Source organism: Micromonospora ferruginea (assembly GCF_013694245.2).
Classification (GTDB): Bacteria; Actinomycetota; Actinomycetes; order Mycobacteriales; family Micromonosporaceae; genus Micromonospora; species Micromonospora robiginosa.
This window is the reverse complement of record NZ_CP059322.2, coordinates 1,779,547-1,835,693: the sequence shown is the minus strand read 5'-3', so window position 1 is coordinate 1,835,693 and position 56,147 is coordinate 1,779,547. Positions and strand designations below refer to the sequence as shown.

General features: G+C 75.1%; 50 protein-coding genes and 2 pseudogenes (2 of these 52 only partly in view). 16 read left to right on the top strand and 36 right to left on the bottom strand.

Annotated elements, in window-relative coordinates; translation table 11 throughout:
* Positions 1–1,180, top strand: the 3' portion of a protein-coding gene (locus H1D33_RS08005; RefSeq protein ID WP_181568677.1) for a glycine hydroxymethyltransferase. Its footprint begins 257 nt before the window's first position; only the last 1,180 of its 1,437 coding nucleotides appear in the window; its start codon lies off the left edge, out of view; the stop codon is at positions 1,178–1,180.
* A gap of 49 nt (positions 1,181–1,229) precedes the next feature.
* On the opposite strand, the gene H1D33_RS08000 is transcribed toward H1D33_RS08005, so the two are convergent.
* From H1D33_RS08000 to H1D33_RS07975, 6 genes and pseudogenes are all read right to left on the bottom strand, one after another.
* A complete protein-coding gene (locus H1D33_RS08000; protein WP_107160278.1) occupies positions 1,230–1,481 on the bottom strand; it encodes a hypothetical protein in 252 nt (83 codons plus the stop codon).
* 69 nt (positions 1,482–1,550) lie between these two features.
* On the bottom strand, positions 1,551–2,864 hold the full coding sequence (locus H1D33_RS07995; RefSeq protein ID WP_181568678.1) for an aminotransferase-like domain-containing protein: 1,314 nt from the start codon (positions 2,862–2,864) through the stop codon (positions 1,551–1,553).
* Between the two features lies 1 nt (position 2,865).
* Positions 2,866–3,987, bottom strand: coding sequence for an alpha-hydroxy acid oxidase (locus H1D33_RS07990; protein WP_181568679.1), 1,122 nt, complete (start codon positions 3,985–3,987; stop codon positions 2,866–2,868).
* A gap of 148 nt (positions 3,988–4,135) precedes the next feature.
* A pseudogene (locus H1D33_RS07985) lies at positions 4,136–5,059 on the bottom strand (alpha/beta hydrolase); the annotation flags it as partial.
* On the bottom strand, positions 5,056–6,279 hold the full coding sequence (locus tag H1D33_RS07980; RefSeq protein WP_181568680.1) for a cytochrome P450: 1,224 nt from the start codon (positions 6,277–6,279) through the stop codon (positions 5,056–5,058). The gene H1D33_RS07980 and the pseudogene H1D33_RS07985, both read right to left, overlap by 4 nt.
* A 68-nt stretch (positions 6,280–6,347) precedes the next feature.
* The gene (locus H1D33_RS07975; protein ID WP_181572834.1) at positions 6,348–7,631 is read right to left on the bottom strand and encodes an SGNH/GDSL hydrolase family protein; all 1,284 of its coding nucleotides are present in this window, start codon (positions 7,629–7,631) and stop codon (positions 6,348–6,350) included.
* 312 nt (positions 7,632–7,943) lie between these two features.
* Here H1D33_RS07975 and H1D33_RS07970 point away from each other — a divergent pair, with 312 nt between their 5' ends.
* From H1D33_RS07970 to H1D33_RS07955, 4 genes are read left to right on the top strand one after another with little or no spacing between them, the layout of a single operon-like run.
* Positions 7,944–9,488 carry a class I adenylate-forming enzyme family protein gene (locus H1D33_RS07970; protein WP_181568681.1) on the top strand — a complete coding sequence of 515 codons (1,545 nt, stop codon included), beginning with the start codon at positions 7,944–7,946 and terminating at the stop codon, positions 9,486–9,488.
* Entirely contained in the window at positions 9,485–10,708 is a 1,224-nt protein-coding gene (locus H1D33_RS07965; protein ID WP_181568682.1) for an MFS transporter, read from the top strand. The genes H1D33_RS07970 and H1D33_RS07965 overlap by 4 nt, the downstream gene beginning before the upstream one ends.
* Before the next feature lie 36 nt (positions 10,709–10,744).
* Complete coding sequence (locus tag H1D33_RS07960) at positions 10,745–11,134, top strand: MmcQ/YjbR family DNA-binding protein (RefSeq protein WP_181568683.1); 390 nt, start codon at positions 10,745–10,747, stop codon at positions 11,132–11,134.
* A 40-nt stretch (positions 11,135–11,174) separates the two neighbouring features.
* A complete protein-coding gene (locus H1D33_RS07955; protein WP_181568684.1) occupies positions 11,175–11,900 on the top strand; it encodes an SGNH/GDSL hydrolase family protein in 726 nt (241 codons plus the stop codon).
* A 476-nt stretch (positions 11,901–12,376) separates the two neighbouring features.
* On the opposite strand, the gene H1D33_RS07950 is transcribed toward H1D33_RS07955, so the two are convergent.
* A complete protein-coding gene (locus H1D33_RS07950) occupies positions 12,377–13,057 on the bottom strand; it encodes a TetR/AcrR family transcriptional regulator (RefSeq protein WP_246411546.1) in 681 nt (226 codons plus the stop codon).
* Between the two features lie 60 nt (positions 13,058–13,117).
* Between H1D33_RS07950 and H1D33_RS07945 the strand changes: the two genes are divergently transcribed.
* On the top strand, positions 13,118–13,975 hold the full coding sequence (locus H1D33_RS07945; RefSeq protein WP_181568686.1) for an alpha/beta fold hydrolase: 858 nt from the start codon (positions 13,118–13,120) through the stop codon (positions 13,973–13,975).
* 8 nt (positions 13,976–13,983) lie between these two features.
* Here H1D33_RS07945 and H1D33_RS07940 read toward each other — a convergent pair whose 3' ends face one another.
* The 21 genes and pseudogenes from H1D33_RS07940 to H1D33_RS07840 all read right to left on the bottom strand — a co-directional run bounded on the left by H1D33_RS07940 (position 13,984) and on the right by H1D33_RS07840 (position 34,779).
* Positions 13,984–15,354, bottom strand: a complete 1,371-nt coding sequence (locus H1D33_RS07940; protein ID WP_181568687.1) for a hypothetical protein — start codon at positions 15,352–15,354, stop codon at positions 13,984–13,986.
* A 3-nt stretch (positions 15,355–15,357) separates the two neighbouring features.
* Entirely contained in the window at positions 15,358–16,323 is a 966-nt protein-coding gene (locus H1D33_RS07935) for an alpha-ketoacid dehydrogenase subunit beta (RefSeq protein WP_181568688.1), read from the bottom strand.
* Complete coding sequence (locus H1D33_RS07930; protein WP_181568689.1) at positions 16,323–17,294, bottom strand: thiamine pyrophosphate-dependent dehydrogenase E1 component subunit alpha; 972 nt, start codon at positions 17,292–17,294, stop codon at positions 16,323–16,325. Before H1D33_RS07930 ends, H1D33_RS07935 begins: the two co-directional genes overlap by 1 nt.
* Complete coding sequence (locus H1D33_RS07925; RefSeq protein WP_181568690.1) at positions 17,291–18,088, bottom strand: DUF3050 domain-containing protein; 798 nt, start codon at positions 18,086–18,088, stop codon at positions 17,291–17,293. The genes H1D33_RS07930 and H1D33_RS07925 overlap by 4 nt, the downstream gene beginning before the upstream one ends.
* Positions 18,089–18,090: 2 nt before the next feature.
* A complete protein-coding gene (locus H1D33_RS07920) occupies positions 18,091–19,014 on the bottom strand; it encodes a phytanoyl-CoA dioxygenase family protein (RefSeq protein WP_181568691.1) in 924 nt (307 codons plus the stop codon).
* Positions 19,011–20,114 (bottom strand): 4-hydroxyphenylpyruvate dioxygenase, encoded by a 1,104-nt coding sequence (gene hppD, locus H1D33_RS07915; protein ID WP_181568692.1) that lies wholly within the window; start codon positions 20,112–20,114, stop codon positions 19,011–19,013. The genes H1D33_RS07920 and hppD overlap by 4 nt, the downstream gene beginning before the upstream one ends.
* Positions 20,115–20,175: 61 nt before the next feature.
* Entirely contained in the window at positions 20,176–21,417 is a 1,242-nt protein-coding gene (locus H1D33_RS07910; protein WP_181568693.1) for a beta-ketoacyl-[acyl-carrier-protein] synthase family protein, read from the bottom strand.
* Complete coding sequence (locus tag H1D33_RS07905; RefSeq protein WP_181568694.1) at positions 21,414–23,033, bottom strand: class I adenylate-forming enzyme family protein; 1,620 nt, start codon at positions 23,031–23,033, stop codon at positions 21,414–21,416. Before H1D33_RS07905 ends, H1D33_RS07910 begins: the two co-directional genes overlap by 4 nt.
* The gene (locus H1D33_RS07900; protein ID WP_181568695.1) at positions 23,030–23,524 is read right to left on the bottom strand and encodes a beta-ketoacyl synthase chain length factor; all 495 of its coding nucleotides are present in this window, start codon (positions 23,522–23,524) and stop codon (positions 23,030–23,032) included. Before H1D33_RS07900 ends, H1D33_RS07905 begins: the two co-directional genes overlap by 4 nt.
* 113 nt (positions 23,525–23,637) lie before the next feature.
* Positions 23,638–24,768, bottom strand: coding sequence for a beta-ketoacyl-[acyl-carrier-protein] synthase family protein (locus H1D33_RS07895; protein WP_181568696.1), 1,131 nt, complete (start codon positions 24,766–24,768; stop codon positions 23,638–23,640).
* The gene (locus H1D33_RS07890) at positions 24,761–25,006 is read right to left on the bottom strand and encodes an acyl carrier protein (protein ID WP_181568697.1); all 246 of its coding nucleotides are present in this window, start codon (positions 25,004–25,006) and stop codon (positions 24,761–24,763) included. The genes H1D33_RS07895 and H1D33_RS07890 overlap by 8 nt, the downstream gene beginning before the upstream one ends.
* Positions 25,006–25,269 carry an acyl carrier protein gene (locus H1D33_RS07885; RefSeq protein ID WP_181568698.1) on the bottom strand — a complete coding sequence of 88 codons (264 nt, stop codon included), beginning with the start codon at positions 25,267–25,269 and terminating at the stop codon, positions 25,006–25,008. The genes H1D33_RS07890 and H1D33_RS07885 overlap by 1 nt, the downstream gene beginning before the upstream one ends.
* Positions 25,270–25,485: 216 nt before the next feature.
* Positions 25,486–26,832: a class I adenylate-forming enzyme family protein gene (locus H1D33_RS07880; protein WP_246411548.1), complete on the bottom strand. Its 1,347-nt coding sequence runs from the start codon at positions 26,830–26,832 to the stop codon at positions 25,486–25,488.
* Between the two features lie 269 nt (positions 26,833–27,101).
* Positions 27,102–28,349, bottom strand: a complete 1,248-nt coding sequence (locus H1D33_RS07875; RefSeq protein WP_181568700.1) for a beta-ketoacyl synthase N-terminal-like domain-containing protein — start codon at positions 28,347–28,349, stop codon at positions 27,102–27,104.
* Complete coding sequence (locus H1D33_RS07870) at positions 28,346–29,614, bottom strand: beta-ketoacyl-[acyl-carrier-protein] synthase family protein (RefSeq protein WP_181568701.1); 1,269 nt, start codon at positions 29,612–29,614, stop codon at positions 28,346–28,348. Before H1D33_RS07870 ends, H1D33_RS07875 begins: the two co-directional genes overlap by 4 nt.
* Positions 29,611–30,021, bottom strand: coding sequence for a cupin domain-containing protein (locus tag H1D33_RS07865; protein ID WP_181572835.1), 411 nt, complete (start codon positions 30,019–30,021; stop codon positions 29,611–29,613). Before H1D33_RS07865 ends, H1D33_RS07870 begins: the two co-directional genes overlap by 4 nt.
* Positions 30,018–30,728 carry an SRPBCC family protein gene (locus H1D33_RS07860; protein ID WP_181568702.1) on the bottom strand — a complete coding sequence of 237 codons (711 nt, stop codon included), beginning with the start codon at positions 30,726–30,728 and terminating at the stop codon, positions 30,018–30,020. The genes H1D33_RS07865 and H1D33_RS07860 overlap by 4 nt, the downstream gene beginning before the upstream one ends.
* Positions 30,725–32,214 (bottom strand): annotated as a pseudogene (locus tag H1D33_RS07855) (acetyl-CoA carboxylase biotin carboxylase subunit). The gene H1D33_RS07860 and the pseudogene H1D33_RS07855 overlap by 4 nt, the downstream one beginning before the upstream one ends.
* Entirely contained in the window at positions 32,214–32,690 is a 477-nt protein-coding gene (gene accB / locus H1D33_RS07850) for an acetyl-CoA carboxylase biotin carboxyl carrier protein (RefSeq protein ID WP_181568703.1), read from the bottom strand. Before accB ends, H1D33_RS07855 begins: the two are co-directional and overlap by 1 nt.
* Positions 32,690–34,420 (bottom strand): acetyl-CoA carboxylase carboxyltransferase subunit alpha, encoded by a 1,731-nt coding sequence (locus H1D33_RS07845; RefSeq protein WP_181568704.1) that lies wholly within the window; start codon positions 34,418–34,420, stop codon positions 32,690–32,692. The genes accB and H1D33_RS07845 overlap by 1 nt, the downstream gene beginning before the upstream one ends.
* Complete coding sequence (locus H1D33_RS07840; protein ID WP_181568705.1) at positions 34,417–34,779, bottom strand: TcmI family type II polyketide cyclase; 363 nt, start codon at positions 34,777–34,779, stop codon at positions 34,417–34,419. Before H1D33_RS07840 ends, H1D33_RS07845 begins: the two co-directional genes overlap by 4 nt.
* Positions 34,780–35,196: 417 nt before the next feature.
* On the opposite strand from H1D33_RS07840, the gene H1D33_RS07835 reads away from it, so the two are divergent.
* From H1D33_RS07835 to H1D33_RS07815, 5 genes are all read left to right on the top strand, one after another.
* Positions 35,197–36,054 carry an AfsR/SARP family transcriptional regulator gene (locus H1D33_RS07835; RefSeq protein ID WP_181568706.1) on the top strand — a complete coding sequence of 286 codons (858 nt, stop codon included), beginning with the start codon at positions 35,197–35,199 and terminating at the stop codon, positions 36,052–36,054.
* A gap of 97 nt (positions 36,055–36,151) precedes the next feature.
* Positions 36,152–36,499 (top strand): TcmI family type II polyketide cyclase, encoded by a 348-nt coding sequence (locus tag H1D33_RS07830; protein WP_181568707.1) that lies wholly within the window; start codon positions 36,152–36,154, stop codon positions 36,497–36,499.
* A gap of 217 nt (positions 36,500–36,716) precedes the next feature.
* Positions 36,717–37,853, top strand: coding sequence for a helix-hairpin-helix domain-containing protein (locus H1D33_RS30275; protein ID WP_181568708.1), 1,137 nt, complete (start codon positions 36,717–36,719; stop codon positions 37,851–37,853).
* A 209-nt stretch (positions 37,854–38,062) separates the two neighbouring features.
* Positions 38,063–39,265, top strand: a complete 1,203-nt coding sequence (locus tag H1D33_RS07820; RefSeq protein ID WP_181568709.1) for a low temperature requirement protein A — start codon at positions 38,063–38,065, stop codon at positions 39,263–39,265.
* A 114-nt stretch (positions 39,266–39,379) separates the two neighbouring features.
* Entirely contained in the window at positions 39,380–39,586 is a 207-nt protein-coding gene (locus tag H1D33_RS07815) for a hypothetical protein (RefSeq protein WP_181568710.1), read from the top strand.
* Between the two features lie 190 nt (positions 39,587–39,776).
* Here H1D33_RS07815 and H1D33_RS07810 read toward each other — a convergent pair whose 3' ends face one another.
* The 3 genes from H1D33_RS07810 to H1D33_RS07800 all read right to left on the bottom strand — a co-directional run bounded on the left by H1D33_RS07810 (position 39,777) and on the right by H1D33_RS07800 (position 45,819).
* Positions 39,777–41,873, bottom strand: a complete 2,097-nt coding sequence (locus H1D33_RS07810; RefSeq protein ID WP_181568711.1) for an APC family permease — start codon at positions 41,871–41,873, stop codon at positions 39,777–39,779.
* 123 nt (positions 41,874–41,996) lie between these two features.
* Positions 41,997–42,767 (bottom strand): DUF5995 family protein, encoded by a 771-nt coding sequence (locus tag H1D33_RS07805; RefSeq protein WP_181568712.1) that lies wholly within the window; start codon positions 42,765–42,767, stop codon positions 41,997–41,999.
* A gap of 112 nt (positions 42,768–42,879) precedes the next feature.
* Positions 42,880–45,819, bottom strand: coding sequence for a helix-turn-helix transcriptional regulator (locus tag H1D33_RS07800; RefSeq protein WP_181568713.1), 2,940 nt, complete (start codon positions 45,817–45,819; stop codon positions 42,880–42,882).
* A 189-nt stretch (positions 45,820–46,008) separates the two neighbouring features.
* Here H1D33_RS07800 and H1D33_RS07795 point away from each other — a divergent pair, with 189 nt between their 5' ends.
* The gene (locus tag H1D33_RS07795; protein WP_307755371.1) at positions 46,009–48,489 is read left to right on the top strand and encodes an AAA family ATPase; all 2,481 of its coding nucleotides are present in this window, start codon (positions 46,009–46,011) and stop codon (positions 48,487–48,489) included.
* A 565-nt stretch (positions 48,490–49,054) separates the two neighbouring features.
* On the opposite strand, the gene paaI is transcribed toward H1D33_RS07795, so the two are convergent.
* From paaI to H1D33_RS07780, 3 genes are all read right to left on the bottom strand, one after another.
* A complete protein-coding gene (paaI, locus tag H1D33_RS07790) occupies positions 49,055–49,471 on the bottom strand; it encodes a hydroxyphenylacetyl-CoA thioesterase PaaI (RefSeq protein ID WP_181568714.1) in 417 nt (138 codons plus the stop codon).
* 1 nt (position 49,472) lies between these two features.
* A complete protein-coding gene (gene paaK / locus H1D33_RS07785) occupies positions 49,473–50,780 on the bottom strand; it encodes a phenylacetate--CoA ligase PaaK (protein ID WP_181568715.1) in 1,308 nt (435 codons plus the stop codon).
* A 113-nt stretch (positions 50,781–50,893) separates the two neighbouring features.
* Positions 50,894–51,343: a MarR family winged helix-turn-helix transcriptional regulator gene (locus H1D33_RS07780; RefSeq protein WP_181568716.1), complete on the bottom strand. Its 450-nt coding sequence runs from the start codon at positions 51,341–51,343 to the stop codon at positions 50,894–50,896.
* A gap of 136 nt (positions 51,344–51,479) precedes the next feature.
* Here H1D33_RS07780 and H1D33_RS07775 point away from each other — a divergent pair, with 136 nt between their 5' ends.
* From H1D33_RS07775 to H1D33_RS07760, 4 genes are all read left to right on the top strand, one after another.
* Positions 51,480–52,706, top strand: coding sequence for an MFS transporter (locus H1D33_RS07775; RefSeq protein WP_307755370.1), 1,227 nt, complete (start codon positions 51,480–51,482; stop codon positions 52,704–52,706).
* Positions 52,707–53,074: 368 nt separating this feature from the next.
* Positions 53,075–53,578, top strand: coding sequence for a FluC/FEX family fluoride channel (locus H1D33_RS07770; RefSeq protein ID WP_414685491.1), 504 nt, complete (start codon positions 53,075–53,077; stop codon positions 53,576–53,578).
* On the top strand, positions 53,575–53,937 hold the full coding sequence (locus H1D33_RS07765) for a fluoride efflux transporter FluC (protein WP_181572837.1): 363 nt from the start codon (positions 53,575–53,577) through the stop codon (positions 53,935–53,937). Before H1D33_RS07770 ends, H1D33_RS07765 begins: the two co-directional genes overlap by 4 nt.
* A 62-nt stretch (positions 53,938–53,999) precedes the next feature.
* Positions 54,000–54,704 carry an MBL fold metallo-hydrolase gene (locus H1D33_RS07760; RefSeq protein WP_181568717.1) on the top strand — a complete coding sequence of 235 codons (705 nt, stop codon included), beginning with the start codon at positions 54,000–54,002 and terminating at the stop codon, positions 54,702–54,704.
* 9 nt (positions 54,705–54,713) lie between these two features.
* On the opposite strand, the gene H1D33_RS07755 is transcribed toward H1D33_RS07760, so the two are convergent.
* Both H1D33_RS07755 and H1D33_RS07750 read right to left on the bottom strand, forming a co-directional pair.
* Complete coding sequence (locus H1D33_RS07755; protein ID WP_181568718.1) at positions 54,714–55,046, bottom strand: hypothetical protein; 333 nt, start codon at positions 55,044–55,046, stop codon at positions 54,714–54,716.
* A 92-nt stretch (positions 55,047–55,138) separates the two neighbouring features.
* Positions 55,139–56,147: the 3' portion of an MFS transporter gene (locus H1D33_RS07750; RefSeq protein WP_181568719.1), read on the bottom strand. 227 nt of this gene lie beyond the right edge of the window; the window shows 1,009 of its 1,236 coding nt (coding positions 228–1,236); its start codon lies beyond the right edge, outside the window; the stop codon is at positions 55,139–55,141.

The following is a 56,147-nucleotide window of genomic DNA, read 5'->3' as shown; positions in this document are numbered from 1 at the left end:
CGCCGCCGAGCACGCCAAGGAGCTGTTCGGGGCGTCCCACGCCTACGTGCAGCCGCACTCCGGCATCGACGCCAACCTGGTCGCGTTCTGGGCGATCCTGGCCGACCGGGTCGAGTCGCCCGCACTGAGGAAGGCCCAGGTCCGCCAGGTCAACGAGCTCACCGAGGCGGACTGGTTCGCGCTGCGCCGGGAGCTGGGCAACCAGCGGATGCTCGGCATGTCGCTGGACGCCGGCGGCCACCTCACCCACGGCTTCCGGCCGAACATCTCCGGCAAGATGTTCGACCAGCGCAGCTACGGCACCGACCCGGCCACCGGCCTGATCGACTACGACCGGGTGGCCGAGGCGGCCCGGGAGTTCAAGCCGCTGATCCTGGTCGCCGGCTACTCGGCGTATCCGCGGAAGGTCAACTTCCGGATCATGCGGGAGATCGCCGACTCGGTCGGGGCCGCCTTCATGGTCGACATGGCGCACTTCGCCGGCCTGGTCGCCGGCAAGGTCTTCACCGGCGACTTCGACCCGGTGCCGCACGCGCACATCGTCACCACCACCACGCACAAGTCGCTGCGCGGCCCGCGCGGCGGCATGGTGCTCTGCGGCCCGGAGCTGGCCGACCAGGTCGACCGGGGCTGCCCGATGGTGCTCGGCGGCCCGCTGCCGCACGTGATGGCCGCCAAGGCGGTCGCGCTGGCCGAGGCCCGGCGCCCCGACTTCGCCGACTACGCCCAGCGGATCGTCGACAACGCGCAGGCGCTCGCCGACGGGCTGCTGCGCCGGGGCGCGACGCTGGTCACTGGCGGCACCGAGAACCACCTGGTGCTCATCGACGTGTCCGGGTACGGCCTGACCGGCCGGCAGGCCGAGCAGGCGCTGCTCGACTCCGGGATCGTGACGAACCGCAACGCGGTGCCGCAGGACCCGAACGGCGCGTGGTACACCTCCGGTATCCGGATCGGCACGCCGGCGCTCACCACCCGGGGGCTGGGCGCCGCCGAGATGGACGCCACCGCCGAGCTGATCCACACGGTGCTGGACCGGACCACCGCCGGCACCGGCCCGGACGGCGCGCCGTCGAAGGCGAAGTACGTGCTGGACCCGGCGGTGGCCGAGTCGGTCGGCAAGCAGGCCGCCGACCTGCTCGTCCCGTTCCCGCTCTACCCCGAGGTCTCGCTGGGCTGAGCCCGGCCGCGCCCCCCGCCGACCGGTGGCCGGCGGGGGGCGCGGAACCTCAGCGCAGCGGGCGCTTGAGGTGGTAGCGGTGCACCTCGGTGCTGCCCTGCACGTTGTTCACGTCCTCGGCGGCGGTGACCAGTTCCCAGCCCTCCCGGCCGACCCGGTTGAGGTGCGCGACCGCGGTGTCGCCGTACGCGGTGACGTCGGTGCGGGACCCGTCCGGGCCGTACCAGACGAACGAGACGTGGAAATTCCGGCCCTGCCCCTGATAGCGGCGGACCAGCAACGCGTACTCCCAGGCAACCATCCGTCCATTATCAACGGAGGACCGGCGGTCGGGGAACACGGGTGGTGCTCCGGCCGCCACGCTGCGGCGTCACGCCGGCGCCCCGACCGCCGCCGTGGTGTCGGTGACCAGTGCGGCGAGCCGGTCCAGCCCCAGGTCGATCTGCGCCGGGGTGACCGCGCTCAGCGACAGGCGCAACGCGTGCACCGGCGTGCCGGCGTCGTAGAAGTGCGCCATCGGGGTCCAGAGCACGCCGTACTCCCGCGCCGAGCGGTGCAGCAACGCGTCGTCGACCGGGAACGGCACGGTCACCACGACGAAGAAGCCGCCGGCCGGCACCGTCCAGCGCACCGGCCCGCCGGCCGGGAAGCGCCGGGCCAGGCCGTCGACCAGATGGGCGAGGTTGCGGGCGTACGCGGCCCGCTCCCGGACGTTCGCGGCCACCAGCGAGCAGTCGTGCGCCAGCAGCACCCCGCCGATCACCGCCTGGCTGATCGGCGACGTGTTCACCGTGACCATGCTCTTGATCTTGGCGAGCTGGTCGGCGAGCGGGCCGACCGTGCCGTCGGCGCCGGCCACCCGCTGGTCGGCGACCACGTAGCCGACCCGGGCGCCGGGCAGCACGGTCTTGGCGAACGACCCGAGGTAGACCACCCGGCGGGCGGTGTCCAGCGCCTTGAGCGTGGGCCGGCGGTCCGTGCCGTCGGCCGGGAAGAGGCCGTACGGGTTGTCCTCGATCAGCAGCAGGTCCTCCTCGGCGGCCAGGTCGAGCAGCCGCCGCCGGTGGGCGGTGTCCATGCTGACCCCGGACGGGTTGGCGAAGTCCGGCATCACGTAGCAGGCCCGCGGGCGCAGTCCCTCGGCACGGGCCCGGCGCACCCCGGCGCGCAGGTCGGCCAGGTCGACGCCGTCCGGGCCGCCGGCCACCGGCCGCACCGGCAGGTCGACCAGGCGGGCCGCGCCGGTCAGCCCGACGTACGTCGGCGCGACCGCGAACAGCACGTCGGCCGGGTCGGCGCGCAACGCGCGCAGCACCAGGAACATCGCCTCCTGGCAGCCGACGGTCACCACGAGGGCCTCCGGGTCGACCGTGATCCGCTCGTCGACGGCGAGGTTGCGGGCGATCAGGTGGTGCACGATGCCCTTGGTCCGCCCGTACTGCAGCAGCGTCCGGTCCACCTGGGCCGGGCCGAGCCCCAGGTCGTCGGCGAGGTGCCGGCGGAAGCGGTCCAGGTGCGTGGCCAGCGTCGACGAGTCGAAGAACTCCTCGTACGGCCGGCCGGCGGCCAGCGACACCGCCTCCGGATAGTGCTGCGCCACCTCGTTGAGGAAGTTCATCGAGTTCAACGCCGGGTCGCCGACGCTGCCGTGCAGCGCCGTGACGGCCAGGTCCACCGGTTCCACGTCAGCCTCCGATCCGGGTCCGCAGCCCCCGCGCCGCCGCCGGGTCGGGGCAGCCGCTGAGGATGAGCGCGTCGCGCAGCTCGGCCGCGAGCAGCGCCAGGGCGGCCTGGGCGCCGGCCCGCCCACCGGCGGCGAGCGCCCAGAGCAGCGGACGCCCGAGCAGCACGCCGGACGCGCCGAGGGCGAGCGCGCGCAGCACGTCCACGCCGCCGCGCACGCCGCTGTCCAGCAGCACCGCGCACCGCTCCCCGACCGCGTCGACCACCTCCGGCAGCACGCTCACGCTGGCCGGGGCGGCGTCGAGCTGCCGGCCGCCGTGGTTGGAGACCACCACCGCGTCGACGCCGGCGTCCGCCGCGCGGACCGCGTCGCGCGCGTCCAGGATGCCCTTGACCAGCAGGGGCACCGGGGTACGCTCGCGCAGCCAGGCCAGGTCCGCCCAGCTCACCGCCGGGGCGAAGACCGCGCCGGTGTGCACCGCCACCGCCGAGACGCCGGGCGTGCCCCGGTGGGCCAGGTCGTCCCGGCCGCCGGGCAGGTTCGCGGCGGTGACGTGCGGCGGCAGCGCGAAGCCGTTGCGCGCGTCGCGCAGCCGCCGGCCCAGCACCGGCACGTCCACGGTGACCACCACCGCCGCGCAGCCGGCACCCAGCGCCCGGTCCAGCAGGTCGGCCACCAGCGCCCGGTCGCGCAGCCAGTAGAGCTGGAACCAGACCGTCCCGCCGGCCGCCGCGACCTCCTCGACCGGCGTGCTGGACAGCGTGCTGACCGCGTAGGGGACGCCGGCCGCGGCGGCCGCCGCCGCGAGCGCCAGCTCCCCGTCGGGATGCAGCAACCGCTGGTACGCCATCGGCGCGACCGCCACCGGCAGCGCGGCCCGGCCGCCCGGCAGCACCGCCTCGGTGGACGCCTCCTCCACCCCGGCCAGCATCCGGGGCAGCACCGCCACCCGGTCCAGCGCGGCCCGGTTGGCGGCCAGCGCGGTCTCGGCCCCGCTGCCGCCGTCGACGTAGTCCCACACGTCGGCCGGCAGCACCGCCCGGGCCAGCGCCGCGAAGTCGTCCAGGCACGCCGGCGCCGCGCCGGCCGTCGGGGTCGGCGTCCCGCCGGTCCGCTCAGCCATGCGCCCGGGCACCCGTCGCGTTCGCGCCCGGCGCCCCGCCGGCCGACGCCGGACCGACCGACCCGGAGTCCGCCGGCTGCCCGCCCGCCGAGTTCGGACCGCCCGACGCCGCGTCCGCCGGCTCCTCACCCGGCACCGGGTCGAGGCCGAAGTGCCGGCGCAGGAACGCGGCGGCCCGTTGCTGGGCGTCCCGGCCGGCGTCGAACACGCCGGGCATGGCGAAGAAGCCGTGCACCATGCCCGGGTAGTCGGCCGTCTCGGTGGGCACGCCGGCCTCGCGCAGCCGCTCGGCGTACCGGCGGCCCTCGTCGCGCAGCGGGTCGTGACCGGCGGTGACCACCAGCGCCGGCGGCAGGCCGGACAGGTCCTCGGCGAGCAGCGGCGACGCGAGCGGGTGGGCCGCGTCGCCCGGGTCGGCCAGGTAGTGACCGCGGTACCAGCCGACCGAGTGCCGGTTGAACAGCAGCGGGTCCTCGTCGTCGGCCGGGCGCTGCCCGGGACGCTGGTCGGTGTTCGGGTAGACCAGCACCTGGGCGGCGAGCCGGGGACCGCCGTCGGCGCGGGCCAGCAGCGTCACCGCGGCGGCCAGGTTGCCGCCGGCGCTGTCCCCGCCCACCGCCAGCCGGCCCGGGTCGACCCGGAACTCGTCGGCGCGGGCGGCCAGGTGGCGCAGCGCGGCGTGGCAGTCCTCCACCGCCGCCGGGAACGGGTGCTCCGGGGCGAGCCGGTAGCCGACCGTCACGGTCTGACAGCCGGCCAGGTTGACCAGCCGGCGGCAGATCCCGTCGGCGGTGTCCACGCTGCCGAGCGTCCAGCCACCGCCGAAGAAGTAGAGCAGGGTGGGCAGCGGGCCGTCGCCGGGCGGCCGGTGGATCCGCACCGGCAGCGGCCCGCCCGGGCCGGGCACCGTCGTGTCGCGTACCTCGGCCACCGGCTCGACCGCGCCGCCGCCGGCGCGGATCGCGGCCAGGTCGGCGGCGCGGGCCTCGGCGAGGGTCTGGGTGTAGAGCGGCGCGGCGCCGGCGGTCGCGCGCGCGGCCCGCCACGCGACCACCTGCGGATCGAGCGTCATCCGGCCTCCCCGGTGGTGACGAAGAGCTTGTCGATGCCGCGCAGGAAGAGGCTGCCGCTGTAGGTGTACGGCTGGGTGACGGCGAGCCGGGGGAAGCGGGCGAAGAGGCGGGGCAGCGCCAGCCGACCCTCCAGTTTCGACACCGCCGAGCCGAGGCAGAAGTGCAGCCCCACCCCGAAGGCCAGCGACGGCGGGCCGTCCCGGTGCGGGTCGAAGCGGTCCGGGTCGGGGAACCGCGACGGGTCCCGGTTGGCGGCGGCAATCAGCAGCAGCACGTTGTCGTCCCGGGCCACCGGCACGCCGTCGAGGTCGGCGTCGGCGGGCGCGGACCGGGCCAGGAAGTGCACCGGGCTCTCCATCCGCAGCACCTCGTCCACGCAGCCGCGGGCGAGCGCGTCGTCGCCGGGCAGCGCGGCGGTCACCTCCGGGTGGGCGAGCAGCAGCGGCAGTCCGTTGCTGAACATGTAGACGGTGGTGACGAAGCTGGCGTTGAACAGCACGATCAGGTTGCTGATCAGCTCGTCCTCGGTCAACTCCACGTCGCCGGCGTCCAGCACCTCGACCAGGCCGCTGATCAGGTCGGCGCTCGGCGAGCGGCGGCGGTGGGCGATCAGGTCGCGGTAGTAGGCCCGCAGCTCCTCGGCGGCCTGGTTGGCCCGGACCAGCCGCTCCGGCGTCTTGCCGGCGACGTCCATGTACTCGTCGATCCAGTCCACCCGCTGCCGGTACCAGGCCAGGTCCGCCGCCGGCAGGCCGATGAACTCGGCCATCACCAGCGCCGGCACCGGGTACGCGAAGTCGGCGACGAAGTCCACCTCGGCGCCGTCCGCGCCGGCCTCGGCCATCGCCGCCAACCGCTCCTCGACGATCCGCACCACCACCGGCTCCAACGCGCCCAGCCGGCGCGGGGTGAACGTGCTGGCGAACACCGCGCGCATCCGGGTGTGGTCCGGCGGGTTGATGAACATCATCGAGGTCAGGAAGGTCCGCAGGATCTCCTGCTCCTCCCAGCCGGGCGGGAAGCCCTTGTACCACCCGGGATCGCGCAGGATCCGGTCCACCACGTCGTACCCGCCGGCCACGGCGGTGACGGTGCTGTGCTCGGCGCGGGTGGGAATCGCGTTGATCGGCCCGTGCGCGTGCAGGGCCGCGTAGAAGGGATAGGGGTTCTGCCGGCCCTGCTCGCTGTACAGGCCGGTCAGGATCTCACTGACGTCCACGGCGGTTCTTCCTCCCCAGGAAAAGGCGGCGGGGGCGGCCGCCGTGTCGACGCCGCCCCCGCCCGGTGTCACAGCCCGAGCAGTCGCAGTGGGACGGCGTTCGCCATCGCCTGCGCGCCCGCGTCGTTCGGGTGGATGTGGTCCCCGGCGTCGTACGCCGGCAGCAACCGGCTCGGCCGCGCCGGGTCCCGCAGCACGGCGTCGAAGTCGAGCACGCCGTCGAACTCGGCCCGCCCGGCGCCGCGCAGCCAGGCGTTGACCGCGTTGCGGGTGGCGTCCTTCTCCTCGGTCCACACCCCCGGCCCGCCGTTGCCCTCGTACGGCGTGATGGTGCCGACCAGGCTGGTCAGCCCGCGCGCCTTCACCTGCTGGTTGAGCTGCCGCAGCGAGGCGATGATCGCCTCGCTGCTGTCGTCGCTCATCCAGATGTCGTTGATGCCCAGGTGGGTGATGACGGTGCGGGCGCCGGTCTGCGGGAAGACGTCCTCGTTGAGCCGGGCCAGCGCGTTCGGGCCCAGCTCGTAGTAGCCGGGGAACCCGCCCGCGCCGGGCTCCGTGCCCTCGTGGTTGAGCCGGTTGCCGGCCAGGCTGAGGTTGAGCACGCCCGGCGTACGCACCTCCGGGCGGGCCTCGACCAGGCGCTGGGCGAGCAGATCCGGCCAGCGCTTGTCGGCGTTGACGGTGCTGCCGTTGCCGTCGCCGATGGAGTCACCGAGGACCACCACCGAGCCGGGCGTGGCCCTGCGCTCCACGTCGATGCCGGAGAGGAACATCCAGCAGCAGTTCGGCTTGATGGTGAAACCGGCGCCGCCGGCCGCGGTGGTCAGGTCGGTCGCGCCGATGAAGTTGGTGACCCGGGACTGGCCGTGGAACGTGACCGGCCCGGTGAGCACCGGGAAGTACAGGGTGACCACCAGGTCCTCCTGCTCGGCCACCGGATAGGCCAGCGGGTCGCTGAGCAGCTCGGCGCCCTTGTTGATGGTCGCCGACGTGCCACCGGAGAACGTCAGCTCCCGGACGCTGGCCGGGTCGACGTCGGACAGGTCGTCGGCGGTGGCGGTGTTCGGCCGGGCGACGGTGGCGTGACCGACCTTGACGGCCTGCTCGCCGTAGAGGTTGGTGAGCCGGACCCGCAGGCGCGGGCCGCCCACCGTGGTCTGCACCGTCATCCGGATGCTCTGGTCGTTGAGGCCGGTGTTCGTCAGTCCCACGGTGTTCCCGCGGGTCACCGCCGCGGCCCAGCTCCCGGCCCACTCGGCGCGCCCGTGCCCGGCGCGGTCGGTGTCGGCGGGGCCGGCGCTCGCGGTGACCGCCGGGGTGCCGGCGAGCAGCAGCGTAGCGGCGGAAGCTATGACGTGCCATCTCTTCGGGGTCGGCATCGATCCTCCATGTTCGGCAGCCCCGGGCGTGGCGCGGTCGCGCCATCGGCCCGGGCGATGGACCGGAAACTAGCCGCCTGCGGTGACGAGCGTCAATCAACCTGATCGACATGATCAAATGCCCGGGGGATGCCGGGCACCGACGATCGGCTCTGTCCCCGGTGGACCGCCGCTGCCTAGGCTCGGAAGCGGCGGCGGTGCGGTCGCCGACCTGGGCACCCGCCGCCCGCGTACCGGCCCCGACCTGGCCGGGCACCGCTCGCGGACCACGATGGGGGCTGCCCGATGACCGACCGCCCGAACTACGTGCACGAGGCGCTGGAGCTGTTCGCCGGGTTCGGCGACCGGGAGGCCCTGGTCGGCGGCGGACGCCGGCTGAGCTACCCGCAGGTCGCCGCCGAGGTGCGCGGCCTGGCCGCCGCGCTGCGCCACCACGGCGTACGCCCCGGCGCGGCGGTGCTGGTGATGCTCGGCAACACGGTCGAGGGCCCGCTGCTGCAACTCGCGCTGCACCTGCTCGGCTGCCGCAGCATGTGGATCGCCCCGGTCACCTCGCGGCGGGAGATCGACGAGTTCGTCGCGCTGGCCGCGCCGGAGGTCTTCGTGCACGACCCTCGCGACCCGATGGGCGGGCAGCTCGCGGCCGGGCTGGCCGGCGTACCGGTGCTCTGCCTCGGGCCCGGCGGCGCCGGCCCGGACCTCACCGCGGACCTCGACCCCGACGCCGACCTGCCGGCCGACGTGCCGGCGCCGGAGTCGTTCCTGCAGACCAGCGGCACCACCGGCACCCCGAAGCTGGTGCACCACCGGGAGAGTTTCTACCGGCAGGTGCTCGCGCTCGCGGCCGACTTCCGGGGCGCCGGGTTCCCGCTGCTGCGCCACCTGTCGCACTCGCCGATGTGGCTGGCCAGCGGCCAGGTCACCACGCTGTTCAACCTGTTCACCGGCGGGGTCCTGTTCCTGCGCGAGCAGTGGGACCCGGCGGCGTTCGTCGCCACCGTCGACGCCGAGCGGCTCACCTCCACGTTCGTCACCCCGCCGATGCTCTACGAGGTGCTCGACCATCCCGACCTGCCGGGCGCCGACTTCTCCGCGATGTTCATGTTCAACGTCGGCGCCGGGCCCGCCGCCCCGGCCCGGCTGCGCCAGGCGATCGCGCGGTTCGGCCCGTGCCTGCGCATCGTCTACGGGCTCAGCGAGGCCGTCGTCATCTGCGCGCAGCCCGGCCTCACCGAGGACCCGGAGCACCCGGAGCGGCTGCGGTCCTGCGGTCGCCCGTACGGCGACGTCACGGTGGAGATCCGCGACGCCGACGGGCGGGTGCTGCCGGCCGGCGTCGACGGCGAGGTGTGGGCCCGCACGAAGCTGAGCTTCGTCGGCTACCACGGCCAGCCGGAGCTGACCGCCGAGACGCTCGTCGACGGGTGGGTGCGCACCCGCGACATCGGCCACCTCGACGACGACGGCTACCTCTACCTGGTCGACCGGATGCAGGACCGGATCCTCACCCGGCAGCGGAGCTGGCCGATCTACTCCCGGCCGATCGAGGACGTGCTCGCCGGGCATCCCGAGGTCCGCGCCGCCGCGGTGATCGGGGTGCCGGACCCGGTGGCCGGGGAACTGCCACACGCGTACGTGGTGACGACGCCGGGCGCGTCGGTCACCGGCGACGAGCTGATCGCGCTGGTGACCCGGGACCTGAGCGAGACCTGGGCGCCGGGCGCGGTGGAGTTCGTCGACGCGCTGCCGCTGAACCGGTCCGCCAAGGTCGACAAACGGGCGCTGCGGGCCCGCTACGCCGCCAACCACCCGATCGGCAGCCCGGCGTGAACCCGCGCCGGGAGTTGTACACCCTGGTCGGCGCCGACCTGCTGTCCAACCTCGGCACCCGGATCTCGGTGGTCGCCATCCCCTGGCTGGTGCTGGAGACCACCGGCAGCCCGACCCGGATGGGCCTGGTCGCGGCCGCGGAGACGCTGCCGTACATGCTCTCCAGCGCGCTGGCCACGCCGTGGGCGGACCGTTTCGGGGTACGCCGCACCTCGGTCTTCGTGGACGCGGCGAGCGCGGCGGCGATGGCGGTGGTGGCGCTCGCGCCGTGGCTCGGGTTCGGCACGCTGCTGGTGCTGGTGGCGGTCGCCGGCGGGCTGCGCGGCATCGGCGACCGGGTCAAGCACGTGTTGTTCAAGCCGGCCGCCGAGCGGGCCGGGGTGCCGCTGATCCGGCTCACCTCCGCCTACGACGGGCTGGCCCGGGGCATGACGTTGTTCGGCGCGGTGCTGGGCGGGCTGCTGATCGACTGGGTCGGGTTGACCCGCGCGATCTGGATCGACGCGGCCACGTTCGCGGTCTGCGCCCTGCTGATCGGGGTGCTGGTGCGGCCCCCCGCGCTCGCGCAGCCCCCACCCCGGGAGCGCTACCTGCGGGCGCTGCGGGGCGGCTTCGCCTATCTGCGCACCGATCGGACGCTGCTGGTCATGCTGCTGGTGGTGTCCGTGTCCAACATGTTCGCCAACGCCAGCGTCGCGGTCTGGATCCCGCTCTGGGTGAACGACGTCCTCGGCGACCCGGCCGGGTTCGGGCTGCTGCTGGGCGTGTTCTCGGCCGGCGCGCTGCTGGGCAACCTGCTGTTCACGCTGGCCGGCACGCGGCTGCCGGCCCGCGCGACGTTCGCCCTCGGGCTGGCGCTCAGCGGCGCGCCCCGGCTGCTGGCGCTGGCGCTCAGCGACAACCTGGTGGTGGTGCTGGTGGTGACGTTCCTGTCCGGCATCGGGATCGCGGCGGTGAACCCGCTGCTCGGCGCCGCGCTCTACCAGCGGGTGCCGGAGTCGTTGCAGACCCGGGTGCTCGGCATCTCCGGCTCGGTGGCGTTCCTCGGCCTGCCGGTGGGCGCTCTGCTCGGCGGCTGGTCGGTGGCGCTGCTCGACCTGACCCCGGCGCTGCTGGTGATGTCGGTGGCCTGCCTGGTGCTCACCGTGGCGCCGCTGCTGTTCTTCCGCACCCCGGCCGACCGGCCGGCGCCGGAGCCGGTCGCCCCCACCCCGGCCTGACCGGGAGTTGTCGGTGGGTGGGCGTACCGTCGCGGCATGGCCACCTGGGACGACGTCCGGCGCATCGCGCTCGCCCTGCCGGAGACGACCGAGCGCGGGTCCTACGACGACCTGCCGGCCTGGCGGGTGCGCGACAAGATGTTCGTCTGGGAACGGCCGCTGCGCCGCGCCGACCTCGACGCGCTCGGCGACGCCGCGCCCGACGGCCCGGTCCTCGGCGTCCGGATGCCCGACCTGGGCGCCAAGGAGGCGGTGCTGGCCGACGACCCGGCGGTCCACTTCACCGTGCCACACCTGGACGGCTCGTCGGTGGTGCTGGTCCGGCTCGACCGGATCGAGGTGGCCGAGCTGACCGAGCTGATCACCGAGGCGTGGTTCGCGCGTGCCCCGAAGCGACTCGCCGCCGCGCACCGGGCCGACGTCTGACGCCTTCCTCCACGGCGGCGCGTCGGCTAGCGTGCCGGGCATGCCATCGACGTTGACCGAGGCCACGGATCCGTGGTGCCTGCGGCCCGGTGAGGCCGCCGACCTGCTGGGCGGGCATCCGTGGCACCGGTTCGTGGTGCTGGGCGACAGCGTCGCCGAGGGGCTGTGCGAGCCGACGCCCGGCTATCCCGACGTCCAGTGGGCCGATCGGATCGCGGCCGAGCTGCGGGTGGTGCGACCCGAGCTGGCCTACCTGAACCTGGGCCGGCGCGGGCTGCGCGCGCACGAGGTCCGGGCCACCCAACTGGACGACGCGCTGGCCTTCGCGCCGGACCTGGCCCTGGTGGTATGCGGCGGCAACGACGCATTCCGCACCGGCTTCGACCCGGACGCGGTCGACGCCGAGCTGACCGCGATGGTCACCGCGCTACGCGACGCCGGCGCGGACGTGATCACGGTGGGCATGTTCGACGTGTCGTACAGCCCGGCGGTGCCGGACACGTTGCGAGCCGGCCTCGGCGAGCGGATGCGCCGCCTCTCCCGGCACACCCGCGCGGTGGCCGAGCACCTCGGCACGCTGCACGTGCACCTGACCGAGCACCCGCTGGTCGCCGACCCGTCCCTCTACAGCGGCGACGGCCGGCACGGCAGCGCCCGCAGCGACGCGGTAGCCACCGCCGAGACGCTGCGCGTCCTGGCCGCCCGCGCCATGCCCGACCCGCCCCTTGAGCGGCCCCGCCGTCCGGATCTACCCGTGCCGCCCTGATCGGTCCCGCCATCAGACCGGCCCCGCCATCAGACCGGCCCCGCACGCCAGACCGGTCCCTCCGTCCGGACCGGTCTCGTTGGCCGGGCGGGACGTGAGCGGCCAGTGTCACCAGGCACCGGCTCCGCGAGTGCCTTTGGAGCTGATATCAGAAACGACTCACCGCCGGTGGCTGCGGCAGGTCGACGGCGAACACCGCGCGGACCAGCACGGATCACGCCGGAGCGTGCGGTCCGCCGCCCGCGTCGGACCGCACGGGAACACGATGAGTCGTTTCTGATGTCAGCTCCAAAGGCGACCGAAACCACTGTTCCGGAACGAGGCATGACGACTATCGGTGTTGTCGGGTGCCACCGGTGCGGCCGGTGGTCCGGGACGCTCGGGCGCCACCGGTCGTTCAGGGCCACGGCTGGTTCAGTCCAGCGCCGTCCAAGTCCACCGCCGTCCAAGTCCACCGCCGCTCGGCCGGCAGGCGGTCAGGGCTGTCTCTGGTGGGGACCGTCCGAGGTCAACAGGCCGGTAAGCAGGGCGCGCAGGGTGCGGGCGAACAGGTCGTCCCCGGGCGGCGGGGCGGGCGCGGGGGCGGTGAACGACGCGGCCAGGTGCGGGTAGGCGGTCAGGTCGACGTGGTCGAACGTCACCGTGCCGGTGGCCGTGGCGGCGCGGGCGAAGAGCGTGACCACGCCGGTGACCATGGCGATCGCCTCGAACTTCGCGGCGGTCCCGGCCGGAACCGGGCCCAGGATGCGCAGGCAGGCGTCGAAGTGGGCGAGCGTGTTCGGGCCGGGGACGCTGCGCCGGGCGAGCGCGTCGGCCAGCCACGGGTGCCGTTCGTGCAACGCGAGCTGGCGGCGGGCGAGCAGGAGGAACTGCTCCAGCCAGCTCCCCTCGTCGGCCGGGTGAGGGCGCAGTTCGCCCACACACCTGTCGACCATCAGGTCCAGCAGGTCGTCGCGGGACGACAGGTGCCGGTAGAGCGAGCCGGCGGCCGTGCCGAGCGCGCCGGCGACCGCCCGCATGGATACGGCGTCCAGCCCGCCGGCGTCGGCCAGCGCGACGCCGGCCGCGGCGATCTCGTCCCGGCCGTGCGTCGGGGTCGGGCCGCGGGTGCCGCGTACCGGCCGGCTCCAGATCGAATTCGAGGGTGCGCCGCTCACCCCTCCCACTGTAAACTGCAAACGGCGTTCGCAGTTTCGAGGGGGTCGGAGGGAACGGTCATGCAACGGATCACGGCGCCGGACGGCGCGGGCATCGTCCTGCACACCACGGGCACCGGGCCCGGGCTGGTGGTGGTGCACGGCGGCGGGGTGACCATCCGGGAATACCGCCGGCTGGTCGCCCGGCTCGCCGACCGGTTCACGGTGCACCTCTACAACCGGCGGGGCCGGGCGGACGCGGCGGCCCGGCGCGATCCGTACACGGTGGAGCAGGAGATCGACGACCTCGGCGCGGTGCTCACGCACACCGGCGCCCGCTCGGCGGTCGGGCACAGCTACGGCGCGTTCGTGGTGCTGCGCGCCGCGCTGCGGTTGCCGCTGGAGCGGATCGCGGTCTACGACACCCCGCTGCGGCTCGCCGGGCGCGGCATGCCCACCGCGTTCCTCGACCCGGCCGAGGCGGCGGTGCGGGCCGGCGACCCGGCGCGGGCCCTGGCGATCGTGGCCGCCGCCGTCGACCCGCAGAACCCCGCGTCGCGGCTGCCGCTGGCGGTGCGCACGGCGATCACGCGGCTCTTCCTGCGCACCGAGGTCGGGCGGACGATGGGCGAACTGGTGGGCATGACGCTCGCCGAGTCGCGGCAGATCGAGGCGTACGAGGGGCCGGCCGAGCAGTACGCCGGCATCACCGCCCGGACGCTGCTGATCAGCGGCGCCAAGGCCGCCCCGTTCTTCACCGAGACCAACGACATGCTGGCCGCCGTGCTCCCCCACGCCCACACCCTGCGCGTTCCCGGCAGCCCGCACAACGGCATCGCCGTCGCACCCCCCACACTGACCACGCCCCTCGCCGCCTTCTTCACCACCCCCGGCGATCATGAAGTTGGCGGCGACAAATCAGACGCCGAGCACCGCTAACTTCATGATCACCGAGCCGAGGCGGCCGGCGCGTCGGTGAGCAGCACGCCGGTCATGAGGACGCCCCGGGCCAGGTTGAGCACCCCCTCGCAGCCGGGATAGCCGACACGCGCCAGCGCGCCGGAGCCGGTACGACCGAACAGGTACGGGGCGAGGCTGTACGGGACGTCGGCGGTCACCGTCTCACCGGTCTCGATCTGCACGAAGTCCATCGCCACCCGATCCGCCTCGTGATAGCGCTGCAGGATGTGACCGCCCTCGTCGATCGCGGCGCGGACCCCGTCCTCCCAGGCCACCGCGCTGCACTCCGGCCCGATCAGCACCCCGTGCCCGGCCGAGCCGCCGGCCGGCTTCGCCACCAGGTCGGCCTGCTCGGCCAGCGCCCGGTCGAGCTGGTCGGCGGTGAGCGCGACGGTGTGCGGCACGTACCGGCGGATCAGCGCCCGGTCGGGCTGCGGCAGCAGGTCCAGGTCCGCCCAGAGCCAGGCGTAGTTCAGCTTGTTGCTGAGCAGCCAGGCCGCGCTGCTGACGAACATCGGCAGGGTGCCGGCCGCCAGCGCGCCGGCCACCGCGTCCAGGCCGGCGCTGGGCGTGACCCGGTTCGGCACGAAGAGCCGGAACAGCGCGTCCACCGGGGCGCCGCCGACGACCAGCCGGCTCTCGTCGTCGAGCGTGGCGGTGGCGACCGGGGCGATGACCAGGTCGATGCCGAACGGCCGGGCCTGGTCGGCGAGCGGGGAGAGGATCCGGATGAACGTCTCCGGGTCGTCCAGCCCCGGATATTCCGCCTCGAAGTCCATCAGCAGCGCCACCCGCGCGCCGTCGGGCAGGCCGAGGCTGTCCCGGATGGCGACGAACCGCTGGTCCAGCAGGGACGGCGCGGGCCGGACGCCGTCGAGCAGGCCGTGCGCGCGGTACAGGTCGGCGTACCGCTGGATCACCGTGTCCGCGTCGAAGCCGCCGCCGAGGCTGCTGTCGATGTTGTACTCCACGATGCACGGCACGCCGCCGGAGAACAGCACGTCCGGCCGGTACGCGGCCAGCAGCCCCTCGTGCAGCTCCTCGTCCGGGTCCAGCAGCCGGGTCTCCCCCTCCGGCACGTCGAGCAGCCGGCGCAGCTCACCCGCGGTGCGGGCACGTCGCCGGCAGGCCTCCAGGATGAGCTGGACGATGCGGTCAGAGACCTCGTTCAGCTCGCGGAAGGCGTCCGCGGTGAGCACCGGCGGGCGGGCCAGCCGCCACTGCTTGTTGTAGGTGGCCCGGCCGTGGAAGATCTCCTTCCAGGCGCCGGCGCCGGCCGTCACCATCGCCGCGCGGGTCGGCTCGGGCAGGTCGGTCCACGCCTGGCCCAGCGGCGGCCACGGGTAGTTCGGGTCCATCGTTCATCCGTCCTTGAGGGTCAGTTGGATGGCGGCGGTGAGCTGGTCCCGGCCGGGTTGCACGGCCCGGTCCAGGGCCGGCGCGAAGGGCAGCACGGCGCCGTCGGGCCGGGTGACCCGCCGGGGCGGGGCGACCAGCCGGACCCGCTCCACGACGGTCGCGATGATCTCGCCGGCGATGCCGCAGGAACGGTTGCCGTCGTCGACCACCACGAGGCGCCCGGTGCGGCTCACCGAGTCGACCAGCCCGTCGAAGTCGAACGGGTAGAGCGTGCGGGGGTCGAACACCTCGACCGACGCCTGGCCGGACAGCTCCTCGGCGACCGCGAGCGCGTCGTGCACCAGGTGCCCGACCGCGACCACGGTGACGTCGTCGCCCGACCGGCGGACCACGCCCCGGCCCAGCGGCACCGGCGCCGGGTCGGTCACGTCCTCGCGCAGGTCCAGCGCTCCGGCCGGGGCGAAGACCACCACCGGGTCGTCGCAGCGGATCGCGGAGACCAGCAGCCCGTACGCGTCGGCCGGGGTGGCCGGCACCACGGTGGTCACCCCGACGTGGGCGAAGAGCGCGTACGGGTGGTCGGAGTGCTGCCCGGCCCAGCCGGTGCGGGAGCCGGAGCCGGGCACCACATAGGTGACCGGCACCGCGCACTGACCGCCGGTCATCAGCGGGAACTTGTGCGCGTGGTTGACGATCTGCTCGAAGACCAGGAACAGCAGCGACGGGATCTGGAACTCCACCACCGGGCGGGCCCCGGCCAGCGCCGCCCCGGTGGCGAAGCTGGTGAACGCCTGCTCGGACAGCGGGGTGTCGCGGACCCGCTCCGGGCCGAACTTCTTCAGCAGGCCGGTGGTGACGTTCGCGGCGGCCACCCGGATGTCCTCACCGAGCACCACCACCGACTCGTCGCGGGTCATCTCGTCGGCGAGCGCCCGGGTGAGCGCCCTGCGGTAGGAGAGCCGGGGCATCAGCCACCTCCGTTCCGGGCGGTCAGCCCGCTGGCGTACAGGTGGTCCAGGGCGGTCGCCGGGTCGGGGTGCGGGCCGGCCAGCGCGAAGTCGACGGCGGCGTCGAGGACCGCCTCCACGGCCGCGTCGACCTCGGCCCGCACCGCCGGGGCCAGCCGGGCGCCCTGGATGACGACCGGGTCGCGGGAGCGGCCCTCGGCCACCTCCTCCGGCGGCCGGTAGTCGAGGCGTACCCGGTGTTCGAAGGTGTGGTGGGCGTCGAAGCGGTAGGTGTGCGCCTCGATCAGCTCGGGGCCGCCGCCGGCGCGCATCCGCGCGACGGCGGCGGCGGTCGCCGCGCGTACCGACTCCGGGTCCTGGCCGTCGACGGCGGTCGCCGGCATGCCGAACGCCTCGGCCCGCCCGGCGATCGTGCCGGCGACCGCGCCGGCGACCGGCATGGTGGTGGCGTAGCCGTTGTTCTCGCAGACGAACAGCACCGGCACCCGCCAGAGCGCGGCCAGGTTGAACGCCTCCAGCAGCATCCCCTCGTTGACCGCGCCGTCGCCGAAGAACGTCGCGCCGACCACGTCGGCGCCGCGCCGCCGGCGCTCCCACACCGCTCCGGTGAGGATCGCGCCGGCGGCCCCGACGATGGCGTTGGCGCCGAGTACGCCGACGCCGAAGTCGGCGGCGTGCATCGACCCGCCCCGGCCCTGGTTGAGCCCGGTGACCCGGCCGCACAGCTCGGCCAGCATCCGGGCCGGGTCGGCGCCCTTGGCGAGCACGTGCCCGTGCCCGCGGTGGGTGCCGGTCACCAGGTCGTCGGCGGCCAGCGCCGCGCACACCCCGGCGGCGATCCCCTCCTGGCCCAGGTAGGGGTGGATGCCACCGACGATCTCCCCGGCGTCGACCAGCTCGATCGCGCGCTCCTCGAAGCGGCGGATCAGGCGGACCGTCCGGTAGAGCCGGACCGGGTCGGATCCGGTCACGCCGGACGGCCCTCCTTGATCGCGGCGAGGATGTCGTCCCAGAGCCGGGCCCGGGCGGCCAGCGCGTCGTTCACCGTGTCCGCGCACTCCTGCCACTTGGTGTCGTCGTCGCCGCACAGATCGGCGAGCATCTGCATGGCCATCGGGGTGTGCTGCTCGCCGTCGACCTCGATGTGCCGCTCCAGGTAGTCGACGAACGTGTTGAGCCGGTTGCTGCGCTCGTTGACCGCGACGACCTGGGTGAACATCTCCGGGATGAGGTCCTCCCGGCCGAACGCGAACGCCGCCGCCTGGCAGTGCACCGGCGTGCTCTCGATGATCCGCCAGGTGGTGCCGGCGAACGCGGCCGAGGCCGCCGGCACGCCGGCCGCGCCGAGCGCCTCGGTGACCGGCCGGCCGGCGCGCAGCAGGTCGACCAGCTTCGCCACGGCGGTGGTGTCGGCGCCGGCCTCGGTCATGCCGTTGACGTACAGCTCGAAGTGGCTGATGTAGCCCTCGCCCAGCTCGTCACTCTCCTCCACCATCACGATGTCGTTGATCAGCCGCCGGCTGCCGGTCGGCCCGGTCGGGATCCACGGCACCGTGACGCAGGTGAGCTGACGCTGCAGCGACTTCAACAGGGACATGAAGTCCCAGACCGCGAAGACGTGGTGCTCCATGAAGGTGACCAGCGCCTCGTGGGTGTCCAGGTTGGCGTAGAGCGGGTGCTTGACCACCACGTCGCGCCGCTCGGTCACGGCCCGTTCCAACCGCTCGATGCCCGGGTGCGTCTTCCCCCAGTCGTACCGTGACATTGTCAGCCTCCCTGCTGGGCGCGGTCGCGCCAGATGACCGGGCAGTAATCGGGGTCCGCGTAGTCCGGCCGACCGTCGTGGGTGCGGCGGACCAGCACGTCGTGGTTGTACGCGGCGAGCGAGCCGTCGGAGAGCGGATACTCCCGCCAGGCGTTGTCGCCGTCCTGCAGGTGCAGCGAGATCGCCCGCCGGGGGCGGCCGCTGACGTTGGCGCCGCTGCCGTGGTAGGTGCGGCAGTGGTGGAAGCTCATGTGCCCCTTCGGGATCACCATGGGCACCTTGCGGATCTCGGCGTGGTTGTACGCCGCGTTCTCGGCCAGCATCACCTCGAGCTGGCCGCGGTCGCGGTCGGCGAAGTGCCGCACCACGGTGTCGTCGGCGCCGATCTCCCGCCACCGGTGCGAGCCGTCGACCATGGTGATGGTGCCCATCTCCTCGCCGCAGTCGTGGAACGGGACGAACGCGGTGAGCATGTTCTCCGACGACGACGACGCCCAGTAGTGCTTGTCGAAGTGCCAGGGCACGATGTTCGACGGCTCACCGGCGACCGGCGGCTTCCAGATCAGCGTGGACTGGAAGATCCGGATCTCGACGGCCCGGGCCAGCCGGGCGGCGACCGCCCCGATCAGCGGCTTGCGCAGGATCCGGGCGATGCCGTCGTGCTCGTGGTGGACGTAGTCGTTGTGCCGCTGCACGTCGCCGCGCGACGGCTCCCAGTAGGCCAGCTTCGGCGGGCGTACCGGCAGCAGCCGGTCGCGCTCCCCGGCGTAGTAGCGGTCGGTGGCCGCGACCAGCTCGTCCACCTCGTCGTCGGTGAGCAGCTTCTTCGACAGGTACCAGCCGTGTTCGGCGTAGTGCCGGACGTCGTCGTCGGAGGGCAGCAGCGCCTCCTCCTCGACGGTCAGTCCGGGATCGATGGTCGTCATACCCCTGCTCCTGCCCCTCCGGCCGCGACGGTGGGGGTCGCCCCCGCCGCGGCCAGCTCACGTTCCTTCGCCTCGTAGAGCGCCTTGATGTTGCCGCTGCCGAAGGTGCGCGCCCCACGCCGCTCGATCACCTCGAGGAAGAGCGTGCGGCGCACGTGCATCGACTCGGTGAAGATCTGCAGGAGCTGCCCGTCGTGGTCGGAGTCGACCAGGATGCTCAGCTCGCGCAGCCGGTCCACCGGCGCGTCGAGCCGCCCGACCCGCTGTTCCAGGTCGTCGTAGTACGCGCCGGGCGTGCGGGCGAACCGCACGCCCCGGCCGGCGAGCGCGCCGACGGTGGCGACGATGTCGTCGGTGCGCAGCCCGAGGTGCTGCACCCCGGCGCCGGCGTGCCAGCGCAGGAAGTCCTCGATCTGCCCGGGCCGGGCGCCGGTGTCCGGCTCCAGCAGCACCAGGGTCACCTGCCCGGACGGGCTCTGCACCACCTTGGAGTTCATCGCCTGGCCGGCGACCTCGATGTGCTCGTCGAAGATCTCGGCGAAGCCGAACACCTTCTCGTAGTGCGCGACCGTCTCGTCGAGCTGCCCGGGCGGCACGCACACCGCCAGGTGGTCCACCTCGGCGAGCAGCGCGTCGCCGTCGGCGGCCGGCACCGGCTCGATCGCGCCGGGCAGGAACACGCTCCGGTCGCCGCGCCGCTCGACGAGCCGGTGCAGCACGTCGCCGAAGCCGCCGACCTCGGCGATCACCACCTCGGCGTCCGCGCCGGTGTAGGTCCGCGGTGGCGTCACCCCGGTCGCGCCGCGGGCCACCAGCTCCGCGTAGGCCCCGGCGGCGTCGTCGACCGCGAGTGCCACCACCGCGATGCCGTCGCCGTGCCGGTGCACGTAGGTGGCGGCCGGGTGCTCGGCGGACAGGCCGGTGGTGAGCAGCAGCCGGATGCCGGCCTGGGCCAGCAGCAGCGACCGCTGCCCGCCCAGCCCGGTCTCCGGGCCGCCCTGGCCGTGCAGCCGGAACCCGACCGCGGTGTCGAAGTAGAAGGCCGCCTGCCGGGCGTCCCCCACATACAGCTCCAGATGGTCTATGCCGTTGACGTGCATGGGCTTCCCCCTTTTCCCCCGTGGTCGAGACCCGGGCACCTCGCCCGGGGTTGGAGTCCGGTCAGTCCCTGGCCGGGGTGGCGACCCGGCGCAGCAGCAGGCTGACGTTCTGGCCGCCGAACCCGAACGAGTTCGTCAGCGCGTGGTCGGTGCGGGTGGGCCGGGGCACGGCGCGGACGTGGTCCGCCTCGCACTCCGGGTCCGGGTCGTCCAGGTGGTAGGTGGGTGGCAGCAGGCCACGCCCGAGCGCCAGCGCGGTGGCCGCCGTCTCCAGGACCCCGGAGGCGCCGAGCAGGTGCCCGGTGAGCGCCTTGGTGGAGCTGACCGGCACGCCGCCGACGCCGAACACCTCGGCCAGCGCGGTGGTCTCGGCGACGTCGCCCAGCTTCGTGCCGGTGCCGTGCGCGTTGACGTAGCCGACGTCGGCCGGTGAGATCCGGCCGGCGGCCAGGGCCTTGCGCATGCACGCGGCCGCGCCGGCGCCGTCGGGGCGCGGCGCGGTCGGGTGGTACGCGTCGGTGTTCGTCCCGTAGCCGGCGACCTCGGCGTACCCGGTCACGCCCCGCGCGGCGGCGTGCCCGGCCCGCTCCAGCACCAGCAGCGCCGCGCCCTCGGCGAGCACGAAGCCGTTGCGCCGCTTGTCGAACGGCCGGCTGGCCTCGGTGGGCTCGTCCCAGCCCCGGGCCAGCGCGCGGGCGTTGCCGAAGGTGTCGGCGAACGTGCCGAACAGCGGCGCCTCGCTGGCCCCGCAGACCACCACGTCGGCCTCGTCGGCGCGGATGAGGCGTACCCCGTCGGCGACGGCCTGGGCGCCGGACGCGCAGGCCGTGCCGACCGCCGAGCTGTAGCCGCGGATGCCGTGCGCGATGGCGATACGCGCCGAGGGCATGTTCGGCAGGATGCCGGTGAGCAGGTACGGACTGACCGCGGCGCGGCCCCGGTCGGCGCGGGCGAGGACCTGGCTCTCCAGCGTGGACATGCCGCCGACCCCGCCGACGATCACCGCGATCCGCTCCGGGTCGACGTCGCGCCCGACCTCGATGCCGGCGTCGGCGAGCGCCTCGGCGGCGGTGATCAGGGCGAGCAGCACCACCCGGTCGAGGATCTTGGTCTCCGGCCCGGAGGCGACGGTGCGCGGGTCGATCGGTGGCAGCACCCCGGCCACCTCCAGGCTGTCACGCGCCGGGTGTCCCTCCGGCGGCCGGCGCAGCCCGGAGCGGCCGGTGAGCAGCGCGTCGAACGTCTCGGCCACGCCCCGCCCGACGGGGGTGAACAGGCCCATGCCGGTGATCAGGGCGGTCATGACGGCGCCTCGGTCAGGTAGCGCTCGCGCAGCGCCACCTTGCGCACCTTGCCGGTGACGGTGACCGGGATGTCGTCGGCGCGTACCGGCACCACCCGGCGCAGCGTGGCCGCCACGTCCGCACCGAGCGCGGCCCGGATGCGGTCGGTGCGGTCCGCCGCCGGGTCGGCGCCGGCGGCCAGTTCCAGCAGCACGTCCGTGGTGACCGTGCCGTCCGCCGCCTTGACGATGACGACGGTGCAGTCGGTGACGTCGGCGCAGGCGGCGAGGATCCGCTCCTCGGACAGCGCGGTGAAGAAGCGCCTGCCGTCGCCGACCTCGATCGAGTCGACCGCCCGGTCCAGGTGGTAGTAGCGGCCGTCGGCGTCGGCGTACACCAGGTCGCCGGTGAGGTACCAGCCGCGCAGCCGGTAGCGGTAGGTGGTGACCGAGTCGTTCCAGTAGCCGCGGAACAGCGACGGCGAGTCGATGCCCAGCCAGCCGACCTCGCCGGCGGGCAGCTCGTCGCCGTCGGCGTCGAGCACGGCCACGGTGGCGAACCGGTAGGGACGCCCGACGCAGCGGCCGTAGTGGTTGGTGTCGACGGTGTGCGTGACGTGGAACATCGAGTGGCCCATCTCGCTGGAGCCGAGCCCGTCGATGAAGACCGAGCCGGGCACCCGGGTCACCCCGTCGCGGGTCACCACGTCCCGGGAGCCGACCGCGACCAGCCGGCGCACGTGCGGCTCGTGCGAGCAGTCGCCGGTGTTGAACCACAGCCGCACCGAGTCGAGGTCGTAGCCGGACAGGTCGAAGCGGGCCAGTTCGGCCCAGGTCACCGAGAAGCCGAAGACGCCGTCCGGGCGCCACCGCTGGATCGCGTCGAGCACCCGCTCGCCGCCCTGCTCGGAGAGGAGGAACATCTCGGCCCGGTTGCCCAGCGCCTGGTTGACCATGAGCACGGTGGCGGTGTGCGGGGCGGGCAGCGCGTTGAGGATCCGGCGGGTGCCCTGGGCCTGCGGCATGGACAGCAGGTGCCGGGTGGCGGCGAAGAGGCTGGCGTGCGAGTGCAGCACCGCCTTCGGCACCCCGGTGGTGCCGGAGGTGTGGGTGATGACGATCGGGTCGTCCTGGTGGTGCCGGTAGGGCGCGGGCGCGGCGTCCGGGTCCCCGCCGCCGGCCGTCGCCGGTTCGCCGAGCAGCGGTGCGCCCAGGTCGTGCCCGGCCAGCGCGGCGGCGTGCTCCGCGTCGGCGAGCACCCCGGCGGCGCGCAGCCGGCGGATGTACTCGGCGGCGATCTCCGGGCGCAGCTTGCCGTTCATCAGCGCCGGGATGGCGCCGAGACGGGTCAGCGCCAGGAACGACAGCACCATGTCGGCGGCGGCGCCGGCCCAGACCGCGACCGGGTCGCGCCGGCGCACCCCGCGTTCGTGCAGCCAGGCCGCCCGGGCGGCGACCATCCGGTCCAGCTCGCCGAGCGTCAGCGGGGTCTCGGCCGGGCGGCCGTCGACCTCGGTGTCGAACGTGAGCCCCGGACCGTCCGGGTCGGCGCCGTGGGCCAGCACCCGGGCGAGCACGTTGCCCGCGCCCAGTTCGGTGTCGGCGGCCAGCGCGCCGCGCAGTCCCTTCGTCCTCATTGACGTGTCCCCTCCCCCAGCAGCACCGCGGTCGCCTCGCCCGGCGTACCGTCCGGTGCCAGTTCGATCAGGATCAGCAACGCCTGTGCGGCGTCGCCGTCGTCGCGTAACAGCTCGGCCTCGGCCTCGCCCTCGGCCCTCGGGTCGCCGGTGGGGCTCAGGCACACCACCGGCCCGTCCAGTCCCCAGCGCGCCGCGACGTGCCCGGCCACGCTGTTCGGCACCGACTGGAAGAAGAACAGCGGCCCGACCCGCCCACCGGCGGCCACCGTCTGCCGGACGTGTGCCGCGCCGGCGGTGTCCCCGCTCGCGCTGGCCAGCAGCACCGCAGTCCGGTTCCCGGCCGGCAGCGGCCCGTCCCCGTACCGCCGCGAGAGGCACCGCTCGGCGACCGCCACCACCAGCGGGGCGAACCCCGAGTGCACGAACCCCGGCACCCCCGGCGCTGCTCCCTCGTCCCCGTCCTCGGGCCAGCGCGCCTCGGCCAGCACCCCCCAGCCCGTCGATCTTGCAGTTGGTGCCCCCGTGTCGGGGCTTTCGCCCGGATTGTCGGGGCTGAAACTGCAAGATCGCGGGGGTGGGGTGGGATGGTGCGGTGGGGCGGTCACGGGGTGCTCACCAGGAGCGCGGTGTTGGCGCCGCCGAAGGCGGCGTTCAGGGTCAGGGCGTACGCGGTGGCGGCCGGGCGGGGGGCGTCGCGGACGACGTCCAGCGGGCAGTCCGGGTCGGGGGCCAGCCAGCCGGCGGTGGGCGGCAACGTGCCGTCCCGGAGCGCCAGCACGGTGACCACCAGTTCGAGCAGCCCGGACGCCTCCAACGCGTGCCCGTGCACCGACTTGGTGGAGCTGACCGGCAACCGCCCGGCCCGCTCGCCGAAGACCCGCCGCAGCGCCGCCGCCTCGGAGGCGTCGCTGAACGGGGTGCCGGTGGCGTTCGCGTTGACGTAGCCGACCGCCTCCGGGGGCAACCCGGCGCGGCGCAGTGCCGCGTCGACCGCACGTGCCAGCCCGTCTCCGCCCGGATGCGGCTGGCACGGGTGGTAGGCGTCCCCGGCCCGACCCCACCCGGCCACCGTGGCGACCGTCTCCGCGCCCCGTCGGGCGGCGGCGGCGGCCGACTCCAGCACCACCGCCGCCACCCCGTCGCCGAGCAGCAGCCCGGTGCGCCCGGCGCTGAACGGGCGTACCGCCCCGTCGGCGGCGAGCGCCCGGCCGGCGTCGAAGAGCGCGTACTGGTCGGGTTCGACCAGGTAGCCGGCGGCGACCACGACCCGCTCCAGGTCGCCGCGGCGGATCAGCGCCGCCGCGTCGGCGACCGCGGTGCTCGCCGACACGCAGGCGGTGGTGTAGACCCGGGTCCGCCCGCCCAGGCCGCACCGGGCCGCCAGGTGACCGGCGAGCGCCGGCACCGTCGGCTCCGGCACCCCCTGCGGTACGGGCAGCGAGGGCGGCCCGCCGTGGGTCGCCAGGAACAGCGCGGTGTCCTCCCGGTCGGCCGGGCCCAGCCCGGCGGCCCGCCCGACGCGGTCGATCGCGTCGGCGAGTTCGTCGGCGAGCGTGCCGGTCTCCGGCAGGGTGGCCGCCACGGTGACCCGGCGGCCGGTGGTGTCGAAACGGCGCACCGGGGTGAACGCCGGGGCGCCGGTGAGCACCCCGGCCAGCAACGCGTCCGCGCCCCTGCCGAGGGCGCTGACCGCGTGCGTGCCGGTGATCCGTACGGTGTCCCGCTCAGCCATCTGCGGGAGCGGTCAGCGAGGTGTGGAACACCGCCAGCGCGTCGTCGACGGTGCGGATGCCGGCGAGCTGGTCGTCGGTGAGGTCGAGCCGGCGGTCGTAGCGCTGCTCGACGAGGTGCACCAGCCAGGCCAGCTCCATCGAGCCGACCCGGTCCGGGACCTGGTCGGCGGGCTTCGCGGTCAGTTCGGCGAGCATGCTCACCAGGTCAGCTCGCCCCAGGTCGGGCTGACCGGACATCAGGACTGGTCGCTGTTCGCGGCGGCCCGGTCGGCGATCATGGTGGTGAACTCGCCGACCGTCATCAGCGCCAGCTTCTCCGACTCGTCGTCGGCGAACTTCAACCCGTAGCGGTCCTCGACGCGGACGGCGAGGTCGGCCAGCGCCAGTGATTCCAGGTCGACGCCGGAGGGGCCGAGGGTGGTGTCGTCGTCGATCTCCTCGACGTCGTAGTTCATGTCGGTGAGCTGCTCGATGACGAAGGTGCGGACCTCGTCGCGCATGGGTGTGACCTCATTTCCGGGTAACCACTTACCGGTGCCCGATCGGGACACCGTGTTCGGATGGACCGGTCGGGCCGCCGGCGTCGCGTGGGAGCTGACGCGGCGGCGGATCCGGCGCGCGGGTGGCGCGCCGCCCGGCCGGCCCGGGGTGGGGATCGGGGTACGCCGGGTGCCCGGTGGGCGCCCGGTGGCTGTCGGGTGCGCGCAGCGGGCCGGTCACGAGACCGCCTCCCGCAGCGCCGGGACGGAACGGACCAGCTTGCCGGTGGTGGTGCGGGGCAACTGGTCGAGCAGGTGCAGGGCGCGGGGCCGTTTGAAGCCGGCCAGCCGCTCGGCGAGCAGGCGGTCCAGGGTGTCCTCGGTCAGCGCGCCGTCGTGCTGCACGTACGCGCTGATCCCGTCGTCCCAGACCACCACCGCGGCGGTGACGCCGGGCAGGCCGGCGACGGTGGCCTCCACCTCGGTCAGGTCGACCTTCAGGCCACCGACCGACACCTGCGAGTCCAGCCGGCCCCGGATGGTCACCAGACCGGTGTCCGGGTCGACCACGCCGGCGTCGCGGGTGTGCAGCCAGCCGTCGGCCCAGCGGGTCGGGTCGGCGAGCCCGACGTACGGGTTGGCCGGGCAGCTCACCCACAGCTCGCCGTCGCGCTCCCGCACCCGGATGCCGGGGGCGGGGGCGATGGCGGGGCGGTGGCGCCCGTACAGGTCGGTGCCGATGACGCCGACCTCGGTCATCCCGTACATGTTGCCCAGCGGGACGCCGTAGCGGTCGGTGAAGGCCCGGGCGACCGCGGTGGGCACCAGCTCGCCGCCGGTGGTCATCCGCGCGAGCTGGGGCAGCGGCCCGCTCGGCACGGTGGAGGCGAGCAGGCCGATGTGGAACGGCACGCCGAGCACGGTGGCCGGGGTGTCCTGGGCGGCGACCGCGGCGAGCACCGCGTCGCCGCTGAGCCGCTCCGGCGGGCACAGCTCGACGCCGGCGTGCAGCCCGTAGAGCAGGCCGCCGACCAGGCCGAGCACGTGCACCATGCTGGGCAGCAGGATGATCCGCTCCCCGGGCCGCGCCACCCCGTCGATCTGGGTGTAACGGCGCACCTCGGCGACCAGGTCCTCGGCGGTGCGGCCGATCACCTTGGACGGCCCGGTGGAGCCGGAGCTGAGCTGGATCACCGCGTGTGGGCTGCCGGCCGGCCGGTCCGACCAGGGCCGCACGCCGGCGGTGACGTCGACGAAGACGCGTAGCGCGCCGCCGCCGGTGCGCACCGGCGCGACCACCACCTGCGGGTGCAGCCGGTGCAGCGCCCGGTCGACCTCGTGGTCGGTGAGCCGGTGGTCGAGCAGCACCGCCTGGGCGCCGGCCCGCCAGGTGGCGAGCAGGTGCGCCACGTACGCCAGTGACGGGGGCAGGCGCAGCGCGACGGCCCCACCGGGACGCAGCCCGGCGGCGGTCAGTCGCTCCTGCGCCTCGCCGACCAGCCGGCGCAGCGTGCCCCGGTCGACCGGTTCGGGCAGCCGGAGGCAGACGTCGCTCGCGGCCCCGGCGAGCAGGATGTCGTCCACCCAACCCGCCGTCGACTGTGGATTTTCCGCCCCGGTCACGACCCGCCACCGCCCAGCCTAGATGTGCGTGAGACCCGCCCTCGGGATGCGCTCTCCGATGGGCTCACGGAACCCTACGACGGGCCTATCAGCATCGCCAGATGCAAATGGCTAGATCCAAAACAGCGGCTGGGTGGATTGCTCAGGCTCGATCGGACAGGCAGGATCGGGCGCACGCCGGCTTGGTGGCCCGCCGGCCGCGTCTCCGTGCGCCGGGCGCGGCCGGCCGCTCAGCCCTCCCCGGTCGGTGGGGGCGCGGCGCCGCGCAGCACCAGCGCGCTGTTGAAGCCGTCGAACCCGCGCGCGCCGACCAGCGCGATCCGGCTGCGCGGGGCGCGGGGCTCGCGCAGGAACGGCAGCTCGCAGCCGGGCGCCGGCTCGTCCGGGCCGGCGGAGACCGGCAGCACGCCACGGGAGAACGCGAGCAGCGCGGTGGCCGCGTCCAACGCCGACGAGCCCTGGTGCGCGCGGCCGGTCAGCGGCTTCTGGGTGGTCACCGGCGGGGTCCGGTCGCCGAACACGGCGCGCAGCGCGCTCGCCTCGGCCCGGTCGTACGCCGGCACGCCGAGCGCGTCCGGCCAGATCACGTCCACGTCGTGCGGACGGACCGCGGCCCGGTCCAGGGCCAGCTTCAACGCGCGGGCGTAGTGCGTCGGGTCCGGCCCGTGCTCTCCGTCGGTGGGCGCGGCGTCGTGAGTGGCCGCCCAGCCGGTGATCTCCCCGTAGATCCGGGCGCCCCGGCCCAGCGCGTGCCCCAGCTCCTCCACCACGAACACCGCGCCACCCTCGGCCGGCACGTAGCCGCTTGCCGAGACGTCGAACGGTCGGTACGCGCGCTGCGGGTCGGCGACGTCGCTGAGCAGCCCGGAGCGGAGCTGGCAGGCCAGCGCGTACGGGCTCAGCGGGCACTCGGTGGCCCCGGCGATCACCACCGGGGTGCCCCGCCGGACCGTGCGCACCGCGTGCGCCAGGCTGTCCAGCCCGCCGGCCGCCTCGGACACGGTCACCCCGGACGGGCCCTTGAACTGGTGCCGGATCGACAGTTGGCCGACGCTCGCCGCGTAGAACCAGGCGATCGACTGGTACGCCCCGACGGTGCGGGTCGGCCCGCCCCAGAGCCGTTGCAGCTCCCGCTGCCCGAACAGGTTCCCGCCGGATGAGCTGGCCAGCGTCACCGCCCACCGGTACGGGTCGGGCGAGACGTCCGCCAGCCCGGCGTCGGTCAGCGCCAGCCGGGTGGCGGCGAAGCCGAGGTGGCTCCACCTGTCGGTCTGCACCCGCTGCCGGGCGTCGACGAACCCGGCCGGGTCGAAGTCGGCCACCTCGCCGGCCACCCGGGTCGGGTAGGACGCCGGGTCGAACAACGTGATCGGCCCGGTGCGCCGGGTCCCGGCCGCCACCGTGGCCCAGTGCGCGTCGGAGCCGACGCCGCTGGGCGCGACCACGCCGATGCCGGTCACCACCGCCCGCGCCGTCATGATGCCGTCGCGAGCCGGCGGAACACCATCGCGGACTGGAAGCCGCCGAACCCGCTGCCCACCGAGAGCGCCACGTCCACCGGCACCTCCCGGGCCTCGTTCGGCACGTAGTCCAGGTCGCACTCCGGGTCCCGGGTGGTCCAGTTGGCGGTCGGCGGAACCACGCCGTACTCGATGGCCAGCGCGCAGGCGGCCATCTCGATCGAGCCGATCGCGCCCAGCGAGTGTCCGACCATCGACTTGATCGAGCTGATCGGCACCCGGTACGCGGTCGGGCCGAGCGCGCGCTTGAACGCCGCGGTCTCGTGCCTGTCGTTCTGCCGGGTGCCGGAGCCGTGCGCGCTGACGTACGACACGGCGGACGGGGCGAGCCGGGCCTGGCGCAGCGCGTCGGAGATGGCCACCGCCATCTCCGCGCCGTCGGGCCGCAGGCCGGTCATGTGGAAGCCGTTGCTGCGGCTGGCGTAGCCGGCGACCTCGCAGTAGACGTGCGCGCCCCGGCGGCGGGCGTGCTCGGCCTCCTCCAGCACCAGCACCGCCGCGCCCTCGGCGAGCACGAAGCCGTGCCGGTCGGCGTCGAACGGCCGGGAGGCGTGCTCCGGGTCGTCGTTGTCCGGGCTGGTGGCCCCGATCGCGTCGAACGAGGCGACGGTGACCGGGGAGATCGGCGAGTCGGCGGCCCCGGCCAGCACCACGTCGGCCTCGCCGTCGGCGACGAGCTGGTGGGCGTACCCGATGGCGTCGATGCCGGAGGTGCAGCCGGTGGAGACGACCTGCGCGGGGCCGTGCAGGCCGTGCCGGCAGGCCACGTCCGCGGCCAGGCTGCTCGGGACCAGCGCCTGGTAGAGGTACGGGCCGCCGAGGGCGTGGTCGACCAGCCAGTGCCGGCCGGAGTCGCTGACCCGGACGTACTCCTGCTCCAGCGCCATGGTGCCGCCGACGGCGGTGCCGAGCACCACGCCGGCCCGCTCCCGCTCGGCGTCGGTGAGCGCCAGCCCGCTGTCGGCGAGCGCCTCGGCGGAGCAGGCGAGCGCGAACTGCACGTACCGGTCGGCGCGCTGCCGTTCGGCCAGGGTGATCCCGGCGGCGTCCGGGTCGAAGTCGCACTCGGCGGCGATCTGCGAGCGGAACGGCGACGGGTCGAAGAAGCTGATCCGCCGGGTGGCGGTCCGCCCCTCGGTGATCGTCTTCCAGAACCGGTCCCGGGTGGCGCCGCCGGGCGCCACCACCCCGACGCCGGTGACCACGGTGCGCCGGCCGGTCACGACGGCTCCCGTGGCGGTGGGGCGGCGCTCTCGGTGTCGACGTGCCCGAGTTCCGGGCGGGGCGCGAGCGGGCCCAGGTGGAAGACCACCTCGGCCGGCTCGTCGCCGGTGTTGCGCAGCCGGTGCCGGACGTCCTTCGGCACGTACAGCGCCTCGCCGGCGGCCACCGGCACCGGCTCGTCGTCCAGGTCGACGGTGAGGGCGCCGCGCGCGACGTAGAGGAACTCCTCGCTGTACGGGTGGTAGTGCTCGGCGATCCGCTCCCCCGGCGCGAGCGTGGCGACGCCCATGAACCCGGAGGTGCTGCCGACGGTTTTCGGGCCGAGCAGCACCCGCAGCTCCCCGCCGCGCCGCCGGTCGGCGGGCACGTCGTGGACGGAGACCCGGGCCGTGGTGGTGTCCGTCATCGGGTGCCTCCCGCCGCGTACGCCCGCTCGATCTTGTCCTTGATCACGGCGAGCTGGACCGCGCTGTTGGTGTTGATCCGGTCGGTCATGCCGGCGTTGTCCAGCGGCGCGCCGGGTTTCATGGCGAAGTCCTGGGTCCAGATCATCCGGGTGCCGCCGGGGATCTCCTCGTAGCGCCAGTGGATGCGCATGTACTCGAACGGTCCGGTCTCCACCCGCCGGGCGTGCACCTGCCGGGTGGCCGGGTCGGCGGTGCGCTCGCTGACCCAGCTCCACGCCACGCCGTTGTCGTCCGGGTGCATGGTCAGCCGGAAGCGGACCGTGTCGCCGTCGCGGTGCAGGATCTCGGCCACCGCGTACTCGGTGAACAGCTCGGTCCACCGGGCCACGTCGTTGGTGACGTCCCAGACCAGCGGCAGCGGGGCGGCGATGTCCACGCCGTTCTCGGTGTGCCCGGGCGGGTCCGCGCGGCGGGCGACCAGGTCCGCGACGCCGGCGATGCTCAGCGCGCCGGCCTGCTCGGGGATCTTCACCCGGTACCGGTCGGCCACCACCGCGGCGAGTTCGAGCAGCGCCAGCGAGTCCATGCCCAGTTCCTCCAGGCTGGCCGCCGGCGCGGCGGCGGCCGTGTCCGGGTCCAGGCCGCAGTGCGTCACCAGGATCTCGGTGATATCGCTGGTCAGCGGGCGGTCGGGGGCGAGGGTCATGGGTTCCTCCAGGTGGTCGGGCCGGCGGCGGGCACGGCGGGAGCGGGGGTACGGCCGGCCGGGTCGGCCGCGCCGCGCGGGTCGGGTACGTGGTGCGGGGCGCCGTCGGGGCGGGGGCGGGGTCCCCGGCTTCGGGATGCGGGGCGAGCAGGCGTTCGACGAGCGCGGTGGTGTGCCGGGCGGCCCGGAACGCCGGGTCGCGCAGCACCCGCCGGGCGAACGGGATGGTGGTGCGGACCCCGGGGCCGGCCACGTCGAACTCGGCCAGCGCCCGGTCGAGCCGGTCCAGCGCGGCGTCGCGGTCCGGCGCCCAGACCGCCACCTTGGCCAGCAGCGAGTCGTAGTGCGGGCTGACCAGGTAGCCGACGTGGCCGTGCGTGTCGACCCGGGTGAACGGGCCGCCGGGCGGCCGGAACCGCTCCAGCCGCCCGGGTGCGGGCGCGAAGTCGCGGTCCGGGTCCTCCACGTTGACCCGGCACTCGATCGCCACCCCGTGCAGCCGCACGTCGGACTGGCGCAGCCGCAGCGGGGCGCCGGCGGCCACGTGGAGCTGCTCGTGCACCAGGTCGATGCCGGTGACCATCTCGGTGACCGGGTGCTCCACCTGGATCCGGCAGTTGATCTCCAGGAAGTGGGCCCGTTCCGCGTCGTCCACCAGGAACTCGACGGTGCCGACGCCGGTGAAGCCGACCGACAGCGCGCCGCGCAGCGCGACCTCGGCGAGCGTGTCCAGGGTGGCCGGTCGCAGCGCCGGCGCCGGGGCCTCCTCGACCAGCTTCTGGTGGCGGCGCTGCACCGAGCAGTCCCGGGTGCCCAGGTGCACGCCGTTGCCCTGGCCGTCGCAGAGCACCTGCACCTCCACGTGGCGGGCGTCGGCGAGGTAGCGCTCGACGTACACCCGGTCGTCGCCGAAGGCGACCTGCGCGGCGGCGCGGGTGCGGGCGTACGCGCGGGGCAGCTCGGCGGCGGAGCGCACCACGGTCATCCCGCGCCCGCCCCCGCCGGCCGCGGCCTTGACGATCACCGGGTAGCCGACCTCGGCGGCCACCTCCTGCGCCTCGGCCACCGTCGGCGACGTCCGCACGCTGCCCGGCGGCAGCGGCAGGCCGGCCCGGCTCATCAGCGCGCGGGCGCTGGACTTGTCCGCCAGCGCGGCCATCACCTGCGGCGGCGGGCCGACGAACACCAGCCCGTTCTCCGCGCAGATCTCGGCGAAGTCGGCGTCCTCGGAGAGGAAGCCGTATCCGGGGTGGACCGCCTGCGCACCGGTCTGCCGGGCCGCCTCGACGATCGCCGCGGCGTTGAGGTAGCTGCGCCGGCTGGCCGCCGGGCCGATCCGGACCGCCTCGTCGGCCAGCCGCACCGGCAGCGAGTCGGCGTCGGCGCTGGAGTGCACCACCACCGTCCGCACGCCGAGTTCCCGGCAGGCGCGCAGCACCCGCAGCGCGATCTCGCCCCGGTTGGCGATCAGCACCTTGTCGAACATCAGGCGTCCCGTCCGGTGACCGGGTCCAGGGCGATCAGCGGCTGGTCGTACTCGACCGGCTTGCCGTCGTCGACCAGCACCTCGACCACCCGGCCGGCCTGGCCGGCGGTCACCTCGTTCATCAGCTTCATCGCCTCCACGATGCCGATCACCTGGCCCGGCCGGACCAGGTCGCCGACCGCGACGAACGGCGCGGCGCCGGGCTCCGGGGACCGGTAGAACGTGCCCACCACCGGCGAGCGCACGGCCGGCCGGTCGGACGCGGCGGCCGTCTCCGGGCCGGCCGGCGCGGCCGGCGCACCGGCCGACGGGGTCGCGTCGCGCGGCGCCGGCACCGGGTCGTGCCACTCCACCTCCAGCGCGGCGTCGCCGCTGCGCAGCCGCACCCGGCGGACCGGGCCGGCGAGGTCGTCGACCAGCCGGCGGGCCTGCCGGCGCAGCCCGTCCAACACCTGTTCGGACCCGTCGTCGGCCATCACGCCACCTCCGTCCGGCCGCCGGCCGACGCGGTCCCGCCCGGCAGGGTCGCCGACGGGCCGGCGGAGCGGGCCGCGCCGAAGCGGCGGAAGCGCTGGCGGCGGCGGCGCACCAGGGTGGCCGGGGGCACCGTGAGCAGCGGGGCGAGGTTCGCCGCGACCGCCCGGCCCAACAGTTCCGCGGCGCCCGCCGGGTCGCCGTGCGCGGCCGGGCCCGGCTCCGGCACCAGCTCGTCGACCACACCGAGGCGGCACAGGTCGGCGCCGGTCAGCCGCAGCGCCCGGGCGGCCTGCGGCGCGGCCGAGCTGTCCGGCCACAGGATCGCCGCGCAGCCCTCCGGGCTGATCACCGAGTAGACGGCGTGCTCCAGCATCAGCACCCGGTCGGCGACCGCCAGGGCCAGCGCGCCGCCGCTGCCGCCCTCGCCGGTGACCACCGCGACCACCGGCGTGGGCAGCACGCTCAGCGCGAGGATGTTCTCCGCGATCGCCGCCGCCTGGCCCTGCTGCTCGGCGGCCACCCCGGGGTCGGCCCCCGGTGTGTCCACGAGCGTCACCACCGGCAGCCGGAGCCGGGCCGCGAGCCGCATCAGCCGCAGCGCCTTGCGGTGCCCGGCCGGGGAGGCCATGCCGAAGTTGCGGGCCACCAGTTCGGCGGTGGTGTGCCCCTTCTGGTGGCCGATCACCATCACCGGGCGCCCGTCGAGGCGGGCCACGCCGCCGACGATCGCCGGGCAGTCCGCGCCGAGGCGGTCGCCGTGCAGCTCGACGAAGCCGTCGAACGCGGTCTCCAGATAGTCCAGGGTGGTGGGTCGGCCGGGGTGCCGCGCGGTGCGTACCGTCTCCCAGGGGTCGCGGGCCGGACCCGCGGCGACGAGCGGCGCGGCGGACGGGCGCGGCGCCGGACGGGCCGCCGGCGGACGGCGGCCGGCCTCGGCGGCGGCGAGCAGCGCGGCCAGCCGGCCCCGCAGCGCGTGCCGGGGCACCACCAGGTCGACCTGCCCGTGCCGGAGCAGGTACTCCGCGGTCTGGAAGCCGTCCGGCAGCGCCGCGCCGGTGACCTGGCGGATCACCCGGGGGCCGGCGAAGCCCAGCCGGGCGCCGCTCTCGGCGAGCACCACGTCGGTGTTGGTGGCGAACGACGCGGCCACCCCGCCGTACGTGGGGTCGGTGACCACGCTGACCGTGAGCAGGCCCGCCTCGCGCAGCCCGGCGAGGGCCTGGCTGACGGTGGCCATCTGCATCAGCGACAGCGCGCCCTCCTGCATCCGCGCCCCGCCCGACGCGGTGACCAGCACCAGCGGGGTGCCGTCGGCCAACGCCCGTTCGGCGGTCCGGGTGATCAGTTCGCCGACCGCGCAGCCGAGGCTGCCGCCGAGGAAGCGGAAGTCCATCACCGCCAGCGCGACCGGGTGTCCGCCCAGCCGGGCGGTGCCGCAGAGGACCGCCTCGTCCAGGCCGGTGCCGGCGCGGGCCGCGCCGAGCCGGTGCGGGTACGGCACCGCGTCGACGAAGTCGATCGGGTCGACCCGGACCGCCCGGTCCGGCAGCGGGGTGAACGAGTCCGGGTCGACCAGTTGCGCCACCCGCTCCGGCGCGTCCAGCCGCGCGTGCGAGCCGCACTCCGGGCAGACGTCCAGGTTGCGGCGCAGCCGCTTGCGGTAGAGCAGCGAGGCGCAGCCGTCGCACCGTGACCAGAGCTGCTCGTCACGGGGCGCGGTGGTGGTCACGGCCGCCGCCCGGCGGCGTCGTACGGGTGGGCCGGGTGACCCGGGGCGTCGTACCGGTAGAAGCAGTGCGCCATGGCGTCGCGGGGCGAGCGCCAGGTGGACAGGTACGGCGACACGTACGGCCGCAGCCGCTCGCTGATCCGCACGAACTCGGGATGCCCCCGGGCGTCCTCGACCGCGCCCTCGGTCGGCGCTTCGGTCTCCAGCAGGTGCACGTAGAGGTCGTGCAGCCGGTAGAGGGCGCGGTGTCGCACGCCGACCAGGCCGGGCAGCTCGGTCGCGTCGGACTCGGCGAAGATCTCGGCGATCCGGTCCTCGGCGGTGGGCACCACCTTGGCGACGATGAGCGAACGGTCCATCCGCGGCCTCCCCTGAGTACGTCCCGGTGCGCGGCGGAGCGGTCACGCCGCGCGGATGGCTCACCGTGCCGCCGGTGCCGTCAACCGGGCGTCAACCGGCCACCATCGGGCCACGAGGATGGTGACGCTGCGTTGACGCAAACTGTGCGTGGGCTATGCGAAGATCCACTTCCGGTTATCGGTTGGCGACACTTTTTCGCAGATCACAGCCAACTTACGAGTCCGTTACGGACAGTCAACGACATCTCCGGACGTTGACTGAGAGTAACAGACGTTGATATTCTCCGTACCGATCGCCCGGCCACGGCACACCTCCGGCGAGGAGTCGCGGAGGCGTTCCGACACCGAGGTCGCGGGCGAGCCGATCCGGGCAGACAGGACAGTCGGGACCCCGTGCCCGACGGTGGGGGGTGCGCCGTGTCCGGTGGATCGACGATGCCGACGGCAGGAGACCACACCCCCCGGGTGGCGCTGCACCTGCTCGGCGGCTTCCAACTGCTGCACGACGGCGTCCCGGTGGTGGTGCCCCGCGGCCTGCAACGCGTCATCGCGCTCATCGGGCTGCGCCCGGGCGCCACCCGCAGTCACCTCGCCGGGCTGCTCTGGCCCGAGAACCCCGAGGAACGGGCGCTCTCCTCACTGCGCACCGCGCTGTGGCGGCTGCGCCAGGACCCGTGCTGCCCGCTGCGCACCGACGGCGACACCGTCCGCCTCGACCCCACCGTCCACCTCGACACCGACGAACTGGTCGAGGCCGCCGCCCGGGTCCGCGACGGCGTCATCCCCCGCGGCGTCACCGGCGCCGGCCGGCACGACCTGCTCCCCGGCTGGTACGACGACTGGGTGCTGCTGGAACGGGAACGGCTGCGCCAGCTCCGCCTGCACATGTTGGAGGAACTGGCCGGCAACCACCTCGTCGCCGGCCGCCACGGCGAGGCGTTGGAGGCGGCGCTGGAGGCGATGGCCGCCGAACCGCTGCGCGAGACCCCGCACCGGCTGGTCGTCCGCATCCACCTGGCCGAGGGCAACGCGTTCGAGGCGGTGCACTCCTTCTACGTCTACCGGGACATGCTCCTGCGCGAACTCCGCCTGGAACCGTCCCCGGCCATGACCGCGCTGCTCGACGACACCCTCGCCCCGATCCGCCGGGCCAGCCGCGCGGAACCGCCGCCGCGCCGCCCCGCCCGGACCCCCGCCGCCGCGCCGCGCGGCCCCGCGCCGCACCCGCGCGGCGCGACCTCACCACCGCCATCAATGCCCAGGGGTACGCCGTGACGGCGAGGTGACACCCGCACCGACACCGTGGACGTACGACGACCGCCGCCGGCCGGCCGGGTTCGGCGCGGCGGCGGCGCGGCGAGAGGGGTCTGCGATGAGTCGACTGTTGGTGGTCAGCCGGATCGTGCCCGGATCGCAGGGCCGGGTGGCGCAGATCTTCGCCGAGTCCGACGCGACCGACCTGCCCCGGCTCACCGGCGTCCGGCACCGGTCGCTGTACTACCTGCACGACCTGTGCGTCCATCTGATGGAGACCGTCGACGTCGCCCCCGACCTGGCCGCCGAGCTGCGCGACAACCCGCTCTACGAACGCGTCAACGAGCGGCTGTCCGCGCACACCTCGCCGTACCTGCCGACCTGGCACTCCCCCCGCGACGCCGTGGCCGGCTGCTTCTACAGCTGGAACTCCGCCGACACCACCGCGCCCGACCGGATCCACTGACCGGCACGGGCCACCGACGGGGCACCCCGGGACCGCGCACGGCACCAGGTCCCGGGGTGCCCTCCGCACCCACGGTCATCCCCCGGCCACCGCCCGGTGCGACCGGTCCCACCGCCGGACCCCGGCGCGGACCTGCCTGTCGCCCCGCGCGCACGTGTGCGAAGCTGCCCCGAGCTTTCTCGTGACAGTCGTGCACGTACATAGAAGGAGGTTGGCCATGCCGTCGAGCTTCGGGCAGTGGCTGCTCGTGATCCTGGCCCTGCTCATCGGAGTGGGCGTCGGCTGGGCGGTGTTCGGCCGCCGGTCCGGCGCCGACGCCTCGACGCCCACCGTGGAGGGTGCCGCCGCCCCGGCCACCGAGGTGACCGCCACCGTCGACGAACCGCGACCCGCCGCGGTGGTCGACGAGACGCCGGCGGCCGCCGCCGTGACCGACCATCCGGGTCCGGTCGAGGAGGACAGCACCTCGCGCCTCGACGCCGACACCATCGACCGCGAGCCGGTCGTCGTCACCGCCGAACCCGAGCACACCACCACGCCGGCCGACTCGAAGCCGATCACCGGCGCGGAGCCGGCCACCGCCCCGGAGCCGATCGCCGCGGAGCCGATCCCGGCCTCGGAGCCGGCCACCACCTCGGAGCCGGCCACCGCGCCGGAGCCGATCGCCGCCTCGGATCCGGTCGCCGCGGGTGCGGCGCAGACGGACGCCGCGGCCGAGCCCGAGCGGGTCGCGACCGTGGCGTCGCCGGCCGGTAGCTCCGTGGAGCCGGTCGACGCCACCGCGCCGTCCGCCGGCCCGGCGGAGCCGGTGACCGTCGCCGCCTCGGATCCGGCGGAGCCGGCCGATGCCGTGGAGCCGGTCCGGACCGGTGTCGCCCCGGAGCCCGCCGTCGGCGGTCTCGCCGAGCCGGAGCCCGCCACGGCGGCGACCGGGACGGAGCCCGTACCCGCCACGACCGCCGCCGTCGACGCGACGCCGTCGGTGGACGCGGAACCGGCTGTCGACGCGACGCCGGCGCCGGTCGGCGTGGTGGCGGAGCCGGCCACCACGACCGACACCGAGCCGGCGGTCACGCCGGTCGTCCCGGCGCCCCGGGCCTCGGCGGAGAACGACGCGCCGGACGACTTCCGGCGCATCCAGGGCATCGGGCCGAAGCTGGCCGCCGCGCTGCAGGAGGCCGGCATCCGCACCTACCGCCAGCTCGCCGACCTGGACGAGGCCGCGCTGCGGGAGACCGTGAAGGCCGCCGGCCTGCGCGCCGCGCCGGGCCTGGCCACCTGGCCGCAGCAGGCCAAGGTGCTGGCCGGTGCGCGCGCCGACGCCGAGCGGGTGCTCCCGGCCGGCGCCGAGTAGCCCGTACCGGAATCTCGGGCCGGTGGCGACGACGGTTGCCACCGGCCCGCGGCGTCTCACCGCCACCTCACCCGGCCGGGGCCCCCGGACCCGCGGGTCCGGCACGGTCGGAATGCCGGGAAAGCCGACGGGCGCGCACGGGCGTCGCTACCGTCGGTGAAGGGGCGGGACCGCCCCGCCGCGCGATCCGCCACCGCAGGGAGCAGCTCGTGCCCACCGCGACACCGGAGCCCGCCGGCCCGCGGCCACCGGTCCGCGATCCCGAGGCGCCGCGCCGGGTGACGCTGCTGGAGCTGTTCTTCGACCTGGTCTACGTGGTGGCGCTGGCCCTGACCTCGCGCTACCTGGTCGGCGAGGTCCGCTGGGAGCGCGCCGCCGAGTCGCTGATCATCCTGATGGCCATCTGGTGGACGTGGGCGATCACCACCCTGGTCACCGACCTCTACGATCCGCAGCGCCCCGAGATCAAACTGCTGGTGGTGACGGTGATGTTCGGCGCGCTGCTGATGACCACCGCCATCCCGGAGGCGTTCGGCGCGCGCGGGCTGGTGTTCGCCGGCACGTACGTGGCGATCCATCTCGGACGCGGGCTGTTCCTGATGCCGGCGGTCCGGCGCCATCCGCAGACCCGCCGCCGGGCCATCCGGATCTTCGTCTGGTTCGCGGTGTCGGCGGTGCCCTGGCTGGTCGGCGCGGTCGCCGCGCACGGCGCCGCCCGCCTGTGGTTCTGGGCCGGCGCGCTGGCCATCGACTATCTGGGGTTCCGGCTCGCGTACCCGGTGCCCGGCCTGGGCTCGGTGCCGGACGCGCAGCGCAAGGTGACCGCCGAGCACCTATCCGAGCGCTACCAGCAGTTCTTCATCATCGCGCTGGGCGACGCCGTGCTGGTCTCCGGCACCGTGTTCAGCCTGCACCACTCCGAGGTGGAGAACATCGCGGCGTTCACCACCGCGTTCGGCACCACGCTGCTGCTCTGGCGCATCTACGTGCACAAGTCCGGTGAGCTGCTGCCGGACGCCATCGCGCGGTCGACACAGCCGAGCAAGTTCCTGAACACCGCGCCGTACACCCACCTGCTGATGGTGGCCGGGGTGGTCACCACCGCCGCCGGCTTCGACCTGGTGCTGCTGGAGCCGACCGGACACACCCCACCGGCCTGGCTGGCGGTCATCCTCGGCGGTCCCGCGCTGTTCCTGGCCGGTCGGGCCGCCTTCGAGTACGAGGTGTTCAGCCGGGTGTCGCTGTCGCGCCCCGGTGGCGTGCTGGCGCTGCTCAGCATCGCACCGGCACTGCTGTTCCTCGCCCCGGTGTACGCCTCCCTCGGCGCCATGCTGGTGCTGGCCGGCGTGGCCGGCGCCGACCACCGGCGCAGCCGGGGCCGCCCGCCCGAGGAACCGGCTCCCCCGCACTGAGCGGCCGGTAATCGGAATCGGCCGCGCCCGTTCCGGCGCGCCGTTTGGCGGATCACCCGCGCGGGGTACATGCCCTCCACCTCGAACTCACCACAACCCCAGTGGAGGCAACTGATGCGCGGCACCTCGATACTCGGCGTCCTGGTCGTCATCTGGCTCATCATCGGCGCCATCGCGGCCGGCCAGCGCGGCTACTACAGCAACGACGACACGAACTGCGCGGAGGCGGGCACGATCCTGGTCACCATCGTGGCCGGCCCGTTGAACTACATCGGCGCCAACCCGAAGGTCGACTGCAAGCTGCCGCAGCCGTCCAAGTAGGCCCTGCCCGCGTACCCCTCGCACGTCCCCGGCCCGCGCCCGCCCGGCGAGCGCGGGCCGTTCCGTGCCCGCCGGCTGCTCCATCACTCCTCCTAGGCCATCCTAGGAGGCTGGGTTATCGGCTGGACGGCGCGTTAAACGGGGCCCCTTCCTCTACCGAATGCGTTAACAAGGGGCCCCTCCTTACACCTCAGCCACCGACGTGGATGCCCGGCCGCCGGGTGGGGTCGGGCTCCGACTTGCGGATGATCTCGCGGACCACCGGCGGGGTGTCGCCGCGCCCCAGGATCAGGTAGCGCAGCAGGTGAGCGATCGGATTGCCCTCCGACCACTCGAAGTGGCAGTGCGGCCGAACCCCGGTCGCGTCCCGCAACGCGAGCAGGATCGCGGCGATCGCGTTCGGCGCGGCCGGGCTGCGCGCCCGCAGGATCCGGTAGTCGCCCACCTCCACCCCGTGCACCCGCAACACGTCGCTGAACTGCGACGGGTCACTGATGTCGATCTCCAGGAAGATCACGTCGGCGGCGCCGGGCACCGGGTTCATCGACCGCTGGGCCCGCTCCTTGACCTTGTACTCCTTCACCGAGCCGCTCTGCCGCTTGTTGGCGATCAGGTGCAGCCGCCCGTCCCGGGCCACCGACTCGTCGACGAACCGGCGGGCCGGCCCGTCGAACTCGATCCGCTCGGCGCGCAGCTCGGTGGTCCGGGTGACCCGGGAGATCAGCGAGACCGCGACGATCCCGGCGATGAAGAACCCGGAGATGGTGATGCCGTCCGGCTTCTCCACCACGTTCTCCGCCAGCGCGTACAGCAGCACGGCGGTGAGCACCGCGAACCCGGCGGCGGCCGCGCGGTGGCGGGCGCGCAGCGCCGAGATGGTCACCGCGATCGCGCCGGAGACCATCATCGCCAGGATCCCGGTGGCGTACGCGCCGGCCTGGGCGTTGACGTCGGCGCGGAACGCGACCGTGATGGCGATGCTGATCGCCGTGTAGACCAGCACCACCGGCCGCACCGCCCGGCCCCACTCCGGCGCCATCCCGTACGACGGCAGGTAACGCGGCACGATGTTGATCAACCCGGCCATCGCGGAGGCGCCGGCGAACCAGAGGATGAGCACGCTGCTGATGTCGTACACGGTGCCGAAGGCCTCGCCGAGGCGTTCGTGCGCGAGGTACGCCAGCGCCCGGCCGTTGGCCGCCCCGCCGGGCGCGAACGCGGCGGGCGGGATCAGCACGGTGGTCACGAACGTGGTGGCGACCAGGTAGACCGACATGATCAGGGCGGCGGTGGTGAGCAGCCGCCGGGTGCTGCGGATCCGGGCGGCCAACCGCTGCTCCCGGTCCACGCCGTCGCCGCGGACCAGCGGCATCATGCTCACCCCGGTCTCGAAGCCGGACAGCCCCAGCACCAGCAGCGGGAAGGCGAGCACGCTGGTGGCCAGCACGTCGCCGGCGCCGCCGACCCGGGTGAGCCGGTCGGTCCAGTCGCCGAGCACGCCCGGGTCGGCGACGACGTCGGTCAGGCCGGCGACCACCACCACCGCGTTCAACGCCAGGAAGACCGCCACCAGCGGGATGGCGACCTGCACGGCCTCGCTGAAGCCGAGCAGGAACACGCCGCCGAGCACCAGCAGCAGCACCACGGTGACCGCCACCGCCGCGGTGGCGTCGTGCGGGAACGACGGGGGCAGGATCGGGTTCTCTAACAGGTGCACGCTGGCGTCGGCGGCGGAGAGCGTGATCGTGATGATCCACGAGGTGGCCACGAAGCCGAGCAGCACCAGCACGAACACCTTGCCCCGCCAGAACGGCAGCAGCCGTTCCAGCATCGCCACCGAGCCCTGCCCGTGCGGGCTCTCCCGGGCCACCCGCCGGTACATCGGCAGCATCCCGAGCAGGGTCAGCGCCACGATGAGCAGGGTGGCCAGCGGGCTGAGCGCGCCGGCCGCGACCGCGGCGATGCCCGGCAGGTAGGACAGCGTGGAGAAGTAGTCGACCCCAGTCAGGCACATCACCTGCCACCACGGGTGGGCCCGGGTCTGGTGCTCCCGGACCTCCGGGCCGACCGGCTCGACCCGGTGCTGGAACAGCCAGCGGTGCAGCCGGTCGGCGGGCGCGGGCGGGCGGGCCGGCGTCTCCACCCGCTCCGGCAGCGCGCCCGGGGCGCGCCCGGCCCGGTCGCCGGGCTCGGCGTGGCGACCGGCCCGGGCCGCGGCGGCGGCGTGCGCCTCGCGGCGCCGGTCCCGCGTACGCCGGGGCTGCTCCCCGTCCCGTGCCTGCGCCATGCCCCGACGGTAGGCGGTACCCGGGGCGTGACCCGGCGGAATGCCGATCGAACCAGCGACGCGGGGGACGGCGTCCCCGTGTCCCGCGCCCGGACGGCGGGACACGGGGACCCCCCGTCCCGGCTACTGCAGGAACGCCCCCAGGGGCGACAGCAGCAGCCGGCCGAGCAGCGCGGCGTTGTCGTCCAGCCGCGTCCGCTCACACTCGCGGGCGTGCGGGTCGTGGCGGCAGCGCCAGATCTTCTGCGCGTTGCGCCAGGCCACGTTGCGGGTGTATTCCACCAGCTCGCCCTGGTACCAGTCGTCGATGTCGCCGTTGACCATGTCGATCATGAGTTGCCAGTGGTCCAGGTAGCCGCGGCGCAGCTCCGGGATCCGCTCCGCGAAGATCTTGTTGATCTCCAGGTAGTCGCGGTGCTGGTCGCTGCCGTCGACCGGCTCGGACTCCAGGCTCTCCAGCGTGGTCACCAGCGCGAACGGCAGGTCGTAGTTGATGTGCGCGTTGACCCCGGCGGCGGCCGACGGCAGCGGCCGGGCGTCCGGGCCGCGCATCCGCTTGAACAGGCACGACCAGGCGCGCGGCGTGCTCGGGCTGGAGTCGGTCCAGTATCGCAGCGCCTCGAAGTAGCGGGCGGCGAAGTCCACGTCGAGCCGGGCCAGGAACGCCGGGTCGACGAACCGGTCCTCGTAGAGCCCGTCGAGCACGGTGCTGGTGATGACCAGGTAGAGCTTGTTGAAGTCGGCCAGCGGGCAGCTCGCCTCCAGCGGCGGGAGCCGCACCAGCAGGTCCTGCAGCTTCGTGAGATGGTCGACGACCGCCGGCACGTCGGCCGGGTGGTCGGCGAGCAACCCGACGATGTCCTGGTGCACGGGACCCCAGACCGGTTCGGTCATCTCTCCTCCACGATGGTCGGCGTCCCCCACGACGCCACCCGATTCCGCGGCACAGCCTGCCAGCCGCCGTGGGCGCGTCGGATCAGTAGAACGACGTATTACCGACGTACGTCTATTCCGGGCGGTTGCGCAGGAAGATCGCGCTGGCCTGCACCCGCGTGCGGACCTGGAGCTTGTCGAAGATGTGCGACACGTGCACGCCGATGGTCCGCTCGCTGATGAACAGCCGCTGGCCGATCTCCCTGTTCGTCAGCCCCTCGGCGACCGCGGCGAGCACCTCGCGCTCCCGGGCGGTCAGCACCGCCAGCTCGTCCACCGCCGGCGCCGCGGTCGCCGCCGCCCGCGGCCGGGGCACCGGCGCCGCCGACGGCGGGTCGTCCAGGGTGACCCGGGCCCGACCCGCGAGGGTGCGGATCTCCGCGCTGAGCGGCACCGCGCCGAGCGACTGCGCCATCGCGTGGGCCTGGCGCAGCAGCTTGCCGGCGGTCGCCACCCGACTGCGCCGGGCCAGCAGCGCCTCGGCCTGCCGCAACCGGGAGTACGCCGCCGGGTAGGGATGGTTGCGCCGGTCCCACTCGGTGGCCGAGCGCCCCCACAGCTCGGGGTCGCCCCGGCCGTCGTCGAGCCGGCTCAGCTCGGCGTCGCAGAGCGCCAGGAAACCGTCGGCCACGTAGCGCACCGGGGCGCCGGCCTGCCCGCTCTTGCGGGTCACCCGGTCGACCGCCTCCCGCAGCCGGCGTACCGCCGTCGGGTCCACCTCGACCGTGCGGCTGGCCGCCGCCTCGGCCTCGGCCCGCAGCCCGTGCCAGGCCAGCGTGGCCAGCACGATCACGTCGTCGGAGCGGCTCTCGGTCAGGCCCCGCTGCACGGCCTGCCGGGCCAGGTCGTGCCGGCCCTGCCACATGAACAGCCCGGCGCGCAGGATGAGCATCGGCAGTACGTGCCGGGCGCCGCCGCCGGCCAGCACCGTGGCGACCGCCTCCAGGTCCCGGTCGGAGGCCTCCACGTCGCCGTACCCGACGGAGAGCCGGCACCGGGCCAGCAGCAGCTCGACCGCGTCCGCGCCGGACGGCCGGTGCCGCAGCGCGGCGGCGACGACCTTCTCCGCCTCGGCCCACTGCCCCACCCGGAACAGCCCGTTCGTGGCGACCGCCAGCAGCCGGGTCTCCCAGGTGCGGCCGAGGCCCAGCTCGGCGACGCGCTCCGCGCCGCGACGGGCCACCACCACCCCCTCCTCGAGGATGTTCAGCGGCCCGGTGAGCAGCTCGGCGAGGTGCAGGTAGGCGCAGGCCACGTCCTCCGGCCGGCCGGAGCGCTCGGCGGTCCCCAGCGCCCGGCGCATCACCGCCAGCCCGGCCGTCGGGTCCTCCAGGAACGCCTCGCTGAAGCCCAGCGCGGCGCTGGCCAGCACCACCTCCGAGGTGGAGCCGGGCACCCCGGCGGCCAGGTCCAGGGCCTCCCGGGCCTGCTCGCCGGCCTCGGCGTAGCGGCCCAGGTGCAGCAGCAGCTCGGCCAGCCGGGCGGCGGCGGTGCACCGCTCGTGCGGCGTGCAGTCGGTCGAGGCGAGCACCCGCCGGTACTCCTCCTCGGCCGGCGCGGAACGGCCCGCGGCGGCCAGGTAGCGGGCGCGCCGGATGTGCAACGCGCAGGCCGGCGGGCCGGCCGGGTCGGCGGCCAGCTCCTCCAGCAGGGTCAGCGCGCGGGCGTGCTCTCCACTGTGGTGCGCGGCCTCGGCGGCGTTGCTGAGCAGCTCGGCGCGGTCCACCTCGATCGGCTCGGGCCGGCGGCCGTCCGGCGGCACCACGGTCGGGGTGGCCGCCAGGGTCAGCGCGGCGGACCAGTGGCGGTGCGCCTCGGCGTACCCGTGCAGCCGTTCCGCCTCGCGGGCGGCGGCCATCGTCGCGGGCAGCGCGCGGGCCGGCTCGCCGGCCTGCCGCCAGTGATGGGCCAGCCGGGCCTGGTGCAGCTCGGCCGGGACGGCGGTGAGCGCCTCGGCGTAGCGGCGGTGCAGCGCGGCCCGCTCGGCGGGCAGCAGCTCGTGGGCCAGGATCTCGGCGACCAACCGGTGCCGCAGCCGGTAGCCGTCGTCGGCGCCGACCAGCAGCCGGTGCGCCACCGCCTCGCGCACCGCCTCCAGCAGCTCGTCCTCCGGCAGCCGCACCACCTGGGCCAGCAGCCAGTGCTCGACCGGCTCGACGCCGGCGGCGACCGCCTGCACCACGGCATGCGCGGGCTGGGGCAGGGCGTCGACCCGGTCCAGGAAGACCTCGCGCAGCGTGTCGGAGAGGCCGTCGCGGCCGTCGCGCCGGTCGCGAGCCAACTCCTCCACCACGAACGGGTTGCCGCCGCTGCGCTGCCACATCTGCTCGGCGGCCTCCGGCGGCAGCGGCGCGCCGACGATCGCGGCGGCCAGCTCGTCGGTGCCGGCCCGGTCCAGCGGGAGCAGGTCGACCACCCGCACCGACCGCAGCCGGCGCAGCTCGGTGAGCACCCGGCGCAGCGGGTGCGCGCCGCGCAGCGACTCGGCCCGGATCGCGGCGAGCACGGAGAGCTGCAGGTCGCCGAGGCCGGCGAGCAGATAGAGCAGGAGCTGGCGGGTGCTCCGGTCGACCCACTGCAGGTCGTCGAGGACAAGCACCAGCGGTCGGCCGCCGGCGACCAGGTGCAGCCCCTGGGCGACCCGCTCCAGCAGCGCGCCGGCGCCGTCCGGGCCGGGGGTCTCCTCGTCGAAGACGTTCAGCAGGCCGCGGACCGCGGAGGTGGTGCGCGCCCCGGACTGGTCGGCGTCGAGCCGGCGCAGCGCCTGGCGCACCGGGTGCAGCGGCGAGGCGTCACCGATGTCGAGGCAGGCGCCGGTGAGGACCAGGGCGCCGGCCTGCCGCAGCCGCTCACCCGTCTCGCCGAGCAGCCGGGTCTTGCCCACCCCGCTCTCGCCGGTGAGGAACACCGCCGCAGTCTGCCCGGGGGCGACGTCGTCGAGCAGCGCCGACCGCAGCGTCGCCAGGGTCCCCGTGCGGCCGACGAGCGGTGGGGTGTCCGGGTCGCTGGCCATGGCACGCAGCCTAGTCACAGGTCCCCGCACCGTTCTACGGCCTCACGGCCCCACTCGTACTCCTCGCGTCGACAAACCGACTAACGGTTGCGCGTGCCCGACATACGTCGTCCTACCGATCCCCCGAGGACCCGGTGGTGAAAGTGTCCGGAGGTCGTCGGGCACCGGACCAGGGAAAGGGTGGGTGCGATGGTGATCACCACGCCCGTGGGGAGTCGGGAAGACGTCCGCGCGCCCCGCTGGCCGCTGCCGGAGGAACGCCGGACCGTCACCGTGCTCTTCGTCGACATCGTCGGCTCGACCGCCCTGGTGGAACGGCTCGACCCGGAGGACGTGCGGACCCTGCAACGGGTCTACTTCGGCACCGTCTCCGGCGTGCTGCGCCGCTGGCGGGGCGTGGTGGAGAAGTACGTCGGCGACGCCGTGATGGCGCTGTTCGGCGCGCCCGACTGCGACGGCTTCGACGCGTACCGGGCGGTGCGGGCCGGGCTGGAGATCCAGGCGGCGCTGGACCGGCGGTCCCCGGGCGACGCCCGGCTGCGGGTCCGGGTCGGGGTGGCGACCGGCGAGGTGCTGGTCGACCTGACCGGGGCCCGCGACGGCGGGCACGGCGCCGCCAGCGGCGCGGTGATCACCACCGCGGCGAGGCTGCAGGAGTACGCGCCACCCGGCGGGGTGGTGGTCTGCCCCACCACCCGGCGGGCGGTCACCGGGCTGGTGGAGGTCCGCCCCCTCGCCACCGTGACCCTGACCGGCAAGGCGTCCTCGCTGGACGTCTGGCGGGTCACCGGGGTGTCCCCGCACCGGCCGGCCCGGCACCGAGGCCCGCTGGTGGGCCGCCGGCGCGAACTGGCCGGCGCGGCCGACGCGGTGTCCCGGGCGCTGCGCGAGCGTCGTCCACGATGGATCTCGCTGACCGGGCCGCCCGGCAGCGGTCGCAGCCGGCTGCTGCACGAGCTGACCCGTGCCGTGGCGCGGGTGGACGGCACCACCGTGCGTTGGTGCGTGACGCACTGCCCACCGTACCCGGACGGGGACCTCGCGCCCCTGGCCGACCTGGTCCGCGCGCTGCTCACGCCGGACGTCGCCGGCGTCCGGCCGCGACCCGCGCGCGCCGTGTGGTCCGCGACCAGCCCCGCGCTGGCCGCGTTCCTCGCCGCGCCGCGCGACGCCGCGGCCGGCGCCCGGGCCGCGACCGCCTGCCGCGACCTCCTGCTCGACCGGGCCACCGGAAGCCCGGTGGTGGTGGCCGTGGACGACCTGGACCGCGCCGCGCCGGCGCTGCACCGCTTCCTGCGCCAGTTGCACGCCACCGCCGGCGACCGGGGGCTGGCGCTGGCGGTGGTCACCACGCACGGCGCCGGACGGGCCGACCCGTGGCCGGGGCCGGCCGGCCGGCGGCACCGGGTGTGGTTGCCGCCGCTGGGCGCCCGCGACACCGGCCGCCTGCTGCGCCACCTGCTCGACCGGGCCGACCGGCCGGCCGCCCTGGTCGCGCGCCTGCTACCCCTGGTCGGCGGCAACCCGGGCGTCGCCACCGCCTACGCCGCGGCCGACCCGGACGCCGAGCCGGCGGGGGTGCCCGCCGCGGTACGCCGCCTGGTGGACGCCCGGCTGGACACGCTGGACGGCACCCGCCGGGCGGTGCTGATGGCCGGCGCCGCGCTGGGCGGCCCGATCACCGCCGCCACCGTCGAGCGGATGCTCGGCTGGCCGGCGGGACAGGCCGGGCCGGCGCTGCACGCCCTGGCCGCGGCCGGGCTGCTGCGGCGTACCGGCACCGGCCGGGCGGACACGCCGGGCCCGACCGGGTCGGTCGTGCCGACCGCGATGGTCGTCCCAGCCGGCGCGGCCGTCACCGCGGGCACAGGCGTCCCGGCGGGTGCGGTCGTCCCGGCGGGTGCGGTCGCTCCGGCGGGTGCGGTCGCTCCGGCGGGTGCGGTCGCTCCGGCGGGTGCGGTCGATTCGCTTGGTGCGGTCGATTCGCTTGGTGCGGTCGGTTCAGTCGCCACGATCGGCTCGGACGGCGTGGTCGGTTCAGCCAGGTCGGGCGTAACGATGGGCGCTGCCGGTGCCGGCGGCTGGACGATCATCGAGCCGGTGGTGGCCCGGGTGGCCGCCCATCGGCTACCCCGCGCGGTGCGGGCGGACTTCGCCCGCCGGCTGGTCACCGGCGCGCCCGACGCGTCGACCGGTCCCGACCGGCCGGCACCGCGCGCCGCCGCCCGGCCCGCGCCCAACGCCGGACCGGGCGCGAACGGTCGCCCGAGGGCCGGAGTCCGGGCGGGCGCCAACGCCGGACCGGGCACCGGCGTCGGGCGGGTTGCCGCCGGCGGGCCGGGCACCGGCGTCGGGCGGGTTGCCGCCGGCGGGCCGGGCACCGGCGTCGGGCGGGTTGCCGCCGGCGGGCCGGGCACCGTGCCGGCCGGCGAGGCCGCACCCGGCACCGGCCTCGTGGGGGATGCCGGCGCCGCGACGGCCGCCCGGGTCACGCCGGGCGCCGGCACCGTGGGGGATGCCGGCGCCGCGACGGCCGCCCGGGTCACGCCGGGCGCCGGCACCGTGGGGATGCCAGCGCCGCAACGGCCGCCCGGGTCACGCCGGGCGCCGGCACCGTGGGGGGTGCCGGGGCCCGGCCGGGCGCCGGGGTCAAGGCGGTCGCCCGGGTGACCCGGGGCGCCGGCATCGAGGGGGATGCCGACGCCGTGCCGTCCGGCGCCGGCACGGTGGGGGGTGCCGGCGCCGGGCCGGGCGCGATCGCCGGTCGGCGGTCCGGCGAGGCCTCCGCCGCGCGCCACCCGGCCGCGGCGGAATCCGGGACCGGCGTCCCCGGGTGGGCCGCCGACGGGCGGGCCGGCTGCCCGCTCGGGGCGGGACGGCCGCGCCGGTCGGGTGGAGGGGCCCGACCGGCGCCCGTCCCGCCGTCCCGTCCGGCCGCGACGGTCGCGAGCCGGCCGGGGTACGCCGGCTCCGACGCGGGGCGGGCCGGTCCGCCGTCGCGTGCCGCCCCGGGCGGTACGCGAACGTCCGTTGCCGGACCGGACGCGGCGGGCGAGCCGGCGCACCCGTTCGAGCGGGCGGCGCGCCTGCCCGAGCCGGTGGGCCGGCGCGCCTCGACAGGTGTCGCACTGAGGCTGGCGGCCTGAGCCGCGGGGTCCGGGTCGGAGCGGGCACGGGGCCACTCCGACCCGGACGAGCCTGGTGTTAAGCGGGGCCCCCTGTTATGCGGAATGCGTTAAGAAGGGCCCCCGCCTTGCACGGTGCGGCTGCGCCCGCGGAACTCGGCCACCACCTCGTCGCCGCGCCGGACCGTCACGTCGTAGATGCCGCTGCGCCCCTGCCGCACCCGCTCGGTCGCGTACGCCTCCAGCACGTCGCCCGCGCGCACCGGGCGCAGGAAGCTGATCTCGCCACCGGCGGCCACGGTGGCCGGTCCGTGGCTGTTGCAGGCCAGCGCGAACGCGGTGTCGGCGAGCAGGAAGACGAAACCGCCGTGGCCGATCGCGTGCCCGTTGAGCATCGCCGGAGTGACCCGCATCCGGGCCACCGCCGCGCCGTCGCCGGCCGAGACCAGTTCGATGCCGAGCCCTTTCGAGGCCACGTCCGCGTCGAACATGGCGTGGGCCGCGGTACGACCCTCGTCCCCCGCCATCTCAGCGGTCCCGCCGCTGGTCGACGATGCGGCGCATCTTGCCCATCGAACGCTCCACCCCGTCCGGCTCGATCACCCGGACCGCCACCGAGACCCCGATGGTGTTCTTGACCTGCTCGACCAGGGCCGCCCCGGCCCGCTCGGCCTCGTCCACCGCGGCCCCGGCGCGCCGTTCCACGTGGACGGTCAGGGTGTCCAGCCGCCCCTGCCGGTCCAGCACGCACTGGAAGTGCGGCGACAGGGCGGGGGTACGCAGGATCAGCTCCTCGATCTGGGTCGGGAACACGTTCACCCCGCGCAGGATCATCATGTCGTCGGTGCGTCCGGTGATCTTCTCGATCCGCCGCATCGGGCGGGCGGTGCCGGGCAGCAGCCGGGTCAGGTCCCGGGTGCGGTAGCGGACCACCGGCATGGCCTCCTTGGTCAGCGAGGTCAGCACCAGCTCACCCCGCTCGCCGTCGGGCAGCACCGCGCCGGTGACCGGGTCGATGATCTCCGGGTAGAAGTGGTCCTCCCACAGGTGCAGGCCGTCCTTGGTCTCCACGCACTCGACGGCGACCCCGGGACCCATCACCTCGGAGAGTCCGTAGATGTCGAGCGCGTGCATGTCCAACCGCTGCTCCAACTCCCGGCGCATGTCCTCGGTCCACGGCTCGGCGCCGAAGACGCCGACGCGCAGCGAGGTGGCGCGCGGGTCGACGCCCTGGCGTTCCATCTCGTCCACGATGGCGAGCATGTAGCTGGGGGTGACCATGATGACCTCGGGTTCGAGGTCGCGGATCAGCATGACCTGGCGTTCGGTCATGCCGCCGGACACCGGGATCACCGTGCAGCCCAGTTCCTCGGCGCCGTAGTGCGCGCCCAGCCCGCCGGTGAACAGCCCGTAGCCGTACGCGACGTGCACCCGGTCGCCGCGCCGGCCACCGGCGGCCCGGATCGAGCGGGCCATGAGCTTCGCCCAGGTGTCCAGGTCGGCCCGGGTGTAGCCGACCACGGTGGGGCGTCCGGTGGTGCCGGAGGAGGCGTGCAGCCGGGCGACCTTCTCGCGGGGCACGGCGAACATGCCGAACGGGTAGTTCTCCCGCAGCTCGGCCTTGGCGGTGAACGGGAAGCGGGCCAGGTCGGCCAGGTCGCGTACGTCGTCGGGGTGCGCGCCGGCGTCGTCGAACGCGCGGCGGTAGTGCGGCACGTGGTCGTACGCGTGCCGCAGCGACCACCGCAGCCGGTCCAGTTGCCGTGCCCGCAGCTCGTCGACGCCGATCCGTTCGACGGGATCCAGCTCGTCCGGACGAGGGGTGCGGTCCTGCACAGTTGCCTCCTGCGCGACGGGCCCGACGCCGCCGCGCCGGGCGGGATGCCGATCACCGTACGCCCGTACGGCCGGTCCTGCCAGGTCAGCGACGTCGGCGGGCCCGGCGGTGGTCAGCGGGCGGCGGGCAGGCGGTGCAGCGCGCCGACCAGCGGGGCCAGCTCGGGGGTGCGCTCGGCCTCGGCCAGCGCGTCGGCGAGCACCCGGTCGTGGGTGGGCCGGGCGCGGGCCAGCAGTTCGGAACCGGCGGGGGTCAGCTCGGTGTAGATGCCCCGGCGGTCGTCGGCGCAGAGGATCCGGGTGAGCAGGCCGCGTTCCTCCAGCCGGGTCACCAGGCGGGTGGTGGCGCTGCCGGAGAGCGCGGCGGCGCGGGCCAACTGCCGCATCCGCATGTGCCAGCCGTCCTGCCGGGACAGCGCGTCGAGCACCGTGTACTCCACGACGGAGAGGTCGTGCTCGGCCTGCAGGGCGCGTTCCAGGGCGGTCTCGATCAGGCCGTGCAGCGCGGCGAGCGTGCGCCACCCCTGGGCGCGGATCTCGACCGCGTCGTCGCCGATGCCCATCGGCCCTCCTCGGGTGTGACGTGGACGTCGCCCCAGCCTAGCACGCTTGCGCCGATATAAAGCGCGTGCAACTATTTCGTTGCTAGCGCGGGTAGTTGCACGCGCACTCATTACTCCCACGCATGGAACGGATGTCATGTCCTCACGCACCTCCGCGCTCCCGGGCGGCCTGCTGGCACTGGCGATCGGGGCGTTCGGCATCGGCCTCACCGAGTTCGTGATCATGGGGCTGCTCCCCCAGGTCGCCGCCGACTTCGCGGTCAGCGAGTCGGTCGCCGGCTGGCTGATCTCCGGGTACGCGCTCAGCGTCGCCGTCGGCGGCGTGGCGCTCACCGCCGCGGTCACCCGGCTGCGCCGCAAGCCGGTGCTGCTCGCCCTGATGCTGCTCTTCATCGCCGGCAACCTGCTCTCCGCGCTGGCCGGCGACTACGCCACCATGCTCGCCGGCCGGATCGTCGCGGCGCTCTGCCACGGCGCGTTCTTCGGCATCGGCGCGGTGGTGGCCGCCGGACTCGTCGCGCCGGCCCGCCGGGCGGGCGCGATCGCGATGATGTTCGCCGGCCTGACCGTCGCGAACGTCCTCGGCGTCCCGTTCGGCACGTTCCTCGGCCAGCACCTCGGCTGGCGCTCCACGTTCTGGGCGATCACCGGCATCGGCGTGGTCGCGCTGGCCGGACTGGCGCTGCTGGTACCCGGCCGGGATCCGGCCACCGATGCCGGCGCCGGCGGTGGCCTGCGCCGCGAGCTGCGCGCTTTCACCCAGCCGCAGGTCTGGTTCTCGCTGGTGGTCACCGTGCTCGGCTTCGGCGGCATGTTCGGCGCGTTCACCTACATCGCGTACACGCTGACCGAGGTGAGCGGCTTCGCCACCACCACCGTCCCGTGGCTGCTGGTGCTCTTCGGCGTCGGACTGTTCGTCGGCAACCTGGCCGGCGGCCGGGCCGCCGACCGGTCGCTGCCGGTCACCCTGGTCACCGTGCTCGCGGTGCTCACCCTGGTGCTGGTCGGCTTCGCGCTGACCGCCGCCGACCCGGCGTCGACCGTGGTCGCGCTGGTCCTGATGGGCGCGTTCGGCTTCGCCACCGTGCCACCGCTGCAGATGCGGATCATGCGGTACGCCCACCAGGCGCCGACGCTCGCCTCCGGCGCCAACATCGCCGCGTTCAACCTCGGCAACGCGCTGGGCGCCTGGATCGGCGGCCTGACCATCGGCGCCGGCCTGGGCTTCACCGCCCCGATCTGGGCCGGTGCGGGCCTCACCCTGCTCGGCCTCGCGGTGCTCCTGATCGCCGAACGCGCCACCCACCGCACCCCGTCCACTCCGACCCCCACCCCACAAGCCCTGTCCCCCACCCCTTCCTGACCCACCCCACCCATCCCCCGCCCCCACCCCCACCCCCACCCCGCCCGCCCCACCCAGCCCCGCCCCCAGCCCAGCACCCGTCCCCGGCACCCGCACCCGCCCCCACCCCCGCCGATCTTGCAGTTTCGGCCCCGAGATGAGCCATTCGCGCCTTTTGCCAGGGCCAAAACTGCAAGATCGCGGGGCGAGGCGGGGCGAGCGGGCCGAGGCGAGCGGGGCGAGCGGGGCGGGGCGAGCGGGCAGGCGGGGTGGGCACGGGGCGACGGGCGGGCGGGAGGGCGGGGTTATGCTCGGGGCGAGCGGCGGTGGGGCCCGCCGTCCCGGCGCGACCGGGAGAACCGCGACATCGCCAACGGTCCCTGCCAGTGATGCCCGTCCTGGTGGGAGGCACCGTGACCGGACCGCCCGAGTCCCGCGTCGATCCCGACGTCGACCTCCGCGTACCCGCCGACCGGGCCGAGCTGGCCGCGCACCCGGCCGCGGTGCTGGGCGTGATCGCCGCCGGCGGCGCGCTCGGAGCGCTGGCCCGCGCCGGCGTGCAGGCCGCCCTGCCGCACCCGCCCACCGGGTTCCCGTGGGCCACGTTCGGCGTCAACGTCACCGGCTGCCTGCTGATCGGCGCGTTGATGGCGGTGCTCACCGCCCGCCCGGCCGGCCCGCTGGTCCGGCCGTTCCTGGGCGTCGGGGTGCTCGGCGGGTTCACCACGTTCTCCGCGTACGCGGTCGACGCGCAGCGTCTGGTGACGGCCGGCGCGCCCGGCACCGCGCTGGTCTACCTGGCGGCCACCGTGCTCGCCGCGCTGCTGGCGGTCGCCGCCGGGGACGCGGTGACCGGCCGGCTGCTCGCCGCCGGGCACGGGGTGGCCCGGTGACCGTCCTGCTGATCGTGCTCGGCGCGGCGCTCGGCGCCCCACTGCGTTACCTGACCGACCGGGCCGTGCAGGCCCGGCACGACTCGGTGTTCCCGTGGGGCACGCTGACCGTCAACGTGGCCGGCTCGCTGCTGCTCGGCGGGGTCCTCGCGGTGCCCGCCGACCCGGCGGTGACCGCGCTGGTCGGCACCGGTTTCTGCGGCGCGCTGACCACCTGGTCCACGCTCGGCTACGAGACGCTGCGGCTGGCCCGCACCGGAGCGCGCCGGCACGCCACCGCGAACGTGCTGCTCAGCGTGGTCGCGGGGCTCGGCGCGGCGTTCCTCGGGTACGCCGTGGTGTCCGCGTTCGCCGGTTGACGGGGCAGCCGGTGAGGGCGGGACGGCGGTAGCATCCGGCCGAACTGCGAGAGGATGCCGCCATGGAGCCACGCCACCTCGCCGACCGGGTCTGGCTGTTCCCGGGCGACCCCGACCCGGGCGCGATCCGGCCCACCGTGGCGGTGGTCGCCGACGATCGGGGCAGCGTGCTCGTCGACGCCGGGAACAGTCCGGCGCACGCCCGGGAGATCCGCGCCGGGCTCGCCGCCGCCCGGCTGCCGGAGCCGCGCTGGCTGGTCTACACCCACCACCACTGGGACCACGTCTGGGGCGCCTGCGCCTGGCCGGACGTGGAGATCGTCGGGCACGAGGCCGGCGTCGCCCCGCTGCGCGCCGAGGCAACCCGCCCGTGGAGCCACCGGCACCTGCGTGAAGCAGTGAGCGCCGAGCCCCGGCTCGGGCCCAGCTACCGGGCCCGGGCGCTCGCGGTGGACGACTGGGACGGCTTCGCGGTGCTGCCGCCGACCCGCACGTTCACCGACGAGCTGATGCTGCCCACCGGTGTCGTGCTGCGGTACGTCGGCGGCGGGCACGCGAGCGACTCGACGGTGGTGCTGGTGCCGGACTCGCGGGTGCTGCTGCTCGGCGACTGCTGGTATCCGCCCCCGCTGCACGAGCGCACCGCGACCGACGGGCCGGATCTGGGGCTGGCCCGCAGCCTGCTCTCCGAGCACGTCGAGTGGTACGTCTCGGCGCACGACGAGCCGCTGCGCCGGGACCAGGCCCGCGCCGCGCTCGGCGACTGAGCGCGGCGCTCAGCGCTTGCGGCGTTCCGGGTGCGCCCGGTTCCAGGCCCGCATCCGCTCCGGGTAGCCGGTGCGGGCCGCCTCGTAGAGCGGCACCGCGTGCCGGCGGGCGATCGTGCCGGCGACCCGGGGCGAGCCGGTACGGCGACGGATCCACTCGCCGTCGTGGGCGATGGCGACCACCGTGGTGTCGGTGGCGGTGGTCTCCGGTTCGAGATAGAACTCGACCCCGCGCCGGCTGGTCACGAACGCCTCGAGCTGCGCCAGGTCCTCCCGGGTCGCCTCCCGGTCGAGCTTCGTCGGGGTCGTCGGGTCGGCGGCCCGTCGGCTGAACCAGCCCATGCCCGCCTCCTCTCCTCGGCGTCGTGCTCTAGTGCAGCACGCGCGCCTGGCAGGCGCCTGGGAGCGCCGTGGGAGTCGGCTGGGCAGCGCGCTCAGCGGGCCGTGGTCGCGGCGGTGGCCGGCGGGCGCAGCACCGGCACCAGCGCCAGCGTGGGCAGCAGGAGCAGCGGCACGACGCCGAGCGCGTTCAGCACGCCGAAGTGGTCGCCGAGGAAGCCGAGCAGCGGCGGCCCGGCGAGGAACGCGGTGTAGCCGATCACCGCGACCACGCTGACCCGGGCCGGCGCCCGGTCCTCGTCGTCGGCGGCGGCGCTCATCCCGACCGGGAACCCGAGCGACGCGCCGATCCCCCACATCGCCACGCCGACCACGGCCAGCGGGCCGGAGCCGGCCAGCACGGCCAGGGCCGCGCCGGCCGAGGCCAGCGCGATGGTGCCGTACAGCACCGGCACCCGGCCCCAGCGGTCGATGGCGACCGTGCCGGCGGTGCGGCCCAGCGTCATGCCGATCACGAACACGCCGAACACGGCGGCGCCGACCGCCTCGTCCACGCCGTACCCGTCGACGAACGCCACCGCCAGCCAGTCGTTGGCGCTGCCCTCGGTGAACGCCATCACCAGGACCAGCAGGCCCACCAGCAGGGTGCGCGGCTCCCGCCAGGCGGCCAGCAGCGCGCGTCGCCGGGCCGCCGGCGCGCCCGCGTCGGTCGACTCGGCCGGCGCGGACAGGAAGGCCCGGGCGCCGAGCAGCGTGCCGGTGAGGATCACCACCGCCAGCACCGGCAGGTGCACCTCGATCGGTACGCCGAGCCGCGCGGCGCCCGCGCCCAGGCCGGCGCCGGCCACCGAGCCGAGACTCCAGGCGGCGTGGAACCGGGGCATGATCGTGCGGCCGAGTCGTTTCTCCACGGCCGCGCCCTCGACGTTCATCGCCACGTCGCACAGGCCGGAGCCGAAGCCGAACGCGGCGAGGCCGAGCCCGACGCCGACCGCCCAGCCGGCCAGGCCGGTGGCGAGGCCGGCCACGGTCATGCCGAGCGCGACGAGCACGGTCGCCACGACCACCGTGCGGGCCGGGCCGAGCCGCTGGGTGACCAGGCCG

Bases quoted from the DNA above. Each gene is read 5' to 3' on its own strand.
- H1D33_RS07925 (WP_181568690.1), bottom strand. From the start codon at position 18,088: ATGTCACGGTACGACTGGGGGAAGACGCACCCGGGCATCGAGCGGTTG.
- H1D33_RS07920 (WP_181568691.1), bottom strand. From the start codon at position 19,014: ATGACGACCATCGATCCCGGACTGACCGTCGAGGAGGAGGCGCTGCTG.
- H1D33_RS07905 (WP_181568694.1), bottom strand. From the start codon at position 23,033: ATGAGGACGAAGGGACTGCGCGGCGCGCTGGCCGCCGACACCGAACTG.
- H1D33_RS07795 (WP_307755371.1), top strand. From the start codon at position 46,009: ATGGTGATCACCACGCCCGTGGGGAGTCGGGAAGACGTCCGCGCGCCC.
- H1D33_RS07775 (WP_307755370.1), top strand. From the start codon at position 51,480: ATGTCCTCACGCACCTCCGCGCTCCCGGGCGGCCTGCTGGCACTGGCG.
- H1D33_RS07960 (WP_181568683.1), top strand. From the start codon at position 10,745: ATGGCCACCTGGGACGACGTCCGGCGCATCGCGCTCGCCCTGCCGGAG.
- H1D33_RS07990 (WP_181568679.1), bottom strand. From the start codon at position 3,987: ATGGCTGAGCGGACCGGCGGGACGCCGACCCCGACGGCCGGCGCGGCG.
- H1D33_RS07945 (WP_181568686.1), top strand. From the start codon at position 13,118: ATGCAACGGATCACGGCGCCGGACGGCGCGGGCATCGTCCTGCACACC.
- H1D33_RS30275 (WP_181568708.1), top strand. From the start codon at position 36,717: ATGCCGTCGAGCTTCGGGCAGTGGCTGCTCGTGATCCTGGCCCTGCTC.
- H1D33_RS07860 (WP_181568702.1), bottom strand. From the start codon at position 30,728: ATGACCCTCGCCCCCGACCGCCCGCTGACCAGCGATATCACCGAGATC.
- hppD (WP_181568692.1), bottom strand. From the start codon at position 20,114: ATGCACGTCAACGGCATAGACCATCTGGAGCTGTATGTGGGGGACGCC.
- H1D33_RS08000 (WP_107160278.1), bottom strand. From the start codon at position 1,481: ATGGTTGCCTGGGAGTACGCGTTGCTGGTCCGCCGCTATCAGGGGCAG.
- H1D33_RS07840 (WP_181568705.1), bottom strand. From the start codon at position 34,779: ATGGACCGTTCGCTCATCGTCGCCAAGGTGGTGCCCACCGCCGAGGAC.
- H1D33_RS07935 (WP_181568688.1), bottom strand. From the start codon at position 16,323: ATGCCCCGGCTCTCCTACCGCAGGGCGCTCACCCGGGCGCTCGCCGAC.
- paaI (WP_181568714.1), bottom strand. From the start codon at position 49,471: ATGGCGGGGGACGAGGGTCGTACCGCGGCCCACGCCATGTTCGACGCG.
- H1D33_RS07885 (WP_181568698.1), bottom strand. From the start codon at position 25,269: ATGCGCGACGAGGTCCGCACCTTCGTCATCGAGCAGCTCACCGACATG.
- H1D33_RS07895 (WP_181568696.1), bottom strand. From the start codon at position 24,768: ATGGCTGAGCGGGACACCGTACGGATCACCGGCACGCACGCGGTCAGC.
- H1D33_RS07815 (WP_181568710.1), top strand. From the start codon at position 39,380: ATGCGCGGCACCTCGATACTCGGCGTCCTGGTCGTCATCTGGCTCATC.
- H1D33_RS07780 (WP_181568716.1), bottom strand. From the start codon at position 51,343: ATGGGCATCGGCGACGACGCGGTCGAGATCCGCGCCCAGGGGTGGCGC.
- H1D33_RS07770 (WP_414685491.1), top strand. From the start codon at position 53,075: ATGCCCGTCCTGGTGGGAGGCACCGTGACCGGACCGCCCGAGTCCCGC.
- H1D33_RS07865 (WP_181572835.1), bottom strand. From the start codon at position 30,021: ATGACGGACACCACCACGGCCCGGGTCTCCGTCCACGACGTGCCCGCC.
- H1D33_RS07890 (WP_181568697.1), bottom strand. From the start codon at position 25,006: ATGTCCGGTCAGCCCGACCTGGGGCGAGCTGACCTGGTGAGCATGCTC.
- H1D33_RS07875 (WP_181568700.1), bottom strand. From the start codon at position 28,349: ATGACGGCGCGGGCGGTGGTGACCGGCATCGGCGTGGTCGCGCCCAGC.
- H1D33_RS07955 (WP_181568684.1), top strand. From the start codon at position 11,175: ATGCCATCGACGTTGACCGAGGCCACGGATCCGTGGTGCCTGCGGCCC.
- H1D33_RS07910 (WP_181568693.1), bottom strand. From the start codon at position 21,417: ATGACCGCCCTGATCACCGGCATGGGCCTGTTCACCCCCGTCGGGCGG.
- H1D33_RS07755 (WP_181568718.1), bottom strand. From the start codon at position 55,046: ATGGGCTGGTTCAGCCGACGGGCCGCCGACCCGACGACCCCGACGAAG.
- H1D33_RS07810 (WP_181568711.1), bottom strand. From the start codon at position 41,873: ATGGCGCAGGCACGGGACGGGGAGCAGCCCCGGCGTACGCGGGACCGG.
- H1D33_RS07970 (WP_181568681.1), top strand. From the start codon at position 7,944: ATGACCGACCGCCCGAACTACGTGCACGAGGCGCTGGAGCTGTTCGCC.
- H1D33_RS07830 (WP_181568707.1), top strand. From the start codon at position 36,152: ATGAGTCGACTGTTGGTGGTCAGCCGGATCGTGCCCGGATCGCAGGGC.
- H1D33_RS07760 (WP_181568717.1), top strand. From the start codon at position 54,000: ATGGAGCCACGCCACCTCGCCGACCGGGTCTGGCTGTTCCCGGGCGAC.
- H1D33_RS07940 (WP_181568687.1), bottom strand. From the start codon at position 15,354: ATGGACCCGAACTACCCGTGGCCGCCGCTGGGCCAGGCGTGGACCGAC.
- accB (WP_181568703.1), bottom strand. From the start codon at position 32,690: ATGGCCGACGACGGGTCCGAACAGGTGTTGGACGGGCTGCGCCGGCAG.
- H1D33_RS07800 (WP_181568713.1), bottom strand. From the start codon at position 45,819: ATGGCCAGCGACCCGGACACCCCACCGCTCGTCGGCCGCACGGGGACC.
- H1D33_RS07805 (WP_181568712.1), bottom strand. From the start codon at position 42,767: ATGACCGAACCGGTCTGGGGTCCCGTGCACCAGGACATCGTCGGGTTG.